Source organism: Paenibacillus sp. FSL L8-0644 (assembly GCF_038008165.1).
GTDB lineage: Bacteria > Bacillota > Bacilli > Paenibacillales > Paenibacillaceae > Paenibacillus > Paenibacillus polymyxa_D.
The window spans coordinates 115,001-172,671 of record NZ_JBBOYN010000001.1 but is presented as its reverse complement, the minus strand read 5'-3'; the positions used below and the strand labels follow the sequence as shown (position 1 = coordinate 172,671).

Below are 57,671 nucleotides of genomic sequence, written 5' to 3'. Positions count from 1 at the left end.
GCACCCTCCTGGCAAACCGATGATCGCTTCCTTGAATCTGCCCAGCATGGCTCCCATCATATAATAAGAGGCTCGTAATTTCTTAACAGGCCCATTCGGCATAGGAATGGATTTAATAGAGGATGGATCTATTTTCATCTGGCTACCTTCCCAGGCAACCGTTGCACCAAGTTCCTCCAGTATCTCGGAATACACCGCCACATCACTTAACAGTGGCAAATTGTCCAAAATGACTTCCGACTCTGCCAGAATGGCTGCGGGAATCAAGGCGATGGCACTGTTTTTGGCACCGCTGATGGAAACTGTACCCTGAAGCGGCCGTCCACCGGTGATCATCAATTTTTCCATAAGCTTGAGGGTCCCCCTACGTGTTTTGCAGTCGGTCAAACAATAATCTCAAATCAAAATTTTTAACTTTTTTAGTGGTGAAAATGGAAAGACACCGGCTAAGCGGTGTGCTTTCCATACCAAACTATTCAACTGTACAGATTTAAGTATTTTGTGCAGCAGAACTACAGCTACAACTAAGAAATACATCTAGCCTGTGCAGACGCACGACCAGTTTAACTTATTATTACGCTTTGTTGTTGGAACCGAACTCACGAATTTTACCGATAACGGTTTGTTTAATCGCTTCACGACCTGGAGCGATGAATGTACGTGGGTCATAAGCATCCGGTTTCTCAGCAAGCACTTCACGAACCACTTTCGCAAATACGATTTGGTTCTCAGTGTTTACATTGATTTTGGAAGTTCCCAAGGAGATTGCTTTTTTAATGTCATGTGTTGGGATGCCAGTACCACCGTGCAGAACGAGTGGAAGTTTGATTGCATTGCAGATCTCTTCCATTTCTTTGAATCCGAGGTTTGGCTCGCCTTTGTATGGTCCGTGTACGGAACCCAGTGCAGGTGCCAGTGTATCGATACCTGTTTCGTTAACGATACGCAGACAGTCGTCCAACTTAGCGTACATTACGTCGCCGACAACATCATCCTCTTGACCGCCAACCATTCCAACTTCAGCTTCAACAGAAACGCCTTTGGAATGAGCATATTCAACCACTTTTTTCGTTGTAGCAATGTTTGTGTCGATTGGGCTGTGGGAATCGTCAATCATAACGGATGTGAACCCAGCGTCGATAGCTTCTTTACATTTTTCAAAGCTGGAACCGTGGTCCAAATGGATCGCAACCGGAACGGTGATTTTCATGTCATGAATAAGACCTTCTACCATTTTAACTACAGTGTAGAATCCGCCCATGTGACGTGCTGCGCCTTCAGAAACACCCAAGATTACTGGGGATTTTTCTTCTTCAGCAGCGCCCAAAATAGCTTGAGTCCACTCCAGGTTATTAATGTTGTATTGACCTACTGCGTATTTTCCTTCGAGTGCTTTGTTCAACATGTCTTTCATAGATACCAATGGCATGGTTACAGTCCTCCTAAAGGTGTTTGGGTTTGTCTATATTTTTAGCCGACATCACATACGGGCTTATTATACCACAACCCATGTTAAATACTAAACAAGCTTTTGCATATCAACACATACAAAAATCACGCTCAGGACGCCGTTTTTCGATAGAATTGTATAAGGAGAGGATTTACTTTCAGTATTTCCCATAATCACAAACAAAAAACCCTGTTGTGTTAACAGAGTTCTCAACCACCGTGACTCACCTAGTCACCTCTGAGTTGTTTGTTCACAGCAATCCGCATTTCGTCAATATCAAAGGGCTTGGTAAAATGCATTAGCGCACCTAGCTCCGTCGCCTCTTTAATCATGTCCAGTTCTCCATATGCTGTCATCATAATAACCTTGATATCGGGATTCATGGTTTTTAGATGTTTCAGAATTTCGAGTCCGTCCATACCTGGAATTTTCATATCGAGCAGAACCAGATCAGGTGGTTCCTTCTCAACAATTTCAAGTGCAATTTTCCCGTTCGCCGCCTGAAAGGTCTCATAACCCTCACTTCCGAACACTTCCATCAGTAAAATCCGTATTCCATTCTGGTCATCGACGATTAATACTTTCTTCTTTTCCAATGTTTTAACCTCCTAAGATCTTAAAACGAGGATCATGCAGCTATTGCCATAACAGCGTCCGATGACGTACAATATCCGTCCCATACCTAAAACTATATTCGCTCCTGCAAAAAGAAAATCCTTCTCTAATACATAATTGTGGAATATTCTTTCATAATCAGGAAGCATGGGATAAAAAAAGACCTCCCGTAGGAGGTCTTTCAAGCCGTAGCATTAACCTTGAAGCTGCAATGCTGCCTTTACAAATTCACGGAACAAAGGCTGCGGACGATTCGGACGGGAAGTAAATTCCGGGTGGAATTGTACCGCCAGGAACCACGGATGCTCAGGGAGCTCCACGATTTCCACCAAGCGTCCATCCGGTGAAGTACCGGAAATGCGAAGACCCGCTTTTTCAATAACTTCACGATATTCGTTATTGAATTCGTACCGATGACGGTGTCTTTCGTACACCAGCTCGTCGTTGTAGCAAGCCGAAGCCAGGGAACCTTCCACCAGTTTGCATGGATACAAGCCAAGACGCATCGTACCGCCCAGATCTTCGATGTCTTTTTGGTCGGGAAGCAAGTCAATGACAGGATAATCCGTTGCCGGATTAATTTCCGAGCTGTTGGCTCCTTCGAGACCAGCCAGGGAACGTGCAACCTCAATGACAGATACCTGCATACCCAGACAAATACCGAAGAACGGAATTTTTTGCTCCCGTGCATAACGGATAGTACTAATTTTGCCTTCAATTCCGCGATCGCCGAAGCCACCTGGTACGAGAATGCCGCCAATGCCGCCCAGCATGTCAGCTACGTTCTCGTCCGTCACTTCTTCAGCGTTCACCCAACGGATTTTTACGTCTGCATTCGCATCAAATCCAGCGTGCGAAAGTGATTCAACCACACTTAAATAAGCATCATGTAATGCAACATATTTACCAACAATAGCAATTTCAACCGTTTTATCCAGCTTGCTGATTCGATCAACTAACCCTTCCCATTCGGTCATATCTGGTGCAGGTGTTGTCAGCTTGAGATGGTTAACTACGATTTCGTCCAAGCCTTCTTCACGTAGGTTCAACGGAACCTCGTAGAGGGTTGAAGCATCGCGGCATTCTACCACTGCATTCGCATCAATATCGCAGAACAATGCAATTTTAGCCTTCATATCGGAGGACAGTTCATGCTCTGTACGGCAAACAATGACATTCGGTTGGATGCCGATGCTGCGCAGTTCTTTTACACTGTGCTGGGTTGGCTTGGTTTTAACCTCACCAGCAGCTTTAATATAAGGAATGAGCGTTACGTGAATATACATCACATTTTCGCGCCCAACTTCGCTTTTGAGCTGACGAATAGCTTCCAAAAATGGCAAGCTCTCAATATCGCCCACAGTACCGCCGATTTCTGTAATAATTACGTCCGAACCCGCTTCACGGCCTGCACGGTACACGCGCTCCTTGATTTCGTTCGTAATATGAGGGATAACCTGCACCGTACCGCCCAAATATTCTCCGCGACGCTCTTTGCTGATTACGCTGGAATATACCTTGCCTGTTGTGACATTGCTGTTCTTGGACAGATTAATATCAATAAAGCGCTCATAGTGTCCCAAGTCAAGGTCCGTTTCCGCACCATCATCCGTTACAAACACTTCACCGTGCTGGTAAGGACTCATCGTACCCGGATCGACATTCAGGTAAGGGTCAAATTTTTGAATCGTTACCTTCAGTCCCCTGTTCTTCAAAAGCCTCCCCAGTGAAGCTGCCGTAATCCCTTTGCCCAAGGAAGACACAACCCCGCCTGTCACAAAAATATACTTTGTCACTGTTCAAAACCCTCCTAGATAAGATGCAAAATTCAGGCGACATTATGATGTTATCGTAACCCGTTTGCACGGATTATCATCCATGAAGAAGGCAGCGGAATCATTTTCCATGTCCGCCGCCCTTAGCCTTCTTTCATGAGTGAAAACACCCCTATAAAAAACAAAAAAGCACTCCCGTAGTACGGGGCACTTTTATAAAAAAAGCAAACATATAAGTGAATCAATCATAAGCCCAAGCAATAGTTTACCCCGTGTCCAATCCGCTGTCAAGGAAGTTATATGTGTTAATTTGTCCATTGAACCAGATTGGAGAGAATCCACCTGAAAGCTTTAAATCAGAAGAGGTTTTCAATAAAACGGTCATGAAAAAGGGGAGAACGCATCTCCCCTTGCAGCCTGTTCCTAACGAAGTGAATCGTCGTCTTCCGTCGACTCATCGTCATTTTCATCTTCTGAATCTTCCTCATCACTGAGGTCCTCGTCGTCTATAACCACGTCTTCATCACTATCATCATCATCTTCTCCGTCGAACAGCTCGTCTTCGCCGTCCTCGTCTTCGCTATCTGCATCGAAGTCGTCATCAGAGTTGTATGTTTCTTCTTCATGATAGTCATCTTCGTCGTCATCGTCTTCGTCGTTAATAATACGAGGACGCTTGGCGCCTGTCAGGGCATCTTCGGATTTATCTACCGGATACCAACGTTTCAAGCCCCACAGATTCGTACCGACACAGGCAAAACGCCCGTCAATGTTGATTTCAGTATATAGCTGAGCAATAACGTCATTAATTTCTTCGTCAGACAAGCCGCGCAATTTGGCGACTTCCTTCATCAGGTCACGGTAATAATATGGAGTATTGGCTGCTTTCAATACCATAAATGCCAAGTCCACCATTGGAGTCTCGTGGACTTTCTCCGGGTCAATCTTCAAGTTGAGTGGGGTACTCACCTAGGGACACTTCCTCTCACACGTAATTCACAAGAACATGTTTCAGAGCATACACGATACATGCAATACTAACATATCCATTATCAAAACTAAGTAAAACCTATTTGGAAGCAAATTGCAAGTTAAAGATGGGTATCGTCATAATTTCCAGGAATATCCCCCTAAACAAGACGGCACACGTAAAAAGACGGGGTCCCCCCCGTCTTCGACTGTACCCGCTTCGGGAGAACCCCCCAAAGTTGTTGCACAAGAGCTTATGCCCTCCATGTATCGTATGTGTCCACATCCACTTTGACACGACAAGCAGGCCTATTTACTTAAAAAAGGGGCAGGTTTCCCATGCCGCAGCTGACGCTTGCTCATACTATACCTCAGCATGGCTCATCGGAGGGGGACCGTCTCAAATGGACTATCCGGATTTTTTGCAGCGTTTGCATGAGGGTATTTCGGAGCCGTCCGGCAGTGGACGGAACAAACAGATCATCACGTTCGATAAGCCTCACCAATACCGGGAATGCCTGTCCTATCTCAGGAAGCTGAAACCCGAGCTTGCGGGATTACGGCAAGTACAACCGGCCAGACTAATCCGTGCTTTAATCGCTCCGCTTTCAGGGGGAGACAGGCTGGGCAAATATCACAACGGTGTTACCGTTGAAGAAGATACCCGCATGAAGGTTCACGCTGAAACTGCTCATATACCAAAAGCAGAGAAGAACCTTTCCATGCCATGGGGAGTCAAACAGGTACGTGCATACAAGGCTTGGCCTTCCTCGACAGGGAATCGGGTCAGAATCGGTGTGATCGACACAGGAGCGGATTTTCAACATCCTGATCTTCGCCATTCTCTCGCCAGAGGTATTAATTTGCTTAACCGAACCATGCTACCCTATGACGATAATGGCCATGGTACTCATATTGCTGGAACTATCGCGGCGTCCAACTATGACGAAGGTATGGTGGGCGTAGCACCACGAGCTTTAATTCATCCCGTAAAAGCATTTGATCATAATGGAGCCGCCTACGTCTCCGATATCATTCTTGGTATCGACTGGTGTGTATTAAATCGTGTCGATATCATCAATATGAGCTTTGGTATGAAGTCGCGCAGCAAGGCATTACTTGATATGGTGAATAAGGCATATCATAACGGCATCGTCGTTGTAGCGTCCTCAGGAAACGAGGGCAAGCGCCGAAGTATTGACTACCCCGCCCGCTATTCCCAGACGATCTCAGTGGGGGCTACTGACAAATACAGACGCATTGCACCTTTCAGCAACCGAGGGCAATTTGTAGACGTGTACGCACCTGGCGAAAAGATCACATCCTCCTGGATCCATGGCAAGCATCACGAAATGAGTGGTACCTCTATGGCTACTTCCCATGTGACCGGAAGCATCGCACTTCTCCTTTCACTGAGGCCGGAACTGGGGCCTGGAGAAATCAAGGCGTTGCTTAAGCGTACCGCCACACCACTACGCCTGCGCAAAAGCGCTGGACGTAGCTCTATCTCGACCAAACTTGGCGAAGTCGATGCCTTCCGGTTGATGCAGGAGGGCACAAAGTGAATGATGATGTGATGCTAAACCTCTAGTGTATCGCCTGGCTCCAGAGAGTGAACTTTTCTGGAAGGACCTTCACATCCACTATTTTCTTCTCTTATCAACTCATCTCGTACCAGGTCAGTCTGCAGCTTCGGCGCATGAACGAGTACAACCTGTTTGCTAGGCAGCTCCTTCAGCATTTGCCGCACATCTGATAATCCCTGATGCACCTTATAAATCAAATGCCGAGCTACACAGCTGTTATTTTGATCCACACGTTCCAACAGATATTTGCCAAAAGAACCATGTGGAGCATGCCCGGTCAATATAACACTGTTGCTGATTCTTTCTCCGCTATCATTACCCTCCCCCATGTTGCGGTTATCCGATAGATACTGATAGTACCAGCGCGCCTGTGGGGAATCCATCATGCCGTCTCTTGTTATGATAATAGCCGTTGGGTTCTGTTCCAGCAGACTCACTCGTTCCGCAGCATCACGAGGCACGAAGACCCTGTCACTGTTTAGCACATGTTTTATTCGCGCTAGAGCTTCCGGACGCAGCCATTCTTTCCAGCGGTTTAACTGTTTCAATCCCTGCCATATGTCGTGCTCTACAATCATTGCCTGTTCAGGGAATTGCTCACTAGCCCATACAATCAAGTCCTGTCCTCTGCCAAAGGCAGGCACCGGCAACAACACATGGCCACCAGACCATAATATCCGCTCCATCTCGACCCTCAGCCGCTCCAGCTTAACAGGCTGCGGGTCTATATCCATGCCATACGCATTGTCCATAATGGATATGTCCGCTAGATTGGGCTCTGACTTCCATTCAGGCAGGTCATGCAGCCCCTCCCCAACACCCAAGTCTGGCGCATCGGCAGCAAGAAGCTCAGATTCGCGGCTGTAATCTCCAGAAAAAAACAACCGCTTCCCTTCCATTTCTACCACATACCATACTGCACCAGCCAAATGTCCACTGCGTCCCCACATGATTCTCATACTCGGACAAGCCTCAAGCCATTCTCCTGCTGGCGCCTCATCTTCTAGATAGCGATAAGCAATGGATTGGATGTTCTGTTCGTCGTATGGTAGTTCTGCTCCTCTTGATTCAACATAAGTATGCCAGGAGCGAAAATAGGAGCCTAACTGCTCAGCAGTGGCCTTGGTCGTCCAGACCTCCCCCTGGTATCCATACTTGTACAGTAGGGGGAGTGCCATGGAATGATCCTCATGTGCATGAGACAGCAATACAGCGGTCAGTCTCTCCGCCACCTGCGGTGGGAAAACCGGATATTGTCCGGTTCCTTCCTTTTTCACGCCACAATCCAGCATGACGCGATGCTGTTTTCCTTCAAAAACATAGCAGGAACGGCCATGTTCGCCCGCCCCTCCCCAAATCCTAAGCTTAGTCATGATTATTTCCACTTTCTTCGCGAGTTTAAGCTTTCCATTAAGATCAGTAGCAACGTGGTCATTCCGACCGATATGACAGCCATCGCCATCCCAAGCGACACCTGTCCCTGTTCAAATTGTGCAAATATGTAGGTTGCTGACGTCTGAACGGATGGTGGCAAAATCAGTAATGATCCTACCAATTCGCGTGAAGCAATGGTAAATGTCATCATCCAACCAGCGAGCATTCCCGGTACAATCAGCGGCAGTACAATCCGGCGGAATATATAAGACGGTCGCCCGCCAAATACCTGCCCCGCCTGAAAAAGGCCAGCGTCCACCTGTGTAAAGGCGCTTTTGACATACTGCACAGTATAAGGAACAAACAAGATAACATACGTCAGAATGACCATGCCGTATGTGTTATACAATGGAATCGGCATCCATGGTGAGTTCCACCACAAAATCAGGCCCACCACCATAACAATTCCCGGCACCGTATTCGGAAGCAAACTAAATGCATCAACCGTCCGTTGGATTCTTGTGCGTGAGCCGCCAATGACAAGTGCAAACCAAGTGCCCAGCACCACAGCAAGCGTCGATGCGCCCAAAGAGAGAAATACGCTGTTCAGGAGCGCCTCCATACTCTCTGATCCCCAAGACAGCAGTTCCTTGTAAGAGTCGAGCGTCAAATTATCCCAGGCAAGTCCCATTCCCCTCAGCTTCATCGTCGAGGCTGAAAGAATTGAAAAATAAGGAATGCCAATGGACGCAATGAGCAACAATAGAATGAATGCAACACTCAGCCCCGTAGTCCAACCGGATATACGAAGACGGGACGGACGCGAACCTTTACCACCTACCAGCCTATACGTAAACTTCCGGTTGATCACCGACTGCGCATACCACATGAGCAGGCAGGCGGTTAACAGCACCGAGGCCATCGACGTCGCTTTGCTAAAATCTATGGGCCAGCTAGAAATGTATTTGTGGATTTCTGAAGTCATGACCTCATACCCGATACGTCGCCCAAAGGTAGCGGGGGTGCCAAACTCGGCAATCGTTTTAACGAAAATGAGCAGCGCGCCCATTCCGTAAGCCGAAAGCAGCAGCGGTAAAATGATTCGACGGAATCTGTACAGAAAGCCGCCGCCCATTACGGCACCCGCCTCCTCCAGACTCCCGCCAATCCTCACCAGCGCCCCGCGCAGCAGCAGGTACAGGAATGGAAATAGATGTAGGCTCATGATCATCACCATGCCACCAAGGCTAAAGAAGGATGGCGTTAAGAAATACAGGTCCGGGAACAACTGCTCCAGATATCCGTTTTTTTGCATAAACAGAATCCAGCCCATGGACCCGATATAGGGCGGGGTCATAAACGGAATTAGCAGCACGACATCCAACCAGCGCCAGTGCGCAAGACGAGTGTTGGACATGATCCAGGCTAGCGGAAGTGCAAGTACCGTTGTTCCTGCAATCACACAGATACCTAGCCAAATCGAGCTGAATAGCACTCCCGCAAATGGTGAAGCAGCTAACGTTCGAAAAGGTGCATCCCACTGAAATTCTTCATCAACATACACACTTTGGATAAAGATTTGCAGCAACGGCATCACAATCAAGAAAAGAAGCGCGATCAGAGCCAGCGTCAGACACCACGCTCTGATGTGTTTAACGGATAAGCCTCCCATCGGCTTATTTGAACATTTGCGTGAACTTCTCTGTCACGTCTGATCCATGTTCGCCCATCCATTCCCAATTGGTCTTCAGCAATGGGATCTCGTCCAGATTGGCACGCTTGTCAGCTTTGATATCCGTGCGGCCCGGGAGTAAGGAGGCATCCGCTACTAGTTTCTGTGCGTCGTCCGACAACAGATAGTCAATAAATGCCTTGGCATTCTGCTCATGCTGCGTTGACTTGAGAATTGCAGCGGGACGTGGGCTGATGACGGTTCCCTCTGTTGGATAGACGATGTCAATCGGCTCGCCTTTGGCTTTAGCCTTGTAGGTCATGTAATCGACCGCAGCAACGACTATACCTTTAGCTCCGGTAATCACGGGGTCCAGCGCTTCCTGATTGGCACCAGCCATGGCCACACCGTTTGCCTTGTACTGCTCAAACAACGTCCAGCCTCCATCGCCCTTGGCGCTCAGATAGCCTGTCATAAAGTCCAATGCTGAGCCGGACAGTGATGGGTCGGGGATGTTAACCTGATCCTTGTACTCAGGCTTCGCTAAATCGGCCCATGAAGTTGGTGGTGTTTTCACCAGCTTTGTGTTATACGCAATGCCCAGAGCAGAAGCACTGGTACTGAAGTAGTTGCCCTCCTTATCGGACCAGTCTGGATTTAGCTTGTCCGCGTTTTTGGCATCCGGGTAAGGCAGTGTTAGTCCTTCCTTTTTCAAGCCTTGTACAGACGGAAGCGATGCCAGCACAACCACGTCCGCTACCGGATTCGTCTTCTCGGCTTCCATACGGGCCAAAATTTTTCCTGTCGTTCCCTGAAACAACTCTACCTTCACTCCGCTCTGCGCCTCATATCCTGCTATCAGCTTTTTCGCCAGTCCATCCGGGCCTGCGCTGTAGACCACCAACTTCTGATCGGTGGATGCCGCCTCCGCTTGTCCTGCTGATCCATTAGCTGGCGCCCCATCCTTGGTTGGCGTTGCTGTTCCGCAACCCGCCACAGCGAGTCCAAAAGTCAATGTTAATGCGAGCATCGTCCCTTTTTTCCATCCTGTACGAAAAACATGCCTATTCATCATCTTATATACCCCTTTTCCCTATGCTTCAAGTTGGTGGATGTGTTGCGGTGATACCCAAATGTTCATTTGTTGACCTATGGGCAAGCGGATGGAATGATATGCAGTCCATTGCTCGCCGCTCTCGGCTAGTATACGAATTTCATAACGATCGCCGACATAGCTGACATGCAGGATCTCTACTGTAAAAGCGTGCTGATCCGCTTGCTCCTGTTCCCAACGGACATGTTCAGGACGAAATAGTGTCCGTTCCAACTCCAGCCAGTTGGATTTGCCGATAAACCTCGCCACCTCTGGATGAGCTGGGCAACCGTAGATCACCTCTGGTGTTCCGGTCTGCAAAATATGTCCACTTTTCATAACAACCACTTCATCAGACATGGACATGGCCTCGATCTGATCATGGGTGACATATAGGGCGGTCAGCCCCAGATCGCGCACAAGCGACAACATCTCAATGCGCATCTCCTCCCGTAGCACCGCATCCAGCGCACTGAGAGGCTCGTCGAACAACACCAGTCGAGGCCGGATAGCAACCGCTCTTGCGAAGGCAACCCGCTGCTGCTGACCACCGGACAGCTGATGAGGATACCGATCCTCCATCCCTGACAATCTGACCATGTCGAGCGCCTCCAGCACCACTGTCCGCAGTTCCTTGTCTCGGGCGCTGGCAAACCCTTTCCCCCGCTTGCCCGCACGCAGGCCGAAGGCCACATTTTCAAACACCGTCATATGCGGCCACAGAGCGAAATCCTGAAAGACCATACCAAAGTGGCGGAGATGTGCGGGAATATCCTTTTTTCGTTCAGCCGAAAAAAGAATTTCCTCTCCCATCGTGATTGTGCCGGTATCCGGTGTCTCCAGACCAGCAATCAAGCGCAAGAGCGTTGTTTTCCCACATCCGGACGGTCCGAGCAGTGTTGTGAATTTGCCCCGTCGTACGACCAGATTCGTCTCATGCAGCGCTGTTATTTGGCTGAAGGTTTTACTTAATCCGTGAATATATAGATCCTGATTCATCGCATTACCTGCCTGTTCTTCTGACTGACCCCAGTGTAAAACTTGAATTCGCAAGCTGTGTTATTGGAAAGTTAAAACAAAATTAATTATTTCAATGAATTGTGTTAATACTCATAGATTTAATCTATATAGAGGGGATTAATGCTGCTACCCATACAAATAGGCATGATTGTTCGATTAACCTGAAAGCGAGGCATTCTAAGTGAATTTAAGTCTTCTAAAGTTACATATTGTAGAACTGCTGAATAAGCACCATAAAATTACCACGGTCGCCGAGCTTCTTGGCTTAAAGCAACCTACTGTTACTTTTCATATGAAAAATCTGGAGCGTGAATTCGGCGTAAAGCTGTTTGACACACGCATGGGCAAAATCATCCTGACGGATGCTGGAAATGCGCTACTGCACTATGCCAGCAAAATTAATGCACTGGCTGCCGAAGCTGAGCGAGTCGTCCGCGAGTTCGATACGCTCCAGCGGGGAAGCATACGTATTGGCGCAAGCTATGTACCCGCTACCTACTTGCTTCCTGCTGTGTTGCACCGCTTTGCCCGTGAGCATCCGGGCATTCACATCGCCTTGTCTGTGAAAACTGCGCCCGTGATCAAGGACATGCTCGCTCGTCACGAAATTGATCTTGGCATCATTTCGGCAGAGCCGTTTCAATCCCCAACGCTACTCTCAGAATCCTTGGGCGAAGATGAACTGATGCTCATCTGCTCACCCACTCATCCGCTCGCCAACGAAACCGATTTGACACCCGAGCTTATCGCTTCTTCCTCCTTCGTATTACATGGCAAGGATTCCAGCACACGCCACGTGACCGACAAATGGCTGGAGCGTGGGAGTCGGCGACTTCCCTCCTATCTGGAGTTGGATTCACTGGAAGCCATCAAACAGGCGGTTATGCTGGGAGAACACATCTCCTTTGTCTCTCGCATTGCCGTTCAGTCAGAGGTTGAGCGGGGCTTACTGGTTGTAAGACCTATTCCGGGGCAGTCTGTTGAGCGGTATATTTATATGGTCAGCAACAAAGACCGCCATCGCTCGGCGCTCATTCACAGATTCACCGAATATTTATCATGGAACCAAGATTAAATCTTACCTGTCATATAGAAATTATGTCTTTTTTTTACCGGAGTACCCTCTTGCTTTGACATACGACTGACAATACACCCGTAAAGTGTAGCGTGTAACCTATTCGGACGAACAGGAGAGGATGAAATGAAAACAGGCCTTCGTATCACCCAATTGATGTCGGTAGTAACTCTGAGTGCAGTACTGCTCGTAACAGGATGGAAAGGAGCAGAACCGGTACAAGCTGCCGCCAATGCCACACCAAGCTATGAGGTGAAGCTACTACTGGATACGGCTCAGGTGCTCAATGCGGATGGCTCATTAAAAAGTGGCATCGTGAACGAGTTTCAAATTAGCGACGATGCACAACGATTGAGCGTCGAGTATTTTGATACAAATTCATTGCAATTAAATGACGAGGGCTGGAACGTGAGGTTTCGCAAAAAAGAGGACAAAAAAAATTATGAATTAACCTACAAAAAGCGCTATACGGTCACAAATGGAAATATCGACGCGGCGTTCACCCAAGCGAATAAAGAAGGGTTCAGCGCATCTGATGATAATTATGAGGCTGAGGTGGATTGGGGATACAGCAAGCAAACACTAAGTTTTTCCAATGATAAAAAAACAAACGCCTCCAAAGGATTGGCTCTGCCTTCCCCAGATCAAGCATTAAAGCAACTACAGGATAATCTTCCGGGCAAGCTGCAAAACTGGAAATCCAGCAACTGGGGCAAGAAAACTCTGGCAGACTCCAGAGTACGCGGTCCGGTACAGGTCAGCAAATATGAAGGTAGCTTTCAGGGACTGGATACCGACGTTGAAATATGGCCTATTCGCAGCGCAAACGGATCAGGTACAGAAAATATTATCGAAATCTCCTTCAAAACCTCGGATTACAGTGTTGCCGCCAGCAACCGCACCAAGCTGATGAACCTGTTGCAATCCAAAGGATGGCTGGTTCCCGCCGATTCCCTGAAAACGAATTTGGTACTGGAACGCTACTAAGCTAATCCAACATAAAAAGGAACCGAGGCGCCAACCTGTTGAGAGTGGCGCCTCGGTTCCTTTTATTATTATTTATATGACTACAAGGTCATGATGTTAAAGTTGCTTGCTTACATACGTTCCGGTGCAGACACGCCCACTAGCTTCAGTACGTTGGCAATGGTCGTGCGCACCGCACCAAACAACGCCAAGCGTGCCTGCGTTTGAGCGGCATCCTCTGTAATGACGCGCTCTGCCTTATAGTAGCTGTGGAACAATGAAGCCAGCTCGTAGACATAGCGAATCATACGGTGTGGTGCAAAGTTTGCAGCCGCCACCGATACTTCCTCCGGCAGCTCGCCGATTTTGCGGAGCAAATCGTATTCATGCTCAGCCGTCAGCTTGGACAAGTCAACTTCTGCCAACGGCAGCACAGCAATCCCCTGCTCTTCAGCTTGACGATATACGCTGCATGCACGTGCGTGCGCATATTGTACGTAGAATACTGGATTCTCATTGGAAGTGGAAATCGCCAAATCCATGTCAAAATCCAGGTGCGAATCCATGCTGCGCATAGTGAAGAAGTAACGGATCGCGTCTACACCCACTTCTTCCATCAGATCTTCCATCGTCACGGCCTTGCCAGTACGTTTGGACATTTTTACTTTTTCCCCATTTTGGAACAAGCTGACCATTTGGGCAATCAACACTTTAAGCTTATCCGGGTCATTACCCAGTGCTTCCATTGCTGCCTTCATCCGTGGAATATAGCCATGGTGATCCGCTCCCCAAATGTTGATGATCGTGTCATACCCACGAGCATATTTATCGCGATGGTAAGCGATATCCGGGGTCAGGTACGTATATGTACCGTCATTTTTGATCAAGACACGGTCTTTATCGTCGCCGTACTTGGTCGTATTCAGCCATGTAGCTCCGTCCTTCTCGTAAATCTCTTCACGGTCACGCAGCTCATTCAGCGCTTTAAGCACTTCACCATTTTCATACAGCGACGTTTCGCTGAACCAGGAGTCAAAAGGTACACGGAACAGCTCCAGATCACGCTTAATCTTGTTTAGTTCCTTTTCCAGACCGTAGTCACGGAAATAAGCAGCACGATCTCCCGGTTCCATGGACAACAGAGAATCGCCCTTTTCAGCCACCAGTTCCTTGGCAAACCCGATGATATCCTCACCATGGTAACCATCTTCCGGCATCTCCGCAGGCTGTCCCAGCTCCTGCAAATAACGCGCTTCAATAGAGCGGCTCATGTTGTAAATCTGGTTGCCCGCATCATTAATGTAGTATTCACGAGTTACTTTGTATCCGGCAAAATCAAGCACGTTGCAAAGAGCATCCCCTACGGCTGCACCACGTGCATGACCTAAGTGAAGGCTACCTGTCGGATTGGCGCTGACAAACTCGATTTGTACCTTTTTGCCTGCACCTTCCTGTATACGCCCGTAATCTGCCCCCTGCTCCTGCACTTGTCCAATGACTGCGTACAGGTAGCTCTTGTTCAGGCGGAAGTTAATAAAACCCGGTCCAGCGATTTCTGCACTTTCAATAGAAGCGGAAGCTAAATCCATATTCGCGATTAAGTCTTCAGCGATTTGCCGTGGGTTCTTCTTCGCAATGCGGGTGAGCTGCATCGCAACGTTGGTAGCCAAATCACCGTGTGACTTGTCCTTGGGCACCTCCAGCGTAATGGTCGGCAGCTCTTCGCGGCTCACGATTCCGGCAGCCATCACCGCCGCCTCGATTGCTAAAGTCACCTTTTGATTAATAAGTTCCAGTGGATTGCTTGTCATGATTATTGCTCCTCCTGTATATGCAAACTGATGGCAAAATGCCCCGAGAAATCCTCAAATACGTACAGATCATAGGTCCAGCTCACATGTCCGCTGAATCCATCCATCCGAATATCAAGCTTCTGCGTATGCGCAGACATGTTCAGGTTTAAATAAGGCGAGCGGTAAAATCCAGGCAACCTGCGTCCCAGCGCAAACGACTGCTCTGATTGTACCTCACCGTGACGAATCAGCTTTAGCTCATCCGATCCGATTTTGACTGTGTTCCGTGTCGTACCGCCCTCAGGACTTTCTTGCGGCTCATCATACCTTATATATAGATGCTTCCCACGCACGATCGCTTCTCCGGGAAGTTCCTGTACCACATCTTCTCCGTCATGATGACTATGAAGACGGATTCGAACCTTTGCATTATGTGGCATGTATTCAAACTCCATTCTATTGCTATCCTACTGTACTACTATATCCAGTTCCCGATTGCAATTCAAATGAGTTTTTACAAAAAGATGCTTTCATCCAAAAAATTTAGCTACCTTAAGTCAGCTCCATCAGATGCTTGGCTAAAACTTTCAATGAATCGAGAGGCTAGAGAAGACATGTATTTATCCTTCATCCAGACAGCCGCCACACGTGTATGCAATTCTTCACACATAATTTTCTTAACGATTAACTGGTTATTGCTTCCGAGTGACAACGCAGACCGCGAAATCATACCGATCCCCAGCCCTTCATTAGCCCAATGAAGCGTGGTGCGAGCATCATCGTTTTTGCAAAAGAAATTTGGCTCAAAGCCATGCTTTATACAGGTATCGTGGATCAATTGTTCAAAGCGGCGATATACGATGAGCGGCCTGTTTTTCAAGCCAGACAACGGGATGGTCTTCTGTTCGGGGTTCCAGTCATGTTCTTCTGTCATCACTGCGATCATCGGTTCGGAGGACGCATATCTGCACCCTAAATCAGTGGTATTAAAAGGGGTTCTGACGATACCGACCTCGACAATTCCTTTGTTCAAAAGATCGAGAATCCTAAAGGTATTTCCCTCATGAATTTCAAATTTTACACCCGCATAGGTTTTATGAAATTCGGAAAGCCTGTCTTTCATTAGGGCTGCGCCGGAAGAGGAGACCGTTCCAATGGTAAGCGTACCCTTCATCCCCAAGGCAAAATCGTTAATTTCTCTCGTTGTGGCATCTGTCAGCTCCAGAATCTGCTTGGCCCTATTCTGTAAAATGATGCCGGCCTCCGTCAACTGGATGCTTCGCGAGCCTCGATGCACGAGCTTTACACCAAGCTCTTCCTCCAGTTGCATGAGCTGCTGACTTAAGGGAGGCTGTGCGATTTGCAGCTTTTTGGCTGCCGCTGTAATCTGTCCGGCCTCTGCGATCGCCAAAAAATACTTGAGATGTCTCAATTCCATCATTATGGCCCTCCGGTACTGATATATGTAAAACCTATACCTCTAATATATATTAAATATTATTCATATGGTTGGGGATATGACATAATCAAATTCAGATATGCTATTGCGGCATGAGGCTATATACATTATTTAGGTTAGGTGATGGTTTATTTGCTGAAATTTGCTGTTTTTTTGAAACCCTATAAAAAGGAAACGATTCTTGGGCCTCTATTTAAACTGATTGAGGCCATCTTGGAACTATTGCTGCCCACTATGGTTGCCTTAATGATCAATCATGGTGTAGGTAAAGGAGACACCCATTATGTTTGGCAGATGGGTCTTTTGATGTTACTCATGACTATACTGGGCTTTGGCAGTTCATTAGTATGTCAGTTTTACGCAGCCCGTGCCTCCCAAGGATTCGGAACTACGCTGCGCAATACGATGTTTAAACATATTTCATCGTTTTCTTATGCTGATCTCGATAAGTTCGGTACGCCCTCGCTCATCAACCGGATTACGAATGATGTCAATCAACTCCAAACGGCTGTAGCGATGCTGATTCGTCTGGTCATTCGTGCTCCTTTTATTTGTATCGGGGCTATTATCATGTCCATGATCCTGGATTTCCGCCTGGCTTTGGTGCTGTTGGCGGCTACACCGGTTCTAGCTTTGATCCTGTATGTGGTCATTACGAAGGCTTCACCACTGTATCGTCGGTATCAAAAAAAACTCGATAAAATCGCTCTGGTACTTAGCGAAAATCTTACAGGCGTACGGGTCATACGCGCATTTGCCAAAAGAGGCGCTGAGCGAGTTAAATTCAACGCCGCTTCGGATGACCTGACTCAGACCGCTATTCGTGTCGGACGTATTTCTGCTTTGCTAAGCCCTGCCACCTTGCTGGTGGTAAACGGAGCTATTATTGCAATCCTGTGGATCGGCGCCATCCATATCCAATATGGATCACTTACACAAGGGGAGATTATTGCCTTTATTAATTACATTACGCAAATTTTATTAGCTCTGATTGTGGTGACCAATTTAATTATTTTGTTCACCAAGGCTGCCACTTCAGCAGCGCGGATTCAGGAGGTCCTAGACACGCAAGCTTCGATTTCCGACACTGCTGCTACTTCTACATCTATAGATAGGGAGGGAACAAGTGGGCATGGCGCTGTACCAGCCATCTCTTTTGATCATGTTTCCTTTGGATACAATAAGACAGGACAACTGGCACTTAGTGATGTAGTCGTAAACATCTATCCCGGTGAGACGGTCGGCATCATCGGAGGGACAGGTTCGGGGAAATCCACTTTTGTGAATCTCATTCCCCGTTTCTATGATGCGGTAGAGGGTCGTGTGCAGGTTGACGGCATCGACGTTCGGCAGTATAAGCTTGAGCAATTGCGGCAGAAAATCGGTATTGTTCCTCAGAAGGCGCTGCTGTTCACTGGGACGATAGCGGATAATATCCGTTGGGGACATGAACACGCCACCGACGAGGAAGTCGCTCAAGCCGCAGCAATCGCGCAAGCGGATGAATTTATTTCTAACTTGCCGGAAAAATTCGATGCCCCGATCACCCGAGGAGGACTTAATCTATCAGGCGGCCAAAAGCAGCGACTTACCATTGCCAGAGCTATTGTAGGCAATCCGGAAATTCTGATTTTGGACGATTCCTCAAGCGCACTTGATTTTGCAACTGACGCCGCCCTCCGGAAATCGCTACGGGAAAATAGCACCCGCATGACTGTCCTACTGGTCTCGCAACGAGTAAGCAGCGTACAGCATGCTGATAAAATCATTGTATTTGATGAAGGCCGGATTGTCGGAATCGGCACACATGATCAGTTGATGAGCAGCTCAGAAGTATATCAAGAAATTAATCATTCCCAGCTCTCAACGCAGGAGGTAGACCAATGAGTGGCAAGGAAACCTGGAGAAGATTGTTAACCTATGTCGGTCAATATAAAACAACAACATTTGGGGTCATCGTCAGTGCGATTCTCAGCGTGCTTGCCAGTCTGATCGGACCCTACATGATTGGTCAAGCTATCGACCACATGGTGAATAAGGGAGCAGTGGATTTTAAAGGTATTGTAAAGATTCTAGCTGGATTAGGCATTGTATATGTTGTAGGCAGTCTGTTTAGCTGGCTACTCACGTATTTGACGAACCGTATTGCTTTTCAGACCGTAAATGATATGCGGCGGGAGTTATTTGATCATTTTAATATCCTTCCGTTAAGCTTTCATGACACTCATCCGCAAGGAGACAGCATTAGCCGTTTTGTGAACGATATGGATGCTGTGTCGGATGGATTGCTGCAAGGTTTTTCCACCTTGATTACCGGGATTATTACGATTATAGGCTCCATTGTACTCATGCTGTATATCAGTCCGATCATGACGTTGGTCGTATTGGTGTCTGCCCCGATCACATACGGTGTGGCACGGTTCATTACGACAAGGTCACAGCGTATGTTCCGCGAACAGGCAAAAATTTTAGGAAGCCTGAACGGTTACGTAGAAGAAATGATTGGCGGACAACGGGTAGTTACTGCTTTTCATTATGAAAACCGCTCGCTTGAGGAATTCTCCGCCAGAAACGAACAATTGTATCAAGCCGGGGTGAAATCGCAGTTTTACGGATCATTGTCCAACCCCTCTACCAGATTGGTGAACAACATGACTTTTTCAGTCACCGCCATGATTGGCTGTATCTCCATTATTTTGGGTGGGATCTCGGTAGGTGGATTGTCGAGCTTTCTGATTTATACCAATTTGTTCGCCAAACCCTTTAATGAAATTACAGGTGTTCTCACCCAGTTCCAGGCAGCTACGGCTTCTGCTCAGCGCATATTTGCGATTTTGGACTCACCGCCAGAGCAGCCGGAAAAATCGAACGCCGTACAGCTGAAGCGCAGCAAAGGCACGATTCTTTTTGATCATGTGAAATTTTCCTATAACCCGGAACGTACGCTCATTACGAACTTTAGTCTGGAGGTTAAACCGGGTACACGTGTGGCCATTGTCGGACAGACCGGAGCTGGCAAAACCACACTCGTCAATCTGCTCATGCGGTTTTACGATGTGGACAGCGGCTCGATATCCATCGACGGGGTGAATATCAACGACATGAGCCGGGACAACCTGCGGACTAACTTTGGTATGGTGCTTCAAGATACATGGCTGTTCAGCGGAACCATTCGGGACAATATCGCTTACGGGAAGCCGGAAGCCACGGACGAAGAAGTCATCGCGGCTGCAACAGCTGCCAATGCGCATAGCTTCATCAAGCGACTGCCTCATGGCTACGATACGGTCATCAGCGGGTCAGGCGACAGCCTGTCGCAAGGCCAAAAACAGCTGCTTACCATCGCGAGGGTAATCCTCGTCGATCCACCTATGCTGATCCTGGATGAAGCGACCAGTAGCATAGACACTCTGACAGAAGCGCGTATCCAAAAAGCATTTATGAAAATGATTGCCGGACGCACCAGCTTTGTGATCGCCCACAGACTATCGACCATCCGCGAAGCGGATTTGATTCTATACATGAAAAACGGCGATGTCGTCGAAAGTGGTACCCATGAGGGGCTGCTTGCCAGCGGCGGCCATTATGCCTCGCTCTATAACAGCCAGTTTACTACGGCTTAAAAGGCTGACCGGATACGGTCGCATCAGTAAGGTCAACGTTCTTAAAAAAAGTCGGTTGCTTTTTAAGCAATTGGCTTTTTTATTTTTCTTTGATAAATCCCCCCCTATATTATATAATAAAACGAGAACAAACGTTTCCGTTTCATCTAAACCTTATGGTTTGTATAGCCAACATCATGCATGGGTTTCAGTTGGGAGGCTGAATATGGATATTAATGAATTTCAAAAGTGGGTCAAGCAATATTATCAGGAGAGGAACTGGTCTGATTTAGATATCTTCGTCCGAATTGGTTTCTTGGCAGAGGAAACCGGGGAGGTTGCGAGAGCTATTCGCGCCCTGGAGATCGGCAGAGACCGGCCTGATGAGATCGATGGTTCATTCGAGGAGAACAGGGAGCATTTAACTGAAGAACTTGGAGACGTACTGGGTAATCTCATCGTGATCGCCAACAAGTATGACATCACCTTGGAGGATATATTTCGAACACACCAGCAAAAACTTGCAAAAAGATATACATAAAGGAGAATCTCATATGAAAAGCATTGCTGTTTTTTGCGGTTCCAGTAATGGAGCGTCTGAGATTTATCGAGAGCATGCTGTTGCTCTGGGCAAGGCACTTGCCGAACAGGAAATAAGCCTGATTTATGGAGGAGCAAGTGTTGGTTTAATGGGTGCAGTGGCTGACGCGGCACTTCATGCAGGAGGTCACGTCATCGGTGTACTCCCTCACTTTTTGCAAAACCGTGAAATTGCACATAATGGCCTGAGCGAATTAATCATTGTTGATTCCATGCACGAACGAAAATCTAAAATGGCAGAGATTGCGGACGGATTCATTGTTTTACCAGGTGGCCCAGGTACAATGGAAGAATACTTTGAAATTTTCACATGGGCGCAATTAGGCTTGCATGAAAAGCCATGCGGTCTTTTAAATATTAACCATTATTACGATCCTCTTATTTCCTTGTTTAATCGTATGGTTGAGGAACAATTTATGCAGGAAAAATATCGTGCGTTGGTAATTACGGATACTACTTCGCAAGGAATCCTACAGCAATTTACAAATTACACTCCTCCTGCCGTCAAAACATATCTCACGAGCAAACGGACCTGACATTAGGAATGGCACGTATTGCTCAACAGACATACCATTTAATTTAATATGATATGAAAGGAACACCACCGTCAACGTTATTCCAGTGGTGTTCCTGTAAAATTGAACTCATCCAATGAATGCTGTCACGCCTAACGGGAACCCCAATTTTAAATCCCAGCGCCCGTAGCGGTTGGTTGGTCCATTTGCTCACTTTCCTGAAAATCCCTGCGGTAGAACCAGCCGATCAGAACAGCAACGGTAGTCATGGCCGCAGCCAACAAATACACCTGCACCATACCGAAACGGTCTGCATACCAGCCCATGAATAACAAAGACAGACCGAAAGCGAGATTTGTAAGCACATCAATTCCCGCCATCACTTTGGGCAGCTGGGCTGCCGGTGCACTGGTTTGCAGCAAGGTGCGGCGAATGATACCAGCCATCTGAACAGGTAAGCCTGATACAGCAAAAAGAATAAGCGCAGCAGCGGGGATGGTATTCAGCGCAAATACAATGGTAATCAGTACATACACCAGCAATGCTCCGAGCATGTACAAAAAGCTGTTCTTTTGCAATCGCTTGACCAAGCCAACGACAATCAATCCACCCAAAATCGTGCCCGAAAAAAAGGACGCATTCATAAAGCCCCACCAGCTCGCATCCCGATGCAGCACTTGGCTGACGTACGCCAGAATAAATACCCCAAGCCAGGAGACTCCCCCGATACTATCCACGCTATCGACGATCATCAGAGAACGAATACGACGGTTGTGCCAAATGATTGTCCAGCCTTCCCCAAGCTCTTTCCAATGGGAGCCTTTTTCCTTTGCCTTTGCAGGCTCTACTGCATTTGTCGAGGAATCCGAAGCTTCAAGACTTAATTCCTTCTGATCCAGCGGATCACGAATAAAGGACGTGACAGTTACAGCCACGAGATAACAACAGGATGCAATCACAAGCGTATTCAGGGAACCCAGCCAAGCCACAATAATTCCGCTCAGCGCCCAGCCTGCACACCTGACCACCTGATCACTGACCGCCACCATGCCGTTGGCACGCATTAGCCCTTCACCCGTAGCCAAACGGGGTACAAGCGCATTACGCGCAGGATTGGTCCAGCCATCCAGAAAAGACATACCGAACACCATCACAAAAATAAATAGAAACGACCTCTGCTCAGGTACGATCCACAAATAAAGCAGCAGTAGCGTAAAAATGACAAACTGACCAAACTGGGAAAATAGCAACACGCGTGTTAGCCGAAATCGGCCGAGGACGATTGGTGCAACGAGCCCACTAAGCACTTGGGCAGACAATCGGAACAGCGGGATTAGAATAGTCGTCATTAAGGAATTACTTGAGCTGAACACCAATACCACTACACTCAACATGTAGATGATATCTGCTACGTTGGAGATCGTCTGGGACCCCCACAGGTAATAAAAAGAGCGTCTGATCAAAAAAGTTTCCCCCTCTTTGGTACATCGCCGATTTATGTATTTCCATAACCAAACCGTCCCTGTTGACATTACAAATCTGTTAAATGTCTGGTTTTTTGTATATTCTACACACACCCTTAAATTTCCTTCTTTTATCTTAAAAGGAAATTCAGTGTCCAGTATGCATCATGGCCATTTTTAAATCTTATTCAAGACAAAAAAGCGCCTATAGCGCTCCTTTCCGCCCAAAAACAGGCAATAAAGACCACTAAGACGCTTTTTCTTAAAATGTTTACTTCGTTAAATCCTCTACAAACTTAGGTAGTACAAACGCCGCTTTGTGCAAACGCGGACTATAATATCGGGTGTCCATCTCTGGAATTCGGTTTTCGTCTACTTCGAGCGGATCATACTTCTTACTACCCAACGTGAATGTCCATAGACCACTCGGATAGGTTGGAATGTTCGCACCATATACACGCACAATCGGGAAAATTTCCTTCACATCTTTGTTAACCTTCTGAATCAGATCTGCCTTGAACCAAGGATTATCCGTTTGTGCAACGAAAATACCGTCTTCCTTCAATGCTTCAAAAATACCTTGGTAAAACCCGCGCTCGAACAGCGGGGCTGCCGGACCTACGGGCTCCGTCGAATCGACCATAATGACGTCGTATTCATTTTTGTGTTCAATAATGTGCATGTATCCGTCATTGACCAGCACTTCTACATTAGGCTCGTCCAGCTTTCCTGCGATTTCAGGCAAATATTTCTTGGAATATTCTATCACCTTACCGTCGATCTCCACCAATACAGCCTTTTCCACTTCAGGGTGCTTGATGACCTCACGAATAACGCCGCCATCGCCACCGCCCACAACCAAAACCTTTTTCGGATTGGGATGTGTATTCAAAGCTGGATGTGCTACCATTTCGTGATACACAAATTCATCCTTAACCGTTGTCATCACCATGCCATCCAGAACAAGCATATTGCCGAATTCCTCTGTCTCGATCATAGCCAGATCCTGAAAATCTGTTTTCTCAGAGACGTAGGTTTGTTTGATTTTTGCTGTAATGCCGAAAGAGGGAGTCTGCTTCTCCGTAAACCACAAGTCCATCATTCCAACCTTCTTTCTGATCAAAGTATGTGTCCGGCAATCCGGTAGCATAAACGTTGACTTTCCTTATATCAGTAACACGCAAACGCCAAGTTTGCTATATTTATTGTACCAAACACATTGGAATTTCACACTTTTTGCATTATAAGTGATACCTGAATGAGCTGCTAAAGCAATTTGGAGATTTAATCTTGTTTAAAATAGACACGTATGTGTATCTGATGAATAGACGCTTTCGGATTGACTATACTGAGAACATCAACTATGGAAGGAGGTGGCATGATGACCGATACGACCGGACGATCCCCCAAGCGTAAACCGCTTTGGCTTCGATTGTTTCAAGGACTGATGTCTCTCACGATTCTGACGGTCATCGCCGCCTGCATCCTGCTCGCCTATTTGTACACGACCAGCCTTCCGCTCGCGGATACGGACCGGAATTCACGTCTGCTCGATAGTCAGGGGCAAGTCATCGCCACTTTCTCTGCTGGAGGCAAAGAATCCATTCCGGTCCAGCTTGATCACATTTCACCCGATTTGATTGCAGCTACCCTGGCTGTGGAAGATCGGAAGTTTTACGATCATTTTGGCTTTGATTTCAAAGGTCTGGGCCGGGCGGTAATCGTTAATCTGACCCGCTGGGATATGTCGCAAGGGGCCAGCACGCTGACTCAGCAGCTTGCACGCAATCTATACTTATCTCATGAGAAAACGTGGACGCGCAAGGCCAAGGAGGCTATCTATACCGCACAGCTTGAAATGAAGTACACCAAAAATGAGCTGCTACAAATGTATTTGAACGAAATTTACTATGGTCACGGCGCCTATGGCATTGAAGCAGCTTCGCAAATGTATTTCGGTAAATCCGCAAAAGATCTGGATTTGGCCGAAAGCGCCCTGTTAGCAGGTATTCCGAAAGGGCCAACCTACTATTCACCGTATAATCATATGAAAAATGCAAAGGATCGGCAGAAAATTGTTCTGGACTCCATGGCGCTTATCGGCAAAATTACACCGGCTGAAGCCACCAAGGCCTATGAGGAAATGTTAGCCCTGCGGCCCGAGAGCCAGCGTCGGACAGTGGAAACCGCTCCCTGGTTCCGCGATTACGTCCGCCAGTTGGTGACACATCAGCTCGGGATTAGCGAAGGGGTGCTTGAGCATGGCGGCCTGAGTATTTATACCACGCTGGACATGCACATGCAGCAAGCAGCCGAGGCGGCTGTAAACGAGGGCATGAAGAACAGCAACGGACTGGAAACCGCGTTAATCTCCATGGACCCGCGCAACGGGCATGTCAAGGCCATGGTCGGCGGAACGAACTATGTCGGGAATCAATATAATCATGCGCTGGCCACAACCCGGCAGCCAGGCTCCTCCTTCAAGCCGATTATGTATCTAAGCGCACTGGATTCCGGCGAATTGACGAGTACGTCCAAGTTCGAAAGCCGACCGACGTTGTTCCACTACGATAACAATCGCAAGACCTATAAGCCCAAAAATTTTGGAGACAAATATTTGGGCGAAATAGATCTTCGGCGCGCAATTGCGGCGTCCGATAATATTTATGCCGTAAGCACCATTTTGAAGGTGGGAACGGATAAGGTCATGGACCTCGCCAGCAAAATGGGCATTACAAGCGAGCTCAAGCCCGTACCTTCGCTAGCGCTGGGTGTGTCGCCCGTCAGCCCGTTCGAGATGGCCTCGGCCTTCTCGGTCATCGGTAGCGGCGGGCAAAAGGTGGCTCCGGTGGCAGTGCTGCGCATCACCGATGCTGCCGGGCGGTCGCTGTACGAAGCGCCCCAAGCCGCGCCCGTGCAGGTGGTGAAGCCCGCCTCCGCCTACGTCCTCACACGCCTTATGGAAGGCGTGTTCGAGGAAGGCGGCACTGGCAACCGGGTCGCGAAGCTGATCAAGCGCCCGGTTGCCGGCAAGAGCGGCACGACCAACACCGATGCGTGGATGGTCGGCTTTACCCCCGAGCTGTCCACCGCTGTCTGGGTCGGCTATGACAAGGGCAAGGACATCAGCACACAGGATGCCCGACGGGCGGCTCCGATTTTTGCGCAATATACGGAGAAAGCGCTGGAGAATGTGCCACCCAAAATCTTTCCTATCCCTGACGGCGTAGTCAGCGCTTATATTGACCCGGCCAGCGGCAAGCTGGCTGCACCGGACAGCCCGGACAAGCGGCTGGAGGTATTCGTCAGCGGCACGGAGCCGAAGGAGACGCTATCGGGGCAAGATAACCAACCGGTATCCACACCAACTGACCAAGCGGAGCGACAAGCTGAAAAGAAATCGTGGTGGGGCAATTTTAAGCGTTGGTGGATGGATTAATAGCAAAAAAAGACTGGGGGAACGCGATGAGCGCTCTCTCAGTCTTTTTATTTTCGCATCACTTACCTCATATGCCCATTTACCTCTCTTGCCAGTGCCATCAGCCATCATCCCGTTAAACCCCGCTCTTCCCTAAAGCTGCGCTATTACCAATAACAGCTAAACGACTCAATACGGTTGAGGTCTACACCATAATAAAACCAAAAACGTCCACTCCACCGAAAACCCGCTACCGATGTTCTGCCTACAAAGACAGGGTACAGCCAAAAACGCTCTCCGTTCGTCAGCCATACAAACGTGTTGCGGAACAAACAACCGAAGATGGCTCCAGGGTCAACCGCATACGCCGAAACCAGCGGCTTCGGTGGCGTAAATTGCGGTGGTGGAGAAGTGGGTGCTTGAGCTTGCTGCCCACCTTGCGGACCGAACGGCCCTTGCGGCGGCGGTGAGAACGGCTGTGGCGAAAATGATCCTGGGCCTGGTGGCGGACCTATCGGAGACGGGAACGAATCCTGCATATCAGGAAATTGTGGAATCGAAGGACTTGACGGCGTGAATGGACCCGGAATACCCGGTTGCGTTCCGAAAGGGACTTGTGGCAGTAAAGACATGTGTTTCACTCCTTGTGTCTAGGCTGATGTATCCTATGCGGGACACCAGCCCGCGGACTGGGCGAATCCCCATATCTCCGCCAAACTCCGCTATTTCGTCCTTTTACATCAAAAATTCTTATTTCCTGATACGATTAACTTCCTTTTTGAACATGCTCCAGCTCAATTTCATGTATCATTTTAATCTCGACTCGTTTCCTGAGCTCATCATACTGTTCCAGCAGCCGATGCTTATACCCTAAATTGTCGTTCATCCAGCCTATCATAGAGTCATCCTTATGCTCTGTGGACCAGCTAAATAAATCGCTATAGAGCTGACCAAATGATTCCTCGTTACAGCGAGCGAACCGGATCGGTCGGGCTGTATAACTTAGTTTTAGTTCCAGCATCTCATACAACACTTCCAAACGGTACTCCAAGTCCTGTACACCTGCTTTGGACACATCACAGCTTTTTATATCCTGAATAAGCTCTCTAAAGGTCAACCCTACATGCTGCATAGCAATATAAGACCACACACAGCTTCCCGTAGCTGTTCCATGAGCCTCCCAAAGCGGATTCCACAAAATAGACCGAATCGTATCCCTTTGCTCCTCTCCAAACAAGGCAATTCCAGCAATAATTCCCGCATTACAGTCTACCGAGGCATGTTGCTCTCCCCAATGTACCAATCGTGGAATCATATCTTCAGTAGTACATTTGAAGCTTAGCAGAGGTAAGAATTCATTAAACAAATGCTGATCCAATACTTTTCCCAATTCAGCCGCCAGTTTCTCACGGTACGGTTCGCATGGAAGATGTACGAGCCCCAAACAGGCATCCACAGACATAGCTCCATACGGTCCGTTCACCAAAGCGACAAGATCAGCAGCAGCCTCCACATAACCCAAATAACCTAGCACATACAGCACACCGTCAGGTATATGTTCTGGGGATGTCTGATTTCGAACGTAACGCTCGTACATATCCTGCGCCAAAGTAACATCCCCGCATCTCATGATCGGCTGGAGGAGTAACCCCCTAATATAATGATAGGGATCTTCTACAAAAAGCCCGTATAACTCCCACGCATCCTCCACTGTCCCATATTGAGCAACCACATCCTTATAGGCGGAAATGATGCTGGCGTCCAGCTTCTTGCCTGAGCCGAACATATCCATAAGTCTTGCTGTCGCGTCCATCATCCTGTTTTCTCCTTTCACGTGTGTACGTCTTCATAAAGCAATTCTCTAATGCTGAATATTTCTATTAAAAAAGAGGAAAGATGTTACCATCTACGATCCAGTCTAGGGAGTTGATCTCATGCATGATTCCAATCCAAAAATTACAACATTTTTCATGTTCTCTGGTCAAGCAGAAGAAGCCCTGCAATATTATACCTCTGTCTTTAAGCCGTCTGGTATCATGAGCATTTTCCATCAGGAAGATGGGACCGTGTTACATGCCGTATTCAACCTCAAAGGGCAAACCTTTATGGCTATAGACTATAACCATCAGGACAAACACCCTTTTACCCCAGCTCTATCGCTATTCGTCACTTGTGATTCGGAAGAAGAAATTCATCGTGTGTTTGGTCAGCTATCTCAGGAAGGCCGAGTTCTAATGCCCCTTGAAGCCTCGCCCGTAAGCCAACAATTTGGCTGGGTTGAAGACAAATACGGTGTTTCATGGCAATTAAATTTGGCAAAAGACTAAATTTCTTCTCTAAACGATCCAGCAGACTCTAGAAGTCTATAGAAAAACAATAGACCATGCTCCATCTTTTTTTGGTAATATTATATTTAATAGGTGCCAATAAAAGGATGTGTGTTTATTGTATAGTGCAAATTGTGAACAATGTTTTGGTTTATGCTGTGTAGCCTTGCCTTATGCTAAATCAGCCGATTTTGCTTTTAATAAGGACGGAGGAACCCCTTGTCAAAACCTAAATGCCGATTATCGTTGTAATATTCATAAGAACCTAAGAAATAACGGCTTGCGAGGCTGTACAGTATATGATTGCTTTGGAGCAGGCCAAAAAGTTTCCCAAGTTACATACAACGGAAAAAGCTGGCGAGACGATCCGGCAATAGCTGAGGAAATGTTCAATATATTTCCCATCATGCAACAGCTTCATGAAATGCTTTATTACCTAAATGAAGCCCTTAACTTAAAAGAAACTCATCCCATCTATACAGACTTACAAAAGGCTATGGCGAAAACCGAGCAGCTTACGAATCAAGATCCAAAATCTCTCATAAATCTTCATGTACCCACCCATAGGGCGTTAGTCAATGATTTACTTTTACAAACAAGTGAGTTAGTACGAGAAAAAGTTAAGAAAAACATAGAGCACAACAAATATAGTAAAAAGATCAGGAGTAGAGACCTTATCGGGGCCAATTTGAGAGGCGCTGATCTTAGAGGTACCAACCTGAGAGGAGTTTTACTGATTGCTGCTGATCTGCGAGAGGCTGATCTGAGAATGACAGACTTGATCGGTACGGATTTTAGAGATGCTGATTTAAGTGGGGCTAATCTGGAAGGAAGTATCTTTCTTACACAGGCGCAATTAAATTCGGCTAAGGGCAATTGTAAAACCAAACTGCCCCCTTCTCTAAGCATTCCAAACCATTGGCTGCATTAGCTTTTTTCTAAGCAGTGGTTGTATATTCGAGTCGTGTTAGCGCACGACTCCTTTATTATTCTCACCTCAGTATATAGCTCATTTTATAACGTAAATACAGCTTTTATCTTCAAGAATTTTACTGATTACTCAGTTCTTTAATGTATATTGGGCAACAAAAAGCACCTTCCATTGGATCAGGTTCAAAAATCACGCCTTTATGACTGCATCCAGATTTAAATCCCCTTATTCTTCTTCGTTTAGAAATTCCTTTAATCTCTGACTTAGGGCTGCATACTGCTCTGCATTGGTGTCTGAGAATGCTTCTTCCCGGTTGGAGTGTACATGCTGATACTGTGGAAGGGTTGAAAATTGCGACCTCGTAAAATCTATAATGTCCTCACCAATGCGGTTGTAATAGTGCCAACCACTATCCAGCCATGTTTTCAAAATATCGCCGCCAAACCTGTCCTGAACGACGAGTGCTGTGACACCACATTGCCCAGACGCAGGATTATTTGCGGTCCATTTAGAGCTAGACTCCAAAGACCAAACTCGAAACAACGCCTTTTCTAATTCTAAAAAACGGTTTGCCTTCAACATGCGCCTCCCCTTTCGATTCCATTCTGCACTTATGGTGAACGTGCTTTATTTATTTCAACCCGTATTCCACACTCTGTGAATCTTGGCTTCTGCTTCTTTCAGTTCTAGCAAATACACGTCGGGATTCGAAAGCTTTTTCCAGTCCTCAAACCCAAACTGCGGATCGTAATGTCGAATGAGAAGAGATAGTAAAGCTCCATGAGTTACAATGATAACCGTTTTTTCCGCCCGCTCTATAAGCTCCTGAACAAGCTGGATTCCTCGATCTACTGCTTCACGGGATGATTCCCCTCCCTCCAGCTTCAAGTCCTCGTCCAAATAGGTCTGTTCCAGCACGTCCAGCCAATGATCCAAATGCTCATGGCTAAGTACCCGTTCTTGAAGACGTACATCAGTATACACCTGCAACTGTTTCCGTTCAGCCAAGGGCTGAATGGTTCGCACGGCCCGTTTCCACGGGCTGGACACAATATATTCCACACCTACATTCTCCATAAAATCAACCAACTGCTCAGCTTGTCGGGTACCCTCATCGGTAAGTCGGGCATCTGGTTCCTGTCCTGTTGCTTGGGCATGTCTGACAAAATAAATTCTCTTCACGTCATCACTCCTAACTGTCACACAAATTTAAAATTCTACATATTTACAAATAATTATTTTTATGATATAATATAGGTTTACACATTTAGATTTAATGATACGATTCCTTTGTATTACATCAACTCTTATGGGAGGGATTCGATGCAATTAGACAAGGGAATACACATGCTTCAGGTTTCTGCTAACATTATGGGAAGTATAGAGAGTATTCACCCGACTTTAATGTGGGACGAAGATAACATGATTTTAGTTGATACGGCTTACCCCGGGCAACTCTCACTTTTACATGAGGCTATTCTAGACACCGGATTAGCAATCCAACTTACCTCCATATTAATAACACACCAGGATCTTGACCATATTGGCAGTTTAGCAGATATAATCCGAGCCTCTTCATCCCCAGTTCAAGTATTAGCCAGTTCTATCGAAAAGCCTTATATACAGGGAGAAAAACAGCTTATAAAGCTGACTCCAGAAGCAATAGATCAAGCTGTAAGCGCCATGCCCGAATCCGTTCCGGTAGAGTGGAGACACGCATTCCGGCGTACACTTGAAAATCCCCCAAAGGCTATTGTAAACTCCACCATCGTTGCCGGAGAGGAACTGCCCTTCTGTGGGGGGATCGTAGTTATAGATACTGCTGGACATACACCAGGACACTTAAGTTTCTATCATAAATCCAGTCAAACCCTGATTGCAGGAGATGCTCTACGCGTAGTAAGCGGCAAATTATTGGCTCCAGACCCGCAATACTGCTGTGATTTCAATATGGCCAAAGAATCTCTTAAAAACCTGCTGCCATATGATATTAAAAAAGTGGTCTGCTTTCATGGAGGGCTGTACGAAGGCAATTGTAATCAGCGGATATCTGAAATATATGAATCCTAACCTTTGATTTACATGGTCGTACCCACCCCTTGACTGGTCAGTGAATCATCTAAAGAAAAGACTAACCAGGAATTCCTGGTTAGTCTTTTTTGAATGAGAACTAGGCTTTTAAGTGAACTCTTAATACAGGTACTTCTGGAGAGGCAGATGTACCTTCCAGGATTTCCACATGGCTAATCATCTCTTGCCCATCTGGAACGATTACCGGCGTAATTACAGGCAATCCACCCTGTTGAATCGCATCCAGGTCAAACTCCATCAATAATTGCCCAGCTTTAATGCTATCTCCTACTTGGACATGAGGATTAAACCCTTGTCCTTTGAGAGAGACGGTATTAATCCCGACATGTATCAAAACTTGTACGCCGGATTCATGTTCAATAATCAGAGCATGCTTACTTTTCTCCATGACATGGGCAACTTTTCCCGCGAAAGGAGCGGTGACCCTACCCTCAGACGGATGAATAGCGATGCCATCCCCCATAGCTTTCGTAGAGAACGCAGGATCTGGAACCTCCTCCAGGGAAACCACTTTTCCTTTGATTGGTGCTATCATTTCGAATTCTTCAATACGAGGAGCCGCCTTCTTTTTCAACCATTTAAACATAACGATGCCACCTTATTTAGAGATTACATTCATAAACAGTAAATAGGACTTAACTACATCTTTCAAGGAACCGGTTCCACAAAATGAATAGAAAGAAGAGTGGAAGCGATTTCTATCTGAATTATAGTGAATGCCTTTCCAGGATGTCAAGGAGCTATCAGTTCATAACTACATATCTGTTACAATAATTTTCATGTAACTTGGAGGTGCTCTAACAAATTGCGGATTTAAGTGTTTTATCTCTTAAAAACAGATTTTTTATAGTATACTTTTCCAGCAATTTCTTTGATGATCATGTTTGGCATGTTCATTCAGCATTGCTTACCTACATGAAAAAGAAGTAGACCGCCCCCAACCAAGGTATCGGTCTACTTCTGAACCTTACTGCCGACTGCTCTTTAAGCAGTTGTGTACACTGGAATCGTGTTAACGCTTGGCCTACCCTTCCAGCGCCTGCTTCAATTCCTCAGGCGAAGCGTCCCACCATTCCTCGTTATGCGAAATGAGCAGGCTTTTGAGCGCTGCCTTATCTTCGCTGCCGAGATCCTCCAGCATGAAACGACGCTTGAGCGCGTAATCCATACGGTTGACGTGATCGGCGAGGATTTTCCAGCCGCGTTTGGCCTCGTCGTCAATCAGCATCTCGCAGGCGGTGGCGCCGCCGTACATACGTCCTTCGGCTGTACGGTCCACAGCTACCCATACGAGCCATACCTGGCGTCCGTTCGGTACGTCCTCTTTATTCGTAGAGAACTTGATACCACGTTCTACTTTACTTTTGGCATGCATGGCACCGATATCAATTTTCGCCTCTCCTCGGTCAATGATGACCGGTGACATGCTGTTCAGGTCAATTGAGCCTGCGCCGAAACCCTTATGTTTACTCTTGCCACTGACAATGTTCAGTGCAATCTGTTTTTTGCCGTCCGGCTGATTTTCACTCATGCGTCACTAGACCTCCATTTTCCGTCTTCACACTCATTCTACACTATAAATATTTTAACTAATAATCTCCTGAAAGCAAACATATACATGCTGTAGATGCTTGTCAACGGGAGGTATCCATTGTATGACCCCAGCACGCACTAAAATCGTTTTATTGTCTACACTAGCCCTCGGTCTCCTCGCAGGGACGTTATGGTTTGCCTGGCAGCCCCAATCGCAATCCGACCCGCAGTCCATAGGCCAACCACTATACGGCTCCCTGTCTGAGTCTGCGCTTGCCCCAAATGTGGGCAAGCCTCTAGGGGCAAACATCCTGCCTGACCTGCCCAAGAACCCTCCACAACCCGCTACAGAAATCCTCAGCAAACGGGTGGTAGAGTACCACATTGATGTATCTCTGGAAAAGGGACAGGTTTTGCGAGGCACTGAGACACTGACCTGGAAACATCCGGGCAAGAAAACCGTGAATGATCTGTATCTTCATCTATACCCGAACGCCTTCTCTTCCATGGAAACCACCTTTATGAAGGAATCCGGTGGAAAGCTGCGCGGAGACACCATGCCCAAAGACGGCTTTGGCTCTATGACGCTGACTGAACTAAAAACAGAAGACGGTTTATCCCTCATGCATCGCATCCAATATGTGCAGCCAGATGACGGTAACGCAGGCGACCGTTCGCTCATGAAGGTGCGTCTACCCAAGCCAGTACGAGGTGGAGAAGAAATCACATTATATATGAAGTTTGAGGTAAAACTGCCTGCCATCTTTGCTCGTATGGGTGGGACAGATGATTTTGTAATGGCAGGACAGTGGTTCCCGAAGCTCAGTGTCTACGAGACTGCAGGGCAGCGTGGACGCGCCGAGGAGGGCTGGAACCTCCACCAGTATCATGGTAACTCCGAGTTTTATGCCGATTTTGGAATTTACAGCGTACGGATTCGGGTGCCTGAAACTCATATCGTAGCAGCGACCGGATTTCCCACCCGTGGTGCCGTCCGACAGAACGGACAAAAAATATATCAATTTTATGCCGATGATGTACACGATTTTGCCTGGTCCGCTTCACCCAACTTTGTAGCCGTAGAAGAACCCTTTTCTTCTGCTGAAGTCCCTGGTGTCAAAATCAAGCTCTACCTTGACCCATCGCACAAGGAGCTCAAAGGACGCTATATGAGCGCAGCGAAGGCCGCTCTTTTGTACTACAGCAAATGGTACGGGCCTTATCCATATTCCACCCTGTCCATCGTGGTTCCACCTAAATCAGGCAATGGAGCTGGCGGCATGGAGTATCCGACACTCATCACGGCCGCTGCTGCGGGTAATCTCAATCCTGGCTATAGTCTGGAACGGACATTAGTTCATGAGATTGGACATCAATATTTCTATGGAATGGTAGCCAATAATGAATTTGAGGAGCCGTGGCTGGATGAAGGCTTCACCTCCTATGCAGAGGAGCGACTTATGGAGCAAGAATATGGGCTTACCCCCAACTTGCCATTACAATCGGGACAGGTATCCTCCCCACAGCCGCTAAACCGTGAGTCATGGAAGTACGGCTCGGCTGCTGAGTACGCGCAAAATGCCTACTCTCGAGGTAAGCTGGTACTACGGGGCATTGAACGTCAGGTGGGTATGAAAAAAATGGATCGCATTATGCGGACCTACGTCCAGACGTACCGATTTAAGCATCCGTCCTCACAGGATTTTCAACGTATCGTGGAGAGAGTCACCGGACGCTCATGGAGCCACTATTTTGAACAGTATGTATATGACGGCCAGATGGCGGACTTTTCAGTGGATCACATCACAAACCACAAGCAGGAGAATGGATATGAAGCAGTCGTGACGGTCAGCAAAAAAGGGGCGGATTATCCCAAGATCCCTGTCCAATTTACCTTCAAGGATGGAACCACGAAATTCAAGGCTTGGGACGGTGCGGGCAAAAGCACAACTTTTCGGATCAAAAGTACTTCTCCCGTTTCCTATGTAACCCTTGATCCCCTATATACCATTGCACTGGAGAACAAGCATATTAACAATACCCTAAAAGCCGAATTGGACGAAAAGCAACAAACCCGTTGGAGTATAAGTGTAACCAAGCTGTTGGAGACACTGCTTGGAAGTCTGTCATGGTGAGGTGTCTATAGATGCGGACTGTTATAAAAGAGGGCTGGGCGCTGGTGCGCATACGATTTTATATCGTTATCATTTTGTTTCTGTATCGATTACTGTGGGGGGTGTTTCTCTATCGGCTGGTACAATCTGCCGTTATCCCGCTACTGCTCCGTTATCCTGATCAGGGTCAAAACGAGCTGGGACAGACCTTGTTTTGGATGGAGAGCCAGATTGCTCTGATGGACAGCCGGGAAGTACATGTGTATTTGTGGATACTACTAGGGGCGACTGTACTACGCATACTGATCACTCCCTTCATTAGAGCCGGAATATATCAAAGCCTGCATACCGATGCGACTGAGCCGCAAAGCCTGTCCTTTTTCAAAGGTATGAAACGCCATGGCATGTCGTCGCTGTTGTATTACATCATCGAGTTGGGACTGCTGCTGATTCCCGCCTTTTGGGTAGTACCGAGACTCTACCCTATTGTAGCAGGTACGCTTCAATCTCCCTCTTACCTGCTGCACTTGTTGCCCTATGCCATGGGATGGATGGCATACGGATGGTTCATTCGGCAGTGCATCCTGTATATGCAACTAGGCACTGTCGGTGGTCACGCCATACTATCGTCCCTGCTCGCCTTCTTTCGCCAGCTTCTCCCAGCTGTCGGTATATCCCTTTTGCTCGGTGCTTGTGTGCTGCTGGTCTTCGGTCTATTTGGCACCGTGGCGATGATTTGGACTGGCATGCTCGCGCTCATTCTCCAACAATCGTATCATTTTGTTACTAGTCTGGTCAGGCTATGGCATATCAGTTCGCAGTACAGACTATGGCATACCGATATCTCCAGTAGAAGCTAAGCCCTTCCTTTATGTTAATCACTTCATTTCCGTCTGTCGAAAAAACTTTATGCATAACCGCGCAAACGGCACATAACTGAATACTGTTAACAAGATCTGTTCCTGGGACATTAGGAGCAGATTTTTTTTGTAACTTTTTGCAATGAAACATTTGCCAAAGCCAGCCGACTTTGTTACAATAATCGCAGTGAACTGATAGTAACAACTTTGTAATCTTTATTGTAACCTTTATCTCAAAAATATCGTTATTGTGAATACTGCTCTCCAAGGTGCACATCTTAAGTAAAGCCTAATTCCTGGCACCTAGGAAGCGGGGGAACCAGTTTGGGTGAATTGATCTCGCAACAGAGTGGTCATAGGGGACCTTCTACCGAATCCTTAAGCTAACCTCGCAGGCATTGGAAGGGGTATATTTTTTTTGAAGAAGAAGCTAACGATCGCAGCTATGAGTCTTGCCATTGCCTTTACATCTTTTACATTCGGTGGCGGCAGTGCATTTGCAGACTCCAAGATGGACCAGGTCATCCAAGATGCCAAAGGAACGAACTACAGAAGCGGAGGCACTACACTCGAGGGATTCGATTGCTCCGGCTTCACAATGTATGTATTCAACAAACTGGGAATTAAACTTCCGCATCAATCTGGATCACAATTCAAAATGGGATCTTCTGTATCCCGCGATGAAATGAGGCCTGGGGACCTGGTGTTCTTCAACACCACAGGAAGAGGCATTTCCCATGTAGGTATCTTCGTAGGTGAAGGGAAATTTGCCCACTCCTCGACTTCACGTGGTGTAGTAGTTAGCTCACTGAACGAAAATTATTACGCTAACCGCTATGTCGGTGCAAAAAGAATTATGAGCACAGACGCTTACCATTCTGTAGCTTCAGATATTCCTGATGACGACAACGTAGAATAACTAACGCACAGCAAGCTAACTCTAGCCGCAATTTGATTCTGCCGGAATCGAATTGCGGCTTTTTATGTCCACAACATCAGCAATGATTATCTTTACTGACGAACTGACACCTCAAAAGGTTTCAATTTTAGCGAACATCGTCGGTTTTACCGTCACCGCTGGGGGAGCATATGAGCAGTAATTCCTTCTTATTGAATGTATACCCGTCTTGGGTATAAAATAAACACGCTTGCTATTCCCCTGCAACTTGTCTACAATCTGTTGTTAATGATTGAAGCACCTGTAAAAGGAGGATGGAACACATGCCGGCCTCAATATCCAACTATCGGATCGTACCCATGGACGAGCATCAAGCGGCTGCAATCTGTGAGTGGCGCTATGATCCACCTTATAACATATACGGTTGGCTCCCCTGGGAACAAATGAAGGCGCTTGAGGTCGAATTTGGAAGTCCCACGCTTCGCCAAGAGCAATATGTTGCCGTACTGGATGAAGAGAACAAGCTGATGGGATTTGCTCAATATTTTCCTATGATCGGTGTGACCCGGCTAGGTCTTGGCATGCATCCTGAAAGATGCGGACATGGCAAAGGCTCTGATTTTGTCCGTGCCATTGCAGAGGAAGCCCAACGACGCAACCCGAAGAATGAAATTGATCTAGAGGTGCTTACTTGGAATGGGCGCGCTATCCGGGCCTACAAGGCGGCTGGATTTGAGCTTACAGATACCTATGAACGCCAGACCCCCGACGGCAAGAAACCATTTTATTGTATGGTATATCGTCCCGAGCACCCAACCCAGATTCTATGATAAAAGCGCCTTCGGCATACAACCACGATGTTGTATAGCGAAGGCGCTTTTATCATCATACGACAGATCATTACAAGCTCAATGACTGCTACGCATTTTTTCAAAAGCTTCATTATATTGTTGGGCTTCCTTAATATCCACGGCCATAATACCGCCATCGTCCCAAGAGGTCAAACGCAGAGTCACGGTCTTGTAATCAATCGTAATAAATGGATGATGATTGAATGCTTCAGATATAGCGGCAACTTCATCCACGAATGCAATCCCTTTCATAAAACTGGAAAAATTATATTTCCGAACGATCCAACGTCCTTCCTCCAGCTCCCAGCCCTCCAGTTTCTCCAGATGTGCTTCAATCTCTTCTTGTGTAAAAGGCATGTTACGAACTCCTCCCCGTTTATACGGAAGCCTTTCGACCGCTTAAATACGGCCAAAACTACGATATATTGGTGTACATATTACCACGGCCCCGTTGATAAATCCATAAGACGGACCTCAAATCAAAGGGACTGACGTCAGCTCCTCGTCCCCAATCAGTACATAGATACGATGCTGCTCCGGCTCATAGATCACAACGCCACTCCCTACTGTGATTGTGGGCTCTGTACCCAGTGCATAAAATAAGTCTTCTGCCAAAGCTTCATTGACTTCCTGACGTCCCGCCGGGTCCAGCCTGTCCCAATCTTCTGCTTCCATCTCAAAAAACTCATAGCTATCTGGGATGCGTCCCACAGCGTCTGTCAAATCGTTCAAAATTTGTTCATACTCACGTCCATGCTTTACTCCCATGCCATTTCCTCCAATGGTTCCGCCATTCAATACATAATCACCTTATTATACCGGAAATTCGCACTTAACAAAAAAGAGAGTTTTGTCGATAAATACTATAATCCGTCTTGTAATGACGCGCTTGGGGCAAGGACGACCCCGGCGGCATGAAAGGATTCAAAATCTATTCTCATGGATGAGGTGTATCATGCAAATTTCAACCATTATTGGACTTGTGCTCGGGATTTTGTCACTGGTCGTCGGGATGATCTTAAAAGGCGCTCCGGTCGTCAATCTGGTCAATAATCCCGCTGCTTACATGATTATTTTCGTCGGAACGGCAGCGAGTATATTTATGGCCTTCCCGATGGCAGAAATCAAACGGATTCCGAAGCTGTTCAAGGTTATTTTCACCGAACAAAAACTGTTAGACCGCAAAGAGCTCATCGGTACGTTTACCGAGTGGGCATCCATTACCCGTCGTGAAGGTCTGCTCGCCTTGGAATCCAAGGTAGAGGAAATCGACGATCCCTTTATGCGTGGCGGCATGCGAATGATTATTGACGGCAATGATCAGGAATTCGTACGGGACGTTCTAATGGAGGATATCAATGCCACCGAGGATCGACATCGCTCTGGCGCGCTGATCTTCTCCCAAGCCGGTATGTACGCTCCAACGCTCGGGGTACTCGGTGCGGTTGTAGGTCTGATCGCCGCTCTGGCCGACCTTAGTGACATGGAAAAGCTCTCTCATGCCATTGCAGCAGCCTTCATTGCGACGTTGCTCGGTATTTTTACAGGTTATGTCCTGTGGCATCCGATGTCCAACAAGCTCAAACGGTTATCCAAAAAAGAAGTCGAGCTTAAATTAATGATGGTCGAAGGTCTGCTTTCCATTCAATCGGGGATATCTACGATTGCCATCAGTCAGAAACTGACGATCTTCCTGACTCCGACCGAACGGGCTACGATGACCCAGAAGGATGGCGATTCCAGTGAGTAAAAAGAGACATGAACCGCACGAAGAGCATGCTGACGAAAGCTGGCTGTTGCCATATTCCGACTTAATGACCCTTCTGTTGGCTCTTTTCATTGTCTTATTCGGTATGAGCTCGCTCGACGCCAAAAAATTTGAAACTATGGCTCAATCCCTGAGTGCAGCTTTTAATGGCGGCACTGGCGTGCTGGATCACTCAGCCGCGAATCCGTCGTCACAATCCATGGATATGGGCAAAAATAAAGAACAAGTGTCACAACCCGTAAAATCGAAAGCTACTTCTACCTCTGAACTGCAAAAACAGCTGGCCCAACGGGAAGAAGAAGATTTAAAAAAGCTTAAAAAACAGATGGATCAATACATTCAAAATAACGGCCTGACCCCGTTGCTGAATACCAAGCTAAACCAATCGCAACTAATGATCACCATTAGTGATAATGCCTTGTTTTCATCCGGGCAGGCCGAAGTAAAGCCGGAAGCAAGAAAGCTGGCCAAGTCCATTTCTAGTATGCTCCAGCAGTTCCCTGGCTATGATGTTATCGTATCGGGTCACACGGATAATGTACCGATCTCCAACAGCCAGTTCCCGTCCAATTTTGATTTGAGCGCCAAGCGCTCTCTGAATTTCTTGCGTATCTTGTTGCTCAATCCAGATCTCGACCCAACCAAGTTTGTATCCATCGGTTATGGCCAGTATCGTCCATTGGCAAGCAATCAAGATGGTCAAGGACGCTCTAAAAACCGTCGTGTTGAAATATCTGTTCTCCGCAAATATCAGAACGGGACACAAGTCATCAGTCCTACCTCAAGCTCGAGTGAAGGTTGATTATGCATATGTTATATGAACAAAGGCACCGCCGCATTTTGATGCAGCTGGTGCCTCTTTGTTTAGTGCTTCCTGTACTTCGCCCTTTCAGATACGACGATCATACGCTCTAGGCTATACGAGCCCCTCTGGCATTAGCTAAGCGTATAATCGAGCATCTGACCAAGCTCCAGCTTCTCAGCCTCTGTCAGATCACGCCAGGCACCTTTCTGAAGAGACCCCAACCGAATATTCATGATTCGCAGCCTTTGCAGTTTTTTAACTTCATAACCGAAGGCTGCACACATACGCCGGATCTGACGATTTTTCCCTTCAGTCAGGATAATACGGAATACATACTCAGATACACGCGTCACCTCACAAGGTAGCGTCCGCTGACCGAGTATTTTCACTCCGCTAGACATGCCCTGCACAAAAGACGGTACGACAGGGCGGTCCACTGTTACAATATATTCTTTCTCATGCTTGCCTTCTGCCCGTAGAATCTTATTCACAATGTCTCCATCGTTGGTAAGTAAAATGAGACCTTCCGAATCCTTATCCAGGCGTCCAATCGGGAATATCCGCTGCGGGTGCCCCACAAAATCAACAACATTGCCTCTAATGTGGCTCTCCGTTGTACTTGTAATGCCCACCGGCTTGTTCAATGCAATATAGACGTGATCAGACTTATCGCGCAGTGGCTTGCCGTTCACGCGAACATCATCGCCTTCTTCCGCTTGACTACCCAGCACAGCCACTTCGCCGTTAATCGTCACGCGACCGCTCTCTACCAGCTTGTCTGCCTCCCGGCGCGAGCAAAAACCGGTTTCGCTGATAAACTTGTTAATGCGCAACCTGTGTACCCTCCATTTCTACTAACACACTTCCTCCTGCGCCCCAGCTCGTTACTCCGGCTTGGCAATCGGAAGCTGCACCAGGGCAGTCGTTCCCTCTCCCTCTGTGCTTTCAATATCCAGTGTGCCTTTATGACTCTGTATAATACGCTGGCTGACCATAAGTCCTAGTCCTGTACCTGTTTCTTTGTTTGTGAAAAAAGGTTCTCCCAACTTGGACAGCATTTCTGCGGGAATACCCGCTCCCTGGTCCCGTATGAAGATTTTAACGTTTTCTCCCTCCAAGAACAAATGAATCGTGATGATGCCACCTTTACTCATAGCCTCCATGCTATTTTTAAGTAAATTAATGAATACTTGCTTTAACTGATTTTCTTCAGCGTATACCAGGGCAGGCTCGTCCGTAACCTGAAGGTTGAATACAATGCCCAGCAGATGCGCCTGACTATCTAGTAAAGAAATCACGTCGCTCACAATATAACGAACATCTTTTTTCTGAAAATGCACTGCCTGTGGCTTCGCCAGTATTAAAAACTCGCTAACGATCAAATTAATGCGATCCAGCTCAGACATCATAATATCGTTGTGTTTCATATTCAACACTTGATTTTGCTGCTGTAGTTGGAGAAAGCCACGTAGCGTGGTTAGCGGATTACGAATCTCATGCGCTACGCCTGCAGCTAGTTGTCCGACGGTTGTCAGTTTCTCTGATCTGCGCAACAACTCCTCCATCCGGTTGCGACTCGTGATATCACGCGACACGCAGATAAACCCCAAAATCTGGCCTTCTTCATCCAGAATAGGCGATGTGCTCATACTAATCTCTACTGTACTTCCATCCTTCCGCATTCTAAGGGACTCACTTGATACGATGCTCTCTCCCTGAAGCAGGCTCTTCTTCTGAAATTCATATTCCTCCTGTTGCTGTGGAGGTACAAATTCCAACTTACGACCAACCAATTCTTTCTTGGTCCAGCCGTACAAAGCTTCAAAGGCATGATTGACCCGAACGACGCGATCCTCCTCGTCGGTTACATGAATCGCATCTGCTGTCTGATTAATAACCGATTCTAGATGTTCCTTTACAGAACGGTTCTCTTCATACATCTGCTCGAGTCTTCTCGTGTACATCCCTAGGTTGTAGGCCATCGCATTGATGCGCTCACCCAACTGTGCAAGCTCATGACCACCTTTTATTTCTAGCCGTGTATCAAAATGACCGTCAGCCATCTCATTCACTTTCCCCAGAATCGACTGAATTGGGCGGACAAACAGACTTGCCAGCACATAGCTTCCAATGATCACAACCTCTAAAAGGACAATGGAAATGGCAATTAAACTTATCAATTGCTTGGAAATAACAGAAGTGATCGTATCATAATTCATAACAATACGGATAACATAGGCATCACGATTAGCCGGATAAAAAGGTATGTAACTGACGAGAACCCGCTCACCTTTAATATAGCAGTCTTGTACAATACTCTCCCCCGAGAGGATAGCTCTGGACACGGCCAAACGATCTTCCTGCACCCTTGTTAGTTGATACGTGCCGAATTGGATCGGTTTGTTGTACATGTAATAGTATTTCGAATCGTTTCCGTTCTTGTCCATCGAAGCGCCACCAAAGGTTGCAGGGTTAATTCCTGTAATCTCCATGATGCGATAATCCACTTGTTGAGTTTGCTTTACGATCTCATCGGGGCTCAGGATGGTTATGAAATTTTGTACTGAAGTATCCTGAAAGGAAATTCGAATTAAGTAGTTACGTTTTTGATCATAATAAAATCCCCATTTGTTAATATCTGAGGAGTCTGAACCGGTGTAGTCAAATGACCCCGTCCAAAAATGATCCAGTTTCTGACCTTGCACCATTGCAGCCTGTCCGTGCTCATATAATTGGTCAACTGCATTTTTCCAATATCCTGTCAATGGATCGGATGGCGTTACTTCTTTAGGATCCGAGGATCTAACAACCTTATACCCCTGCCCGTCTCGAATCATCAAGGAAATATTAGTATCTCTGTGGAGTGAGGCCACCTTTTGAAGCTGTTCCTGCTGAATATTTCGAATGTCAGGATCGAGCTGATTGGCAGCCAACGTGGCAGAAAGCCACAGATTATATCCGAGCTGTTTGTCAACGGCCTCCCAGCTATGTTGGGTTTGTTCGATAGCTCCTCCGATAATTTTAGCCGTCAGAACCATTTTAGTTTCACTGTCACTTCTTAGGTTTTCGTGGGTCGTGTAATAATTAAGTGCGATGTTTAATAAAAGGATAAACAGGACGGACCCCGACAAAATGATCGTTATTCTGATTTTTATCGACACACTGATTTCTCACCTCTTGCCGCATGCTGGCGATTACTGGGAATTGCTAACTCAATGATACCGTAATAGCGCCTGTGATACCAGCATTTACATTTACCGGATATACATAAATACACACCTTGTGTACAGTATTGTCAATAGACGAGGATTTGCCTACAATATAAAAGATAATCATCCACAGGTAGTCCACAAATACACAGATTTTATTATAAACTGTGGATAAACCTGTGGACAAGTACCTTGTTATCCACAATTTTATTCACATCATGTTAACAACGGAATATTTGTTCGTTGGATAATTCCGCGTTTTGAAAGGAGCATTTTCCCAGTGACCACCATGGATCACGCCTATTGGATGAAAGAAGCCATTCAGGAAGCGTATAAGGCAGAAACGTTAGGTGAAGTCCCTATCGGGGCTGTCATCGTAAAAGATAATGAAATCATCGGTCGCGGCTACAATTTGCGCGAGACGGATGCTGACCCAACCGCACATGCAGAGATGGTCGCCATTCGTCAGGCCAGTGAGCACTTAGGTGCCTGGCGCCTGCTGGATTGTAGGCTGTATGTCACTCTGGAGCCGTGTCCAATGTGCGCCGGAGCCATTGTGCAATCACGGGTTCCCCATTTGATATACGGCACTACAGATCCCAAGGCAGGCTGCGCAGGCACGCTGATGAATTTATTACAGGAGCCTCGGTTCAATCATTGTACAGAAGTAACTAGTGGTGTACTGCAGGAGGAATGTGCATCGCTGCTAACGAGCTTCTTTCGGCATCTCCGGCAAAAAAGAGCGGCAGCCAAATTGTCTCCTCCCCCGTCTTCATTCTGAGGAGACACAGTCCAAAATACCTCATCTCATTGCTAATTCCCCATGGAAGGAGATCACCCCATGCCTATGAGCTTGTATAATACGCCTCAAGGTATCTTTTTACGGCCATTTAGCTTGGCGGATAGCGAATCCCTTCTCGCCCTTAGGCACCGAAATAGGGATTCCCATGCGCCTTATGAGCCGCTTTACGAGGATTCATTTTTCACATTAGAGAAACAACAGGACTACATCCGTCAGAAATTGCGGCAAGCCGAAGAAGATCGAGGTTACGTATTCGGTATCTTTCTCTTAAAGGAAGAACGGCTCATCGGTTATATCTCCATTTCCAATCTAGTACGTGGAGTTGGACAATTCGCTGATATCGGCTACATGATGGATCATCATGAACAGGGTAAAGGGCATATGACCGCTGCCTTAAAGTTAATCATACAATATGCCTTTCGTGCCTTATCTCTACATCGTCTCCAAGCGGGTACTCTTTTGCATAATGATCGCTCACAACGTGTATTAGAAAAATGTGGCTTTCGGCCAGAAGGCATTGCTCGCAAGCTTGTACAGATTCAGGGCACATGGCAGGATCACCAGATGTTTGGACTTTTAGCCGAGGATGACGTGTGGCAGAGCTAAATGACTGTACAGGGACAACATTAAAAGTAAACAAAAAACCGCCCGGCCTATGCCGAGCGGTTTTCTTGCAATCATGTTATCCCATACTTAAGGAGCAACAGTTTGCATTTTTTGTTGCAGTTGTTCCATCGTCAGGACTTGATCAGCTGTTGGAATACCTACTTTAAATGCTGCTTTAGCATTGATTTTGTTGTATTGCGTGTAGCCTGTTACAGACAATTTCACATTGTCTTTTGTAGCCGGATCATTCATCTCTACATTCGCATTCAGGTCTTGATACACAGGAATGTTATCCTTGTTCAAAGCTGTATTAATGTCAAACTGCTTCACTGTCAAGTAGTTTTTCAACTCATCCAGCTTTTTGCTAACTTCACTGGTGTTAGATTGCAGTTCTTTCTTCGCTTCAGCCAGCTCTTCCTTCTTCACTTGAAGCATGCTAGCATATTCGTCCTTAGACATTATATCAAGGACTTTAGGAAGCGCCTTAGTGATAAATGTATTGGTTGCTTGCTTCACGTTGTCGTTCGTTATTTTAAACTGAACTACTTGTTTAGCTTCAACGCCTTGTGGCAACTTAGCGTCTTTAGGATCAATATCAAAGAAGTACGTAGCTTGATCATACTCGTTCATAATCGCAGCGATCACTTCATTCGCAAATTTCTGCGATTTTTCTTGATCCATGGCTGCAGGGTTAAATTCTTGTCCCGATTGTTTAGCCAGTTCTTGTGGATCAATGATCAGGAATTTACCTACAACATCCTGTGGAAGCGGGTAAAATGGAATATTAGGAATTTTAACGTACAGTTTATCTTTAGTCATCACCATTGGAATCGTGAAGCTGGTGGAAAGATCACCTTTCAAATGAATGCCGAGCGTCATTTCAGATTGGAAAGGTTCTTTTTGATATACACCGTCCAGCGTAATGTCTGCATTTTTCAGCATACTGGTTATCATTGCACTTTGTTCACTTGGTAAAGTAGCGGATGAAATTGTCAGATCCTTAACGGTAAATTGACTTTTGGATTCATAAGAATTCAACTTCATTGCATTTGCAGTACCGGTCGTAACTGCTTCCTTCGGTTCTAACTTCTTGCTACAACCTACCAGGGCTACCGTCAAAAGCAACACCATAGTGAGTACCAAGACGGATAACTTTTTACTCATTGTGTAGATTCTCTCCTCTCGTAATTAACCCCTTTTTTTATGCTAACAAAAAAAATACACACCTCCTATTTTAACTCATATTCTCAAACAGCGAAACACTTATTGGAAAATTTTCTTACAATAAGCACAAAGACACCCTGGTTCTCCTAACCAGGGTGTACTATCGATGCAATATATTTTTAGGAGAAAGGTCTTCCTGCTTATGAACCTTCTCTGTTATGATGATCCACGTGATTCCGCTGTTTCACCTTCTTGGAACCAGATAACGGCTCCTGCTGATGACTACGCTCACGCTTTTCGTTACTTCCACCAGAATCCTGTGCTTCAGGGACAGGAATGGCTTTAGGCTTGCCCATTTATGCATCCTCCATTCTCAGTCTATATTTGTGGTACATCAACAAATCCGTTTATTACCATTAAAAATAGGACTATAGATGGTGTAGATCTTCTGTTTTATCGTGGTTTAGTGAATCCTGATGACGGCGATCATTACGATCCTGCTGCACTTGCTGTGCCTGATGACTATTCACTGGACGTTGCTCCAAATCATCAACAATGTTAGATAGGTTTTTATCCAGTCCGTTTTTGGCTTTTGTCATGTATCCTTCCTCCTCATTCCTTCATACTACGAATGCGTCAATGACTGTAATGTTTGGGCACATTGGTGAATATGCCGAGTATAATCGGACACCAGCTGTTGAATGATATCTGTTCGTTCATCTACAGACTGTCCATCCCGCTCTACATCGACTAAGCTAACCTGCACTTCCCGGGAATCTACATAAGTACATGCAAAATCAAAGGAGTACATTTGTCGGCCTTCTACCTCGATGTGGATTCGTATAGCCCGGTTGTCAGCTTCATCTGCCTGTACCTGCGATTTATCCCCTGAATTCAAAAGAATCGGCAGTTGTTCCTGCCAGGCCTCTACCAGCTTTTGCTGATCTACTGTCATTTCTCGATTCATGCCAGCACCTCCATATCTGATAACGTGTGAAAAAACCGAGCTTTTTATACAACAAAAAAACCATTCTCCACGATTCCTGATCATTAGCATCTAAAGGCTAATGTACCAGCTATCGTATTTGAATGGCTTGGTTTATTTAGAATATGGCGGAGAGGATGGGATTCGAACCCATGTGAGCTTGCACTCTAACGGTTTTCAAGACCGCCCCGTTATGACCGCTTCGGTACCTCTCCAGGTGGTAAATGGATAAAGCTGCTTCCCTTTTAAACATACTCAGGCGCAACAAAATTATTTTACCACAGAATTTCTAAGAATGCAATACTTACTGTTTAGGAGCAATAACCTCAATGCCTCGCATGTATGAACGCAGTACTTCTGGGATCACGATGCTTCCATCCTCTTGCTGATAGTTCTCCAAAATAGCAGCCACCGTCCGCCCTACAGCCAATCCTGAGCCGTTCAGCGTATGTACAAATTCAGGCTTCGCCTTCGAATCTGGACGAAACCGGATGTTCGCACGACGCGCTTGGAAGTCTTCTGTGTTTGAACAAGAAGAAATCTCGCGGTACATGCCACTCTCAGGCAACCATACTTCCAGATCGTACGTTTTGGCAGATGTAAAACCCATATCTCCCGTGCAAAGTGCCAGCACACGATATGGAAGTCCGAGCAGCTGTAAAACACGCTCAGCGTTATTCGTCATTTTCTCCAATTCCTCATAAGAGGTATCCGGGTGAACCAGCTTAAGCATCTCTACTTTATTGAACTGATGCTGACGGATCAGGCCACGTGTATCACGTCCTGCTGATCCTGCCTCCGAGCGAAAGCAAGAGCTGTATGCCACATAATATTTCGGAAGCTGTTCCGCATTCATAATCTCTTCACGGTGGTAGTTCGTTACCGGAACTTCGGCCGTAGGAATAAGATAATACTCCGTATCACGCAGCTTGAACAAATCTTCTTCAAACTTCGGAAGTTGACCCGTTCCATACAAGCTGTCCCGATTTACAATGTATGGAGGAAGCATTTCTTCATAACCATGCTCACTGCTGTGCAGATCCATCATAAAGTTAATCAGCGCGCGCTCTAATCTTGCTCCCAGTCCTTTGTAGAACGTAAAACGAGAACCTGTTACCTTGGCTGCTGCCTCAAAATCAAGAATGTCTAGATCCTGAGCCAATTCCCAATGCGCTTTGGGTGTAAAAGAAAACTCGCGCGGCTCCGACCAGCGACGGATTTCTACATTATCCTCTTCCGATGCACCTACAGGTACTGTTTCATTAGGAATATTCGGAATAGACATCACCAATTCGTCGATCTGAACTTCCAGTTCGCGTACTTGCTCATCTAATTCTTTGATACGATCGGAGACTTGACGCATTTCTGCAATAAGATCATCCGCATTTTCCTTATTCTTCTTCAACTTGGCTACTTCACCGGATACCACGTTCCGACGATTTTTGAGCCCTTCACTTTCCTGAAGTAACTCACGACGGCTTACATCCAGATCTGTAAAACCATTAATCAGATCCAGAGATTTCCCCCTGTTCTGCAAAGCTTTCTCAACCCTACCAAGCTCATTACGTAAAATCTTTATATCTAACACAGGTAATCCCTCCTACACTACAAACCTGACTTTCACTATTCGCGGACCATATCCACAAAATATTGATGTAACCGGTAATCGTCTGTTAACTCCGGATGGAAGGATGAAGCCAGCAAATGACCCTGACGGGCTGCCACGATCTCGCCGTTATACTCAGACAGCACATCTACTCCCGTTCCAACAGACTGTATTAATGGTGCGCGTATAAATACGGCACGAACCGGTTCCTCAATCCCTTTAATGTTCAAGTCTGTTTCAAAGCTGTCTCTTTGGCGACCAAATGCATTACGCGATACTGTAATATCCATGAGTCCCAAATGTGCTTCTTCCTGTCCTTGAATCGTTTTAGCCAGTACAATCAATCCTGCGCAAGTGCCAAATACAGGCTTGCCTTGATTGGAAAACTGACGTATAGCCTCTATAAAGTCATACTTGCGCATTAGCTTACCGATAGTGGTACTTTCACCACCGGGAATGATAAGACCGGACAGCTCATCGAGCTGTTCGATCTTCTTCACCGCTATACCTTCCGCACCCGCACGTTCAACGCTTCGTATATGTTCAGCTACAGCGCCTTGCAGCGACAATACACCTATTTTCATGCCGGTCCCTTCTTTCTTACCAACCACGATCCTGCATGCGCTCATGCGGTGCCAGTTTGGAAATTTCAATGCCTTTCATAGGAGTTCCCAAATTCTTGGAGACTTCTGCGATCAGCTTGTAATCCGTATAATGAGTGGTCGCTTCCACGATTGCCCGTGCAAACTTCTCAGGGCTATCCGACTTGAAAATACCAGAACCTACAAAGACGCCATCAGCGCCTAAATGCATCATTAACGCGGCATCAGCAGGTGTTGCTACACCACCCGCTGCAAAGTTAACCACTGGCAGCTTGCCAAGCTCATGCACTTCTAACAGCAGTTCATATGCAACTCCGAGGTTTTTCGCTTCTGCATACAGCTCGTCCTTCGACAAGTTTTGCACCTTGCGAATTTGACCATTGATAAAACGCATATGACGAACGGCCTCAACAATATTCCCAGTTCCCGGTTCACCCTTCGTACGGATCATAGATGCACCCTCACCAATGCGACGCAGTGCTTCTCCCAGATCCTTGGCTCCACAAACAAATGGAACGGTGAACTCCCGCTTATCAATATGGAAAACTTCATCCGCAGGTGTCAATACTTCGCTCTCATCGAGATAGTCAACACCGAGAGATTCCAGTACCTTTGCCTCTACAAAGTGACCGATGCGAGCCTTAGCCATAACAGGAATAGAAACAACCTTCATAACTTCTTCCACAATCGTTGGGTCAGCCATACGAGCAACCCCACCAGCTGCACGGATATCCGAAGGTACCCGTTCAAGAGCCATTACAGCTGTAGCTCCTGCTGCCTCTGCAATTTTAGCCTGCTCAGCGTTCATGACATCCATGATTACGCCACCTTTTTGCATCTCTGCCATACCTCTTTTTACACGCGAAGTTCCCGTTTCCATGTCGTTGCCTCCTGTAAGGGTTACGTTTAGATTCTAACTAAATATTTTACCGCACCAATGCCAAATACACAATCATTTCAAGCTGCAAAATAAGTAATGAAAAACAAGGTAGGTCGCTTAGCTCTGCTTATTTAGAAGAGATTCTTAATTCCTTGGAACAGATCTCCGAAGAAATCACCGATTGCCCGGAAAAGCATTCGGAACCAGCCGCCCTCTTCTACTGCTGTCGTAGTAACCAGATCAACGGTTTTCGTCTGCCCTTTATCCACACCGTCTGTCTTGTACGTGTACGTAATGGTTCCGACTTTGGCCCCTTGCTTCAAAGGTGCTACAAGAGAGCTTGCTGGTGTAATGTTCGTTGTAAAGGTTACCTTGGGATTGCTCGCACCCTTGGGTACGATAAAACTTACTGCATCTTTTGTAACGATCGGCACTTCTGTTTCCGTACCTTTGGTCACTGGCACATTCTCAACACCCTTAACCACCGTCTTTGGGGCAATAACCTGCTTCACTTCAAAATTATCAAAACCATAGTTCAGCACTTTAGCTGTCTCTGTAAAACGGTGTGCATCTGAATCAGCTCCCATAACTACACTGATGAGACGCATTCCATTGCGTTCAGCGGTTCCTGTAAAACAGTTGCCAGCATTGGCCGTATGGCCTGTTTTCATCCCGTCTAAACCTGGGTAAGCAAACTTTCTAAAGTTAGTAATATTTTTGTTTGCTTCCAGCATCCAGTTATAGTTAATAATCGGCGCCTTGTCAGTAGGACGGAATTTGTAAGATTGAATTGTCGTGAATCGTGTGTAATCCGGATGATCTTTAATGATGTAACCAGCCAGAGTAGCTGCATCTCTCGCTGTCATCACCGTTTCCCGGTCTGTATCCGGCTGGAAGCCTTTCGGCATATCACCACGGTCCAAACCAGTCGAGTTGATAAAATACGTATTTTTCATGCCCATTTTCTGAGCTGTTTCATTCATTAGTTTTACAAAATCCTGCTCAGTTCCGGATACGCGTTCAGCAAGGGCTACTGTTGCATCATTAGCAGAACCTACCGCCATGGCAATATAAAGCTCTTCTACCGTATGTTGATCCCCTTGAGCCAAAAAAATACGTGATCCAATGCTCTTAGAAGCATTCTCGTTAACCGTAACCTTATCCGTCCACTTGAGTTTGCCTTGCTTAACCTGTTCAGCCACGATGTATTCTGTCATCATTTTAGTCATACTTGCTGGTGGAAGTGGCTCATCTGGATTCATAGACAGCAATACTTGCCCCGTGGAAGGCTCGATCAAAATGGCAGAACGTAGTGCCAGACTAGGGGGGTTAATAGAACCTGTCCCCGTAATATTGGTTGCCTGTGTTGCCGCTCCAGCTGCAAAAGTAGCCACGCTCGGATCGAAATTGCCTACAACAGGCAATGCCGACATATACATCATATTGAGCACCATGACTGCAGTCACGCTCTTTTTAATCATGCTGCGTTTTGTATTTTGCTTTAAATTGTTCGCTTTCAAATGAATACAAACTCCTCTCGTACCTCAACCCGATCCGTTATGTACAACGAGACGGTGGTTACAGCCTCTACTTGGCCAATGTAATTAATGTTTTAGTGTTAAAATCCAGTTTCATTTCGTTTTATTTCGTTTTCTTAGTTGTATCCTGTCATGAGCATTTTCTGCTCGAATCTTCTTTACTGGTAGGAATCATCCAAAAGACCTACGTGCCCTAATTCGTCAATAATTTCGTCATAAAGGCGGACACTTGTCTATTCTATCACAGGGGTATCTCTAAAAAAAGACAGGCAGAGCGAAATACGCTCTGCCTGTCGTCAAGTCTACTACAGCCGAACTTTATAGAGAGTAGTTTGGTGCTTCTTTCGTAATTTGCACATCATGCGGATGGCTCTCACGCAGACCAGCACCTGTAATACGGATAAAGCTTGTATCGTTACGAAGCTCCTCAATATTAGCTGTACCGCAATAACCCATACCGGAACGAAGACCGCCCAACAGCTGATGGACAGTGTCGGAAAGTGGTCCTTTATAAGCAACGCGTCCTTCAATGCCTTCCGGTACCAATTTCTTGTCGTCATCTTGGAAATAACGATCTTTACTACCTTGCTTCATCGCAGCCATAGAGCCCATACCACGATATACTTTAAAGCGGCGTCCTTGATAAATTTCAGATTCGCCCGGGCTTTCTTCCGTACCTGCAAAAAGACTTCCCAGCATTACCGCAGAAGCGCCTGCCGCAATGGCCTTTGTAATTTCACCGGAGTATTTAATACCGCCGTCTGCAATAATCGGAATATTATATTCACGTGCTACTGTTGCACAATCATAAATTGCTGTTACTTGTGGAACACCTATCCCTGCGATTACGCGTGTTGTACAGATGGAGCCTGGACCAATACCGACTTTTACGACCGATGCTCCTGCTTCAATCAATTCGCGCGTTCCGTCTCCAGTAGCTACATTACCTGCTACAATCGTCAGATCAGGATAAGCTTCACGCAGCTTGCGGACCGCTTCAATGATGTTAATATGATGGCCGTGAGCAGAGTCCACAACAATCATATCCACACCCGCTTTTACAAGTGCTTCAGTCCGATCAAATGTATCCTTGGAAATACCAACAGCCGCACCGACCAGAAGACGACCTTGTGCATCTTTCGCTGCGTTCGGAAATTGAATAGCTTTCTCAATATCTTTAATGGTGATAAGACCTTTGAGATAATTTTCATCATCAACCAAAGGGAGCTTTTCAATCTTATGCTTTTGCAAAATGACTTCCGCTTCCTGTAAAGTCGTACCTACAGGTGCAGTTACCAGTTCTTCCTTCGTCATGACTTCACTGATTTTAAGGTTAAAATCGTGAATAAAGCGAAGATCACGGTTAGTAATAATACCCACCAGTTTGTTTTCTTCGTTTACAACAGGTACACCAGAAATACGGTATTTACCCATAACTGCTTCAGCATCAGATACCAAATGATCCGGAGTCAATGAGAATGGATTGGTGATAACACCGCTCTCAGAACGTTTAACCCGATCCACCTCTACCGCTTGCTGTTCAATCGACATATTTTTATGAATAATACCGATACCGCCCTCACGAGCCATCGCGATTGCCAACACTGCCTCAGTAACAGTATCCATACCAGCACTCATCAAAGGAATATTCAGCTTTACGTTATCACTCAAACGTGTCGCCACGCTTACTTCTTTGGGCAGAACCACCGACTTGCGAGGTACCAGCAAAACATCGTCAAAGGTAAGGCCTTCCTTACCGAATTTATCTTCCCACACCAAGATGATCCTCCTTCAAATTGTTTAGTCTGTATTGGTCTTGTTGTCTGTCCGACATGGACAAATCAAGGCTCTCTGAAAATATATTATTGCAATCTTAGCAAAGCGGTATAGGGGTGTCAAGCCTTCAACAATAGCCCTAACCTTTAGTATTTCCCTGTACAAACAACTGTACTCCTACGGAGGACAACCTTTAAAAATAAGCGTTTTTAAGAGTAATAGCTATTCACAAGAGCGTATCTCTTCTTTGAATGCGCAGCATAGAAGCAATTATACAAGTGGTTTGTACCCTAATATACCAAAGAGGACCATGATCTCATTGAGATCATGGTCCTCTTTACTTGTTGCTTGGCGACGTCCTACTCTCCCAGGACCCTGCGGTCCAAGTACCATCGGCGCTGGAGGGCTTAACGGTCGTGTTCGGGATGGGTACGTGTGGAACCCCTCCGCTATCGCCACCAAACATGAATCTGCTGAGCAAATTCTTTTTCAGGAATCAGCATCGCCAAATGCTGTGTGTTCGCTTGTTCCATATAAGCCACTTGTGCTTATACAATACAAAACTTACACCCTGAAAACTGGATCCGAAACTTATTTGCGTTTTATCTTAGGATAAGCCCTCGACCGATTAGTATTGGTCAGCTCCATGCATTACTGCACTTCCACCCCCAACCTATCTACCTCGTCGTCTTCAAGGGGTCTTACATACTGGGAAATCTCATCTTGAGGGGGGCTTCACGCTTAGATGCTTTCAGCGCTTATCCCTTCCGTACATAGCTACCCAGCGGTGCTCCTGGCGGAACAACTGGTACACCAGCGGTACGTCCATCCCGGTCCTCTCGTACTAAGGACAGCTCCTCTCAAATTTCCTACGCCCACGACAGATAGGGACCGAACTGTCTCACGACGTTCTGAACCCAGCTCGCGTACCGCTTTAATGGGCGAACAGCCCAACCCTTGGGACCTACTTCAGCCCCAGGATGCGATGAGCCGACATCGAGGTGCCAAACCTCCCCGTCGATGTGGACTCTTGGGGGAGATAAGCCTGTTATCCCCAGGGTAGCTTTTATCCGTTGAGCGATGGCCCTTCCATGCGGTACCACCGGATCACTAAGCCCGACTTTCGTCCCTGCTCGACTTGTAGGTCTCGCAGTCAAGCTCCCTTCTGCCTTTGCACTCTTCGAATGATTTCCAACCATTCTGAGGGAACCTTGGGGCGCCTCCGTTACTCTTTAGGAGGCGACCGCCCCAGTCAAACTGCCCACCTGACACTGTCCTCGCACCGGTTCACGGTACCAAGTTAGAACCTAGATACGATCAGGGTGGTATCCCAAGGATGCCTCCCCTCAAGCTGGCGCTCAAGGCTCAACGGCTCCCACCTATCCTGTACAGATCGTACCCAAATTCAATATCAAGCTGCAGTAAAGCTCCATGGGGTCTTTCCGTCTTGTCGCGGGTAACCTGCATCTTCACAGGTATTAAAATTTCACCGGATCTCTCGTTGAGACAGCGCCCAAGTCGTTACGCCATTCGTGCGGGTCAGAATTTACCTGACAAGGAATTTCGCTACCTTAGGACCGTTATAGTTACGGCCGCCGTTTACTGGGGCTTCGGTTCATAGCTTCGCCCCGAAGGGCTTACCACTCCCCTTAACCTTCCAGCACCGGGCAGGCGTCAGCCCGTATACTTCGCCTTGCGGCTTCGCACAGACCTGTGTTTTTGCTAAACAGTCGCTTGGGCCTTTTCACTGCGGCCCCCTCGGGCTATTCACCCTACCGAGGCACCCCTTCTCCCGAAGTTACGGGGTCATTTTGCCGAGTTCCTTAACGAGAGTTCTTCCGCGCGCCTTAGAATTCTCTTCTCGCCTACCTGTGTCGGTTTGCGGTACGGGCACCTTCTCCTGGCTAGAGGCTTTTCTTGGCAGTCTGAGATCATGACCTTCGCTACTATAATTTTCGCTCCCCATCACAGCCCAGCCTTAACGATGTGCGGATTTGCCTACACACCAGCCTCACTGCTTAGACGGACATCCATCAGTCCGCGTCACTACCCTACTGCGTCACCCCATCGCTCATAGCGGATTACGGTGGTACAGGAATTTCGACCTGTTGTCCTTCGACTACGCCTATCGGCCTCGCCTTAGGTCCCGACTTACCCTGAGCGGACGAACCTTCCTCAGGAACCCTTAGGCTTTCGGCGGATCTGATTCTCACAGATCTTTTCGTTACTCATACCGGCATTCTCACTTGAATGCAGTCCAGCGCTCCTTACGGTACACCTTCAACCCGCATTCAACGCTCCCCTACCCCTGATGCAAGCATCAAGCCATAGCTTCGGTGGTGTGTTTAGCCCCGTTACATTTTCGGCGCAGAGTCACTCGACCAGTGAGCTATTACGCACTCTTTCAATGGTGGCTGCTTCTAAGCCAACATCCTGGTTGTCTGTGCAACTCCACATCCTTTCCCACTTAACACACACTTGGGGACCTTAGCTGATGGTCTGGGCTGTTTCCCTTTCGACAATGGATCTTAGCACTCACTGTCTGACTCCCGGAACTAAATCTATGGCATTCGGAGTTTGACTGAGCTTGGTAACCCTTGCGGGCCCCGCACCCAATCAGTGCTCTACCTCCACGATTCTTCTTTCCGAGGCTAGCCCTAAAGCTATTTCGGGGAGAACCAGCTATCTCCGGGTTCGATTGGAATTTCTCCGCTACCCCCACCTCATCCCCGCATTTTTCAACATGCGTGGGTTCGGGCCTCCAGTGCGTGTTACCGCACCTTCACCCTGGACAGGGGTAGATCACCCGGTTTCGGGTCTACGTCCACGTACTCAAGTCGCCCTATTCAGACTCGCTTTCGCTGCGGCTTCAGCTCTTCACCTTAACCTTGCACGGGAACGTAACTCGCCGGTTCATTCTACAAAAGGCACGCCATCACCCATAAATAGGGCTCTGACTTCTTGTAAGCACACGGTTTCAGGATCTATTTCACTCCCCTTCCGGGGTGCTTTTCACCTTTCCCTCACGGTACTGCTTCACTATCGGTCGCCAGGGAGTATTTAGCCTTGGCAGATGGTCCTGCCGGATTCATACGGGGTTTCACGTGCCCCGCACTACTCGGGATCCGTCTCGGAGAGAACAAGTTTTGAACTACAGGGCTTTTACCTTCTCTGGCGGGCCTTTCCAGACCTCTTCATCTAACCGGTTCCTTTGTAACTCCATGTGAGACGTCCCACAACCCCAAGGAGCAAGCTCCTTGGTTTGGGCTAATCCGCGTTCGCTCGCCGCTACTGACGGAATCACTATTGTTTTCTCTTCCTCAGGGTACTTAGATGTTTCAGTTCCCCTGGTCTGCCTCTATTCTGCCTATGTATTCAGCAGAAAGTGACTGTCGATGAAGACAGCCGGGTTTCCCCATTCGGACATCCCCGGATCAAAGCTTGCTTACAGCTCCCCGAGGCTTTATCGTTGTTCGCCACGTCCTTCGTCGGCTCCTGGCGCCTAGGCATCCTCCGTGTGCTCTTTGTAGCTTAACCTAGACTTTTCTTTGATAAAAGAAAATGTCGATGTTCGATAAAGAATGATTTTTGCCAAAGGCAAAAGATCTTTCCTTATCTGCTACCTTTATTTCACTTGTTTACACAAGATCAGCTTAAAGGAATATTCTAAAACGCAATTTCGTTTCGGTATCCAGTTTTCAAGGTGCAATTCGCTTCATCGAAGCGAAACCCGATGAATATTTCGGTTCCACACGAATGTGTGAATGAAGTATTCGTCGAAGCTTGAGAGTTTGAGCTCTCAAAACTGAGCAACGAGTGAGTAACAGGCCTAAACCTGAGTTTTGAAGCTTACGCTTCATATTTGAATGTTTCCATCGCA

52 protein-coding genes, 1 tRNA gene, 2 rRNA genes and 1 riboswitch (1 of these 56 cut by a window edge) are annotated in these 57,671 nt (G+C 46.8%); of the genes, 19 read left to right on the top strand and 36 right to left on the bottom strand.

The window, feature by feature from the left end:
• From NSS94_RS00700 to rpoE, 5 genes are all read right to left on the bottom strand, one after another.
• On the bottom strand, positions 1-348 hold the start of the coding sequence (locus tag NSS94_RS00700; protein ID WP_029514892.1) for a UDP-N-acetylglucosamine 1-carboxyvinyltransferase. It extends 906 nt beyond the left edge of the window; only the first 348 of its 1,254 coding nucleotides appear in the window; the start codon lies at positions 346-348; its stop codon lies off the left edge, out of view.
• 226 nt (positions 349-574) lie between these two features.
• A complete protein-coding gene (gene fba / locus NSS94_RS00695; RefSeq protein ID WP_013308219.1) occupies positions 575-1,429 on the bottom strand; it encodes a class II fructose-1,6-bisphosphate aldolase in 855 nt (284 codons plus the stop codon).
• 248 nt (positions 1,430-1,677) lie between these two features.
• A complete protein-coding gene (locus NSS94_RS00690) occupies positions 1,678-2,046 on the bottom strand; it encodes a response regulator (RefSeq protein WP_013308218.1) in 369 nt (122 codons plus the stop codon).
• Positions 2,047-2,259: 213 nt separating this feature from the next.
• The gene (locus NSS94_RS00685; RefSeq protein WP_013368772.1) at positions 2,260-3,861 is read right to left on the bottom strand and encodes a CTP synthase; all 1,602 of its coding nucleotides are present in this window, start codon (positions 3,859-3,861) and stop codon (positions 2,260-2,262) included.
• A 402-nt stretch (positions 3,862-4,263) separates the two neighbouring features.
• A complete protein-coding gene (gene rpoE / locus NSS94_RS00680) occupies positions 4,264-4,809 on the bottom strand; it encodes a DNA-directed RNA polymerase subunit delta (RefSeq protein ID WP_029514893.1) in 546 nt (181 codons plus the stop codon).
• Positions 4,810-5,213: 404 nt separating this feature from the next.
• Here rpoE and NSS94_RS00675 point away from each other — a divergent pair, with 404 nt between their 5' ends.
• Positions 5,214-6,374 carry a S8 family peptidase gene (locus tag NSS94_RS00675; protein WP_029514895.1) on the top strand — a complete coding sequence of 387 codons (1,161 nt, stop codon included), beginning with the start codon at positions 5,214-5,216 and terminating at the stop codon, positions 6,372-6,374.
• A gap of 14 nt (positions 6,375-6,388) precedes the next feature.
• Here NSS94_RS00675 and NSS94_RS00670 read toward each other — a convergent pair whose 3' ends face one another.
• From NSS94_RS00670 to NSS94_RS00655, 4 genes are read right to left on the bottom strand one after another with little or no spacing between them, the layout of a single operon-like run.
• Positions 6,389-7,774, bottom strand: coding sequence for an MBL fold metallo-hydrolase (locus NSS94_RS00670; RefSeq protein WP_029514896.1), 1,386 nt, complete (start codon positions 7,772-7,774; stop codon positions 6,389-6,391).
• Positions 7,771-9,441: an ABC transporter permease gene (locus NSS94_RS00665; protein WP_069011478.1), complete on the bottom strand. Its 1,671-nt coding sequence runs from the start codon at positions 9,439-9,441 to the stop codon at positions 7,771-7,773. The genes NSS94_RS00670 and NSS94_RS00665 overlap by 4 nt, the downstream gene beginning before the upstream one ends.
• Positions 9,442-9,445: 4 nt before the next feature.
• Positions 9,446-10,516 (bottom strand): ABC transporter substrate-binding protein, encoded by a 1,071-nt coding sequence (locus NSS94_RS00660; protein ID WP_029514900.1) that lies wholly within the window; start codon positions 10,514-10,516, stop codon positions 9,446-9,448.
• An 18-nt stretch (positions 10,517-10,534) separates the two neighbouring features.
• Positions 10,535-11,533, bottom strand: coding sequence for an ABC transporter ATP-binding protein (locus tag NSS94_RS00655; RefSeq protein ID WP_341040373.1), 999 nt, complete (start codon positions 11,531-11,533; stop codon positions 10,535-10,537).
• Between the two features lie 202 nt (positions 11,534-11,735).
• Between NSS94_RS00655 and NSS94_RS00650 the strand changes: the two genes are divergently transcribed.
• Entirely contained in the window at positions 11,736-12,629 is an 894-nt protein-coding gene (locus tag NSS94_RS00650; protein ID WP_029514902.1) for a LysR family transcriptional regulator, read from the top strand.
• Positions 12,630-12,755: 126 nt separating this feature from the next.
• A complete protein-coding gene (locus NSS94_RS00645) occupies positions 12,756-13,616 on the top strand; it encodes a hypothetical protein (protein ID WP_341038295.1) in 861 nt (286 codons plus the stop codon).
• 110 nt (positions 13,617-13,726) lie between these two features.
• Here NSS94_RS00645 and argS read toward each other — a convergent pair whose 3' ends face one another.
• From argS to NSS94_RS00630, 3 genes are all read right to left on the bottom strand, one after another.
• On the bottom strand, positions 13,727-15,406 hold the full coding sequence (gene argS / locus NSS94_RS00640; protein WP_341038294.1) for an arginine--tRNA ligase: 1,680 nt from the start codon (positions 15,404-15,406) through the stop codon (positions 13,727-13,729).
• A gap of 2 nt (positions 15,407-15,408) precedes the next feature.
• Positions 15,409-15,843, bottom strand: a complete 435-nt coding sequence (locus NSS94_RS00635) for a DUF1934 domain-containing protein (protein ID WP_341038293.1) — start codon at positions 15,841-15,843, stop codon at positions 15,409-15,411.
• Between the two features lie 92 nt (positions 15,844-15,935).
• Positions 15,936-16,826 carry a LysR family transcriptional regulator gene (locus NSS94_RS00630; protein WP_341040372.1) on the bottom strand — a complete coding sequence of 297 codons (891 nt, stop codon included), beginning with the start codon at positions 16,824-16,826 and terminating at the stop codon, positions 15,936-15,938.
• Between the two features lie 153 nt (positions 16,827-16,979).
• On the opposite strand from NSS94_RS00630, the gene NSS94_RS00625 reads away from it, so the two are divergent.
• The 4 genes from NSS94_RS00625 (at position 16,980) to NSS94_RS00610 (ending at position 21,585) form a co-directional block, all read left to right on the top strand.
• The gene (locus tag NSS94_RS00625; protein ID WP_341038292.1) at positions 16,980-18,734 is read left to right on the top strand and encodes an ABC transporter ATP-binding protein; all 1,755 of its coding nucleotides are present in this window, start codon (positions 16,980-16,982) and stop codon (positions 18,732-18,734) included.
• Positions 18,731-20,470 (top strand): ABC transporter ATP-binding protein, encoded by a 1,740-nt coding sequence (locus NSS94_RS00620; protein ID WP_341038291.1) that lies wholly within the window; start codon positions 18,731-18,733, stop codon positions 20,468-20,470. The genes NSS94_RS00625 and NSS94_RS00620 overlap by 4 nt, the downstream gene beginning before the upstream one ends.
• A 205-nt stretch (positions 20,471-20,675) precedes the next feature.
• A complete protein-coding gene (locus NSS94_RS00615) occupies positions 20,676-20,990 on the top strand; it encodes a MazG nucleotide pyrophosphohydrolase domain-containing protein (protein ID WP_029514913.1) in 315 nt (104 codons plus the stop codon).
• A gap of 13 nt (positions 20,991-21,003) precedes the next feature.
• Entirely contained in the window at positions 21,004-21,585 is a 582-nt protein-coding gene (locus NSS94_RS00610) for an LOG family protein (protein ID WP_341038290.1), read from the top strand.
• Positions 21,586-21,734: 149 nt separating this feature from the next.
• Here NSS94_RS00610 and NSS94_RS00605 read toward each other — a convergent pair whose 3' ends face one another.
• Together NSS94_RS00605 and speE are read right to left on the bottom strand one after the other, a co-directional pair.
• A complete protein-coding gene (locus tag NSS94_RS00605) occupies positions 21,735-23,027 on the bottom strand; it encodes an MFS transporter (protein ID WP_029514918.1) in 1,293 nt (430 codons plus the stop codon).
• A gap of 271 nt (positions 23,028-23,298) precedes the next feature.
• Positions 23,299-24,126 carry a polyamine aminopropyltransferase gene (gene speE / locus NSS94_RS00600; protein ID WP_029514919.1) on the bottom strand — a complete coding sequence of 276 codons (828 nt, stop codon included), beginning with the start codon at positions 24,124-24,126 and terminating at the stop codon, positions 23,299-23,301.
• 282 nt (positions 24,127-24,408) lie between these two features.
• On the opposite strand from speE, the gene NSS94_RS00595 reads away from it, so the two are divergent.
• On the top strand, positions 24,409-26,466 hold the full coding sequence (locus tag NSS94_RS00595; RefSeq protein ID WP_341038289.1) for a transglycosylase domain-containing protein: 2,058 nt from the start codon (positions 24,409-24,411) through the stop codon (positions 26,464-26,466).
• Between the two features lie 146 nt (positions 26,467-26,612).
• Here the strand turns inward: NSS94_RS00595 and NSS94_RS00590 are convergent, their stop codons facing one another.
• Together NSS94_RS00590 and NSS94_RS00585 are read right to left on the bottom strand one after the other, a co-directional pair.
• Positions 26,613-27,077 (bottom strand): transporter, encoded by a 465-nt coding sequence (locus NSS94_RS00590; protein WP_069011486.1) that lies wholly within the window; start codon positions 27,075-27,077, stop codon positions 26,613-26,615.
• Positions 27,078-27,211: 134 nt separating this feature from the next.
• A complete protein-coding gene (locus NSS94_RS00585; RefSeq protein ID WP_341038288.1) occupies positions 27,212-28,261 on the bottom strand; it encodes a hypothetical protein in 1,050 nt (349 codons plus the stop codon).
• A gap of 118 nt (positions 28,262-28,379) precedes the next feature.
• Here NSS94_RS00585 and NSS94_RS00580 point away from each other — a divergent pair, with 118 nt between their 5' ends.
• On the top strand, positions 28,380-28,772 hold the full coding sequence (locus NSS94_RS00580; RefSeq protein WP_341038287.1) for a VOC family protein: 393 nt from the start codon (positions 28,380-28,382) through the stop codon (positions 28,770-28,772).
• Between the two features lie 118 nt (positions 28,773-28,890).
• Positions 28,891-29,703, top strand: a complete 813-nt coding sequence (locus NSS94_RS00575) for a pentapeptide repeat-containing protein (protein ID WP_069011488.1) — start codon at positions 28,891-28,893, stop codon at positions 29,701-29,703.
• Positions 29,704-29,928: 225 nt separating this feature from the next.
• Here NSS94_RS00575 and NSS94_RS00570 read toward each other — a convergent pair whose 3' ends face one another.
• Together NSS94_RS00570 and NSS94_RS00565 are read right to left on the bottom strand one after the other, a co-directional pair.
• Positions 29,929-30,282, bottom strand: coding sequence for a YunG family protein (locus tag NSS94_RS00570; protein WP_341038286.1), 354 nt, complete (start codon positions 30,280-30,282; stop codon positions 29,929-29,931).
• Between the two features lie 57 nt (positions 30,283-30,339).
• A complete protein-coding gene (locus tag NSS94_RS00565) occupies positions 30,340-30,885 on the bottom strand; it encodes a histidine phosphatase family protein (protein WP_250241640.1) in 546 nt (181 codons plus the stop codon).
• 141 nt (positions 30,886-31,026) lie between these two features.
• Here NSS94_RS00565 and NSS94_RS00560 point away from each other — a divergent pair, with 141 nt between their 5' ends.
• Positions 31,027-31,773, top strand: coding sequence for an MBL fold metallo-hydrolase (locus NSS94_RS00560; protein WP_341038285.1), 747 nt, complete (start codon positions 31,027-31,029; stop codon positions 31,771-31,773).
• Positions 31,774-31,873: 100 nt separating this feature from the next.
• Here NSS94_RS00560 and NSS94_RS00555 read toward each other — a convergent pair whose 3' ends face one another.
• Positions 31,874-32,380: a PTS sugar transporter subunit IIA gene (locus NSS94_RS00555; protein ID WP_029514933.1), complete on the bottom strand. Its 507-nt coding sequence runs from the start codon at positions 32,378-32,380 to the stop codon at positions 31,874-31,876.
• Positions 32,381-32,818: 438 nt separating this feature from the next.
• Positions 32,819-33,325 carry a YwhD family protein gene (locus NSS94_RS00550; RefSeq protein WP_029514934.1) on the bottom strand — a complete coding sequence of 169 codons (507 nt, stop codon included), beginning with the start codon at positions 33,323-33,325 and terminating at the stop codon, positions 32,819-32,821.
• A 124-nt stretch (positions 33,326-33,449) separates the two neighbouring features.
• Here NSS94_RS00550 and NSS94_RS00545 point away from each other — a divergent pair, with 124 nt between their 5' ends.
• The 4 genes from NSS94_RS00545 (at position 33,450) to NSS94_RS00530 (ending at position 38,029) form a co-directional block, all read left to right on the top strand.
• A complete protein-coding gene (locus NSS94_RS00545) occupies positions 33,450-35,462 on the top strand; it encodes a M1 family metallopeptidase (RefSeq protein WP_341038284.1) in 2,013 nt (670 codons plus the stop codon).
• 11 nt (positions 35,463-35,473) lie between these two features.
• On the top strand, positions 35,474-36,301 hold the full coding sequence (locus tag NSS94_RS00540; protein WP_029514937.1) for a hypothetical protein: 828 nt from the start codon (positions 35,474-35,476) through the stop codon (positions 36,299-36,301).
• A 276-nt stretch (positions 36,302-36,577) separates the two neighbouring features.
• Positions 36,578-36,714, top strand: a riboswitch (cyclic di-AMP (ydaO/yuaA leader).
• Positions 36,715-36,719: 5 nt separating this feature from the next.
• Complete coding sequence (locus NSS94_RS00535; protein WP_029514939.1) at positions 36,720-37,220, top strand: C40 family peptidase; 501 nt, start codon at positions 36,720-36,722, stop codon at positions 37,218-37,220.
• Positions 37,221-37,522: 302 nt separating this feature from the next.
• Entirely contained in the window at positions 37,523-38,029 is a 507-nt protein-coding gene (locus NSS94_RS00530; RefSeq protein WP_069011490.1) for a GNAT family N-acetyltransferase, read from the top strand.
• A 78-nt stretch (positions 38,030-38,107) separates the two neighbouring features.
• Here NSS94_RS00530 and NSS94_RS00525 read toward each other — a convergent pair whose 3' ends face one another.
• Positions 38,108-38,407 (bottom strand): 4a-hydroxytetrahydrobiopterin dehydratase, encoded by a 300-nt coding sequence (locus NSS94_RS00525; RefSeq protein WP_007428083.1) that lies wholly within the window; start codon positions 38,405-38,407, stop codon positions 38,108-38,110.
• 117 nt (positions 38,408-38,524) lie between these two features.
• Complete coding sequence (locus NSS94_RS00520) at positions 38,525-38,818, bottom strand: hypothetical protein (protein ID WP_341038283.1); 294 nt, start codon at positions 38,816-38,818, stop codon at positions 38,525-38,527.
• Positions 38,819-39,005: 187 nt separating this feature from the next.
• Between NSS94_RS00520 and motA the strand changes: the two genes are divergently transcribed.
• Both motA and NSS94_RS00510 read left to right on the top strand, forming a co-directional pair.
• A complete protein-coding gene (motA, locus tag NSS94_RS00515) occupies positions 39,006-39,800 on the top strand; it encodes a flagellar motor stator protein MotA (RefSeq protein WP_029514943.1) in 795 nt (264 codons plus the stop codon).
• The gene (locus tag NSS94_RS00510; RefSeq protein ID WP_029514945.1) at positions 39,793-40,620 is read left to right on the top strand and encodes a flagellar motor protein MotB; all 828 of its coding nucleotides are present in this window, start codon (positions 39,793-39,795) and stop codon (positions 40,618-40,620) included. The genes motA and NSS94_RS00510 overlap by 8 nt, the downstream gene beginning before the upstream one ends.
• A 134-nt stretch (positions 40,621-40,754) precedes the next feature.
• Here the strand turns inward: NSS94_RS00510 and rluF are convergent, their stop codons facing one another.
• Both rluF and NSS94_RS00500 read right to left on the bottom strand, forming a co-directional pair.
• Complete coding sequence (rluF, locus tag NSS94_RS00505) at positions 40,755-41,456, bottom strand: 23S rRNA pseudouridine(2604) synthase RluF (protein ID WP_029514947.1); 702 nt, start codon at positions 41,454-41,456, stop codon at positions 40,755-40,757.
• A 51-nt stretch (positions 41,457-41,507) separates the two neighbouring features.
• Positions 41,508-43,784 (bottom strand): PAS domain S-box protein, encoded by a 2,277-nt coding sequence (locus tag NSS94_RS00500; protein WP_341038282.1) that lies wholly within the window; start codon positions 43,782-43,784, stop codon positions 41,508-41,510.
• Positions 43,785-44,112: 328 nt separating this feature from the next.
• Here NSS94_RS00500 and tadA point away from each other — a divergent pair, with 328 nt between their 5' ends.
• Both tadA and NSS94_RS00490 read left to right on the top strand, forming a co-directional pair.
• Positions 44,113-44,613 carry a tRNA adenosine(34) deaminase TadA gene (gene tadA, locus NSS94_RS00495; protein WP_069011491.1) on the top strand — a complete coding sequence of 167 codons (501 nt, stop codon included), beginning with the start codon at positions 44,113-44,115 and terminating at the stop codon, positions 44,611-44,613.
• A gap of 60 nt (positions 44,614-44,673) precedes the next feature.
• Positions 44,674-45,240, top strand: a complete 567-nt coding sequence (locus tag NSS94_RS00490) for a GNAT family N-acetyltransferase (RefSeq protein ID WP_341038281.1) — start codon at positions 44,674-44,676, stop codon at positions 45,238-45,240.
• Positions 45,241-45,327: 87 nt separating this feature from the next.
• Here the strand turns inward: NSS94_RS00490 and NSS94_RS00485 are convergent, their stop codons facing one another.
• The 12 genes from NSS94_RS00485 to NSS94_RS00430 all read right to left on the bottom strand — a co-directional run bounded on the left by NSS94_RS00485 (position 45,328) and on the right by NSS94_RS00430 (position 57,328).
• On the bottom strand, positions 45,328-46,404 hold the full coding sequence (locus tag NSS94_RS00485) for a hypothetical protein (RefSeq protein ID WP_165150530.1): 1,077 nt from the start codon (positions 46,402-46,404) through the stop codon (positions 45,328-45,330).
• 200 nt (positions 46,405-46,604) lie between these two features.
• A complete protein-coding gene (locus NSS94_RS00480; protein ID WP_029514956.1) occupies positions 46,605-46,760 on the bottom strand; it encodes a small acid-soluble spore protein P in 156 nt (51 codons plus the stop codon).
• Between the two features lie 72 nt (positions 46,761-46,832).
• Positions 46,833-47,003: a hypothetical protein gene (locus NSS94_RS00475; RefSeq protein ID WP_007428073.1), complete on the bottom strand. Its 171-nt coding sequence runs from the start codon at positions 47,001-47,003 to the stop codon at positions 46,833-46,835.
• 26 nt (positions 47,004-47,029) lie between these two features.
• Positions 47,030-47,371, bottom strand: a complete 342-nt coding sequence (locus NSS94_RS00470) for a hypothetical protein (RefSeq protein WP_029514958.1) — start codon at positions 47,369-47,371, stop codon at positions 47,030-47,032.
• Positions 47,372-47,515: 144 nt separating this feature from the next.
• Positions 47,516-47,604: transfer RNA gene (locus tag NSS94_RS00465), tRNA-Ser, on the bottom strand.
• Between the two features lie 89 nt (positions 47,605-47,693).
• A complete protein-coding gene (gene serS, locus NSS94_RS00460) occupies positions 47,694-48,977 on the bottom strand; it encodes a serine--tRNA ligase (protein WP_025720034.1) in 1,284 nt (427 codons plus the stop codon).
• A 35-nt stretch (positions 48,978-49,012) separates the two neighbouring features.
• Positions 49,013-49,579, bottom strand: coding sequence for a pyridoxal 5'-phosphate synthase glutaminase subunit PdxT (gene pdxT, locus NSS94_RS00455; RefSeq protein ID WP_340931149.1), 567 nt, complete (start codon positions 49,577-49,579; stop codon positions 49,013-49,015).
• 16 nt (positions 49,580-49,595) lie between these two features.
• Positions 49,596-50,477, bottom strand: a complete 882-nt coding sequence (gene pdxS / locus NSS94_RS00450) for a pyridoxal 5'-phosphate synthase lyase subunit PdxS (RefSeq protein ID WP_025720037.1) — start codon at positions 50,475-50,477, stop codon at positions 49,596-49,598.
• A gap of 131 nt (positions 50,478-50,608) precedes the next feature.
• Positions 50,609-51,997 (bottom strand): D-alanyl-D-alanine carboxypeptidase family protein, encoded by a 1,389-nt coding sequence (locus tag NSS94_RS00445; RefSeq protein WP_029514963.1) that lies wholly within the window; start codon positions 51,995-51,997, stop codon positions 50,609-50,611.
• Positions 51,998-52,333: 336 nt separating this feature from the next.
• The gene (gene guaB / locus NSS94_RS00440; RefSeq protein WP_013308172.1) at positions 52,334-53,791 is read right to left on the bottom strand and encodes an IMP dehydrogenase; all 1,458 of its coding nucleotides are present in this window, start codon (positions 53,789-53,791) and stop codon (positions 52,334-52,336) included.
• 346 nt (positions 53,792-54,137) lie between these two features.
• A 5S ribosomal RNA gene (gene rrf, locus NSS94_RS00435) occupies positions 54,138-54,254 on the bottom strand.
• A gap of 145 nt (positions 54,255-54,399) precedes the next feature.
• Positions 54,400-57,328: ribosomal RNA gene (locus tag NSS94_RS00430) — 23S ribosomal RNA — on the bottom strand.
• Positions 57,329-57,671: the final 343 nt, after the last annotated feature.

What these genes read in the sequence shown, in the direction of transcription:
- NSS94_RS00480 (WP_029514956.1), bottom strand. Translation starts at nt 46,760, where the DNA reads ATGGGCAAGCCTAAAGCCATTCCTGTCCCTGAAGCACAGGATTCTGGT.
- pdxS (WP_025720037.1), bottom strand. Translation starts at nt 50,477, where the DNA reads ATGGAAACGGGAACTTCGCGTGTAAAAAGAGGTATGGCAGAGATGCAA.
- NSS94_RS00630 (WP_341040372.1), bottom strand. Translation starts at nt 16,826, where the DNA reads ATGGAATTGAGACATCTCAAGTATTTTTTGGCGATCGCAGAGGCCGGA.
- fba (WP_013308219.1), bottom strand. Translation starts at nt 1,429, where the DNA reads ATGCCATTGGTATCTATGAAAGACATGTTGAACAAAGCACTCGAAGGA.
- NSS94_RS00635 (WP_341038293.1), bottom strand. Translation starts at nt 15,843, where the DNA reads ATGGAGTTTGAATACATGCCACATAATGCAAAGGTTCGAATCCGTCTT.
- NSS94_RS00475 (WP_007428073.1), bottom strand. Translation starts at nt 47,003, where the DNA reads ATGACAAAAGCCAAAAACGGACTGGATAAAAACCTATCTAACATTGTT.
- NSS94_RS00590 (WP_069011486.1), bottom strand. Translation starts at nt 27,077, where the DNA reads ATGTCTTTACTGCCACAAGTCCCTTTCGGAACGCAACCGGGTATTCCG.
- NSS94_RS00540 (WP_029514937.1), top strand. Translation starts at nt 35,474, where the DNA reads ATGCGGACTGTTATAAAAGAGGGCTGGGCGCTGGTGCGCATACGATTT.
- NSS94_RS00585 (WP_341038288.1), bottom strand. Translation starts at nt 28,261, where the DNA reads ATGATGGACGCGACAGCAAGACTTATGGATATGTTCGGCTCAGGCAAG.
- NSS94_RS00545 (WP_341038284.1), top strand. Translation starts at nt 33,450, where the DNA reads ATGACCCCAGCACGCACTAAAATCGTTTTATTGTCTACACTAGCCCTC.
- NSS94_RS00620 (WP_341038291.1), top strand. Translation starts at nt 18,731, where the DNA reads ATGAGTGGCAAGGAAACCTGGAGAAGATTGTTAACCTATGTCGGTCAA.
- NSS94_RS00595 (WP_341038289.1), top strand. Translation starts at nt 24,409, where the DNA reads ATGACCGATACGACCGGACGATCCCCCAAGCGTAAACCGCTTTGGCTT.
- NSS94_RS00470 (WP_029514958.1), bottom strand. Translation starts at nt 47,371, where the DNA reads ATGAATCGAGAAATGACAGTAGATCAGCAAAAGCTGGTAGAGGCCTGG.
- motA (WP_029514943.1), top strand. Translation starts at nt 39,006, where the DNA reads ATGCAAATTTCAACCATTATTGGACTTGTGCTCGGGATTTTGTCACTG.
- NSS94_RS00520 (WP_341038283.1), bottom strand. Translation starts at nt 38,818, where the DNA reads ATGGGAGTAAAGCATGGACGTGAGTATGAACAAATTTTGAACGATTTG.
- NSS94_RS00645 (WP_341038295.1), top strand. Translation starts at nt 12,756, where the DNA reads ATGAAAACAGGCCTTCGTATCACCCAATTGATGTCGGTAGTAACTCTG.
- NSS94_RS00555 (WP_029514933.1), bottom strand. Translation starts at nt 32,380, where the DNA reads ATGTTTAAATGGTTGAAAAAGAAGGCGGCTCCTCGTATTGAAGAATTC.
- NSS94_RS00490 (WP_341038281.1), top strand. Translation starts at nt 44,674, where the DNA reads ATGCCTATGAGCTTGTATAATACGCCTCAAGGTATCTTTTTACGGCCA.
- NSS94_RS00550 (WP_029514934.1), bottom strand. Translation starts at nt 33,325, where the DNA reads ATGAGTGAAAATCAGCCGGACGGCAAAAAACAGATTGCACTGAACATT.
- NSS94_RS00485 (WP_165150530.1), bottom strand. Translation starts at nt 46,404, where the DNA reads ATGAGTAAAAAGTTATCCGTCTTGGTACTCACTATGGTGTTGCTTTTG.
- NSS94_RS00610 (WP_341038290.1), top strand. Translation starts at nt 21,004, where the DNA reads ATGAAAAGCATTGCTGTTTTTTGCGGTTCCAGTAATGGAGCGTCTGAG.
- NSS94_RS00615 (WP_029514913.1), top strand. Translation starts at nt 20,676, where the DNA reads ATGGATATTAATGAATTTCAAAAGTGGGTCAAGCAATATTATCAGGAG.
- NSS94_RS00655 (WP_341040373.1), bottom strand. Translation starts at nt 11,533, where the DNA reads ATGAATCAGGATCTATATATTCACGGATTAAGTAAAACCTTCAGCCAA.
- NSS94_RS00675 (WP_029514895.1), top strand. Translation starts at nt 5,214, where the DNA reads ATGGACTATCCGGATTTTTTGCAGCGTTTGCATGAGGGTATTTCGGAG.
- speE (WP_029514919.1), bottom strand. Translation starts at nt 24,126, where the DNA reads ATGGACTTGTGGTTTACGGAGAAGCAGACTCCCTCTTTCGGCATTACA.
- pdxT (WP_340931149.1), bottom strand. Translation starts at nt 49,579, where the DNA reads ATGAAAATAGGTGTATTGTCGCTGCAAGGCGCTGTAGCTGAACATATA.
- NSS94_RS00580 (WP_341038287.1), top strand. Translation starts at nt 28,380, where the DNA reads ATGCATGATTCCAATCCAAAAATTACAACATTTTTCATGTTCTCTGGT.
- NSS94_RS00660 (WP_029514900.1), bottom strand. Translation starts at nt 10,516, where the DNA reads ATGATGAATAGGCATGTTTTTCGTACAGGATGGAAAAAAGGGACGATG.
- argS (WP_341038294.1), bottom strand. Translation starts at nt 15,406, where the DNA reads ATGACAAGCAATCCACTGGAACTTATTAATCAAAAGGTGACTTTAGCA.
- NSS94_RS00665 (WP_069011478.1), bottom strand. Translation starts at nt 9,441, where the DNA reads ATGGGAGGCTTATCCGTTAAACACATCAGAGCGTGGTGTCTGACGCTG.
- NSS94_RS00530 (WP_069011490.1), top strand. Translation starts at nt 37,523, where the DNA reads ATGCCGGCCTCAATATCCAACTATCGGATCGTACCCATGGACGAGCAT.
- NSS94_RS00560 (WP_341038285.1), top strand. Translation starts at nt 31,027, where the DNA reads ATGCAATTAGACAAGGGAATACACATGCTTCAGGTTTCTGCTAACATT.
- NSS94_RS00525 (WP_007428083.1), bottom strand. Translation starts at nt 38,407, where the DNA reads ATGCCTTTTACACAAGAAGAGATTGAAGCACATCTGGAGAAACTGGAG.